Annotated in this window: 50 protein-coding genes and 1 pseudogene (2 of these 51 cut by a window edge); 14 read left to right on the top strand and 37 right to left on the bottom strand. The window is 58.1% G+C overall.

All coding sequences use genetic code 11. From position 1 onward, the window contains the following. Nucleotides 1-529: the 5' portion of a sensor domain-containing diguanylate cyclase gene (locus tag Q9R34_RS11540; protein WP_485893804.1), read on the bottom strand. Its footprint begins 1,019 nt before the window's first position; 529 of the gene's 1,548 nt are visible here — the first part of the coding sequence; it begins with the start codon at nt 527-529; its stop codon lies off the left edge, out of view. Between the two features lie 324 nt (nt 530-853). On the opposite strand from Q9R34_RS11540, the gene Q9R34_RS11535 reads away from it, so the two are divergent. Both Q9R34_RS11535 and Q9R34_RS11530 read left to right on the top strand, forming a co-directional pair. Continuing rightward, the gene (locus Q9R34_RS11535; protein WP_485893802.1) at nt 854-1,612 is read left to right on the top strand and encodes a hypothetical protein; all 759 of its coding nucleotides are present in this window, start codon (nt 854-856) and stop codon (nt 1,610-1,612) included. 95 nt (nt 1,613-1,707) lie between these two features. Next, nucleotides 1,708-2,580, top strand: coding sequence for an aldo/keto reductase family oxidoreductase (locus Q9R34_RS11530; RefSeq protein WP_485893800.1), 873 nt, complete (start codon nt 1,708-1,710; stop codon nt 2,578-2,580). Nucleotides 2,581-2,611: 31 nt separating this feature from the next. Here the strand turns inward: Q9R34_RS11530 and Q9R34_RS11525 are convergent, their stop codons facing one another. The 4 genes from Q9R34_RS11525 to Q9R34_RS11510 form a co-directional block, all read right to left on the bottom strand. Further along, the gene (locus Q9R34_RS11525; protein WP_485893798.1) at nt 2,612-4,936 is read right to left on the bottom strand and encodes an FdhF/YdeP family oxidoreductase; all 2,325 of its coding nucleotides are present in this window, start codon (nt 4,934-4,936) and stop codon (nt 2,612-2,614) included. Nucleotides 4,937-5,181: 245 nt separating this feature from the next. Then, nucleotides 5,182-5,538: a DUF4865 family protein gene (locus Q9R34_RS11520; protein WP_485893796.1), complete on the bottom strand. Its 357-nt coding sequence runs from the start codon at nt 5,536-5,538 to the stop codon at nt 5,182-5,184. Beyond that, nucleotides 5,535-5,924 (bottom strand): tautomerase family protein, encoded by a 390-nt coding sequence (locus tag Q9R34_RS11515; RefSeq protein ID WP_485893794.1) that lies wholly within the window; start codon nt 5,922-5,924, stop codon nt 5,535-5,537. Before Q9R34_RS11515 ends, Q9R34_RS11520 begins: the two co-directional genes overlap by 4 nt. Beyond that, nucleotides 5,915-6,262 carry a carboxymuconolactone decarboxylase family protein gene (locus Q9R34_RS11510; protein WP_485893792.1) on the bottom strand — a complete coding sequence of 116 codons (348 nt, stop codon included), beginning with the start codon at nt 6,260-6,262 and terminating at the stop codon, nt 5,915-5,917. The genes Q9R34_RS11515 and Q9R34_RS11510 overlap by 10 nt, the downstream gene beginning before the upstream one ends. A gap of 102 nt (nt 6,263-6,364) precedes the next feature. On the opposite strand from Q9R34_RS11510, the gene Q9R34_RS11505 reads away from it, so the two are divergent. The 3 genes from Q9R34_RS11505 (at nt 6,365) to Q9R34_RS11495 (ending at nt 10,559) form a co-directional block, all read left to right on the top strand. Next, nucleotides 6,365-7,249: a LysR substrate-binding domain-containing protein gene (locus Q9R34_RS11505; RefSeq protein ID WP_485893790.1), complete on the top strand. Its 885-nt coding sequence runs from the start codon at nt 6,365-6,367 to the stop codon at nt 7,247-7,249. Between the two features lie 442 nt (nt 7,250-7,691). Further along, nucleotides 7,692-9,074, top strand: a complete 1,383-nt coding sequence (locus Q9R34_RS11500; RefSeq protein WP_485893788.1) for a diaminobutyrate--2-oxoglutarate transaminase — start codon at nt 7,692-7,694, stop codon at nt 9,072-9,074. 18 nt (nt 9,075-9,092) lie between these two features. Next, entirely contained in the window at nt 9,093-10,559 is a 1,467-nt protein-coding gene (locus Q9R34_RS11495) for a pyridoxal phosphate-dependent decarboxylase family protein (RefSeq protein ID WP_485893786.1), read from the top strand. 62 nt (nt 10,560-10,621) lie between these two features. Here Q9R34_RS11495 and Q9R34_RS11490 read toward each other — a convergent pair. From Q9R34_RS11490 to Q9R34_RS11440, 11 genes and pseudogenes are all read right to left on the bottom strand, one after another. After that, nucleotides 10,622-12,015 (bottom strand): annotated as a pseudogene (locus tag Q9R34_RS11490) (glycoside hydrolase family 1 protein). Between the two features lie 12 nt (nt 12,016-12,027). After that, the gene (bglF, locus tag Q9R34_RS11485; protein WP_485893784.1) at nt 12,028-13,887 is read right to left on the bottom strand and encodes a PTS beta-glucoside transporter subunit IIABC; all 1,860 of its coding nucleotides are present in this window, start codon (nt 13,885-13,887) and stop codon (nt 12,028-12,030) included. Nucleotides 13,888-14,025: 138 nt separating this feature from the next. Further along, nucleotides 14,026-14,859, bottom strand: coding sequence for a transcriptional antiterminator BglG (gene bglG / locus Q9R34_RS11480; RefSeq protein WP_485893882.1), 834 nt, complete (start codon nt 14,857-14,859; stop codon nt 14,026-14,028). Between the two features lie 164 nt (nt 14,860-15,023). Beyond that, on the bottom strand, nt 15,024-16,358 hold the full coding sequence (locus tag Q9R34_RS11475) for a carbohydrate porin (RefSeq protein ID WP_485893782.1): 1,335 nt from the start codon (nt 16,356-16,358) through the stop codon (nt 15,024-15,026). A gap of 537 nt (nt 16,359-16,895) precedes the next feature. Beyond that, on the bottom strand, nt 16,896-17,648 hold the full coding sequence (locus Q9R34_RS11470) for a YoaK family protein (protein WP_434123732.1): 753 nt from the start codon (nt 17,646-17,648) through the stop codon (nt 16,896-16,898). A 218-nt stretch (nt 17,649-17,866) separates the two neighbouring features. Further along, nucleotides 17,867-18,547, bottom strand: a complete 681-nt coding sequence (narI, locus tag Q9R34_RS11465; protein ID WP_485893880.1) for a respiratory nitrate reductase subunit gamma — start codon at nt 18,545-18,547, stop codon at nt 17,867-17,869. Continuing rightward, nucleotides 18,544-19,233 carry a nitrate reductase molybdenum cofactor assembly chaperone gene (narJ, locus tag Q9R34_RS11460; protein WP_485893779.1) on the bottom strand — a complete coding sequence of 230 codons (690 nt, stop codon included), beginning with the start codon at nt 19,231-19,233 and terminating at the stop codon, nt 18,544-18,546. The genes narI and narJ overlap by 4 nt, the downstream gene beginning before the upstream one ends. Continuing rightward, nucleotides 19,233-20,768: a nitrate reductase subunit beta gene (narH, locus tag Q9R34_RS11455; protein ID WP_485893777.1), complete on the bottom strand. Its 1,536-nt coding sequence runs from the start codon at nt 20,766-20,768 to the stop codon at nt 19,233-19,235. Before narH ends, narJ begins: the two co-directional genes overlap by 1 nt. Continuing rightward, complete coding sequence (locus Q9R34_RS11450) at nt 20,765-24,499, bottom strand: nitrate reductase subunit alpha (protein ID WP_485893775.1); 3,735 nt, start codon at nt 24,497-24,499, stop codon at nt 20,765-20,767. Before Q9R34_RS11450 ends, narH begins: the two co-directional genes overlap by 4 nt. Before the next feature lie 38 nt (nt 24,500-24,537). Beyond that, on the bottom strand, nt 24,538-25,911 hold the full coding sequence (locus Q9R34_RS11445; protein ID WP_485893773.1) for a NarK family nitrate/nitrite MFS transporter: 1,374 nt from the start codon (nt 25,909-25,911) through the stop codon (nt 24,538-24,540). A gap of 914 nt (nt 25,912-26,825) precedes the next feature. After that, on the bottom strand, nt 26,826-27,149 hold the full coding sequence (locus Q9R34_RS11440; protein WP_434123814.1) for a hypothetical protein: 324 nt from the start codon (nt 27,147-27,149) through the stop codon (nt 26,826-26,828). Between the two features lie 199 nt (nt 27,150-27,348). Here Q9R34_RS11440 and Q9R34_RS11435 point away from each other — a divergent pair, with 199 nt between their 5' ends. Beyond that, nucleotides 27,349-28,044 (top strand): B3/B4 domain-containing protein, encoded by a 696-nt coding sequence (locus Q9R34_RS11435; protein ID WP_485893771.1) that lies wholly within the window; start codon nt 27,349-27,351, stop codon nt 28,042-28,044. 58 nt (nt 28,045-28,102) lie between these two features. Here Q9R34_RS11435 and Q9R34_RS11430 read toward each other — a convergent pair whose 3' ends face one another. Continuing rightward, the gene (locus tag Q9R34_RS11430; RefSeq protein ID WP_434123726.1) at nt 28,103-28,828 is read right to left on the bottom strand and encodes a YoaK family protein; all 726 of its coding nucleotides are present in this window, start codon (nt 28,826-28,828) and stop codon (nt 28,103-28,105) included. Nucleotides 28,829-29,117: 289 nt separating this feature from the next. On the opposite strand from Q9R34_RS11430, the gene Q9R34_RS11425 reads away from it, so the two are divergent. After that, nucleotides 29,118-30,110, top strand: a complete 993-nt coding sequence (locus tag Q9R34_RS11425; RefSeq protein ID WP_485893768.1) for a sugar phosphate isomerase/epimerase family protein — start codon at nt 29,118-29,120, stop codon at nt 30,108-30,110. 40 nt (nt 30,111-30,150) lie between these two features. Here Q9R34_RS11425 and corA read toward each other — a convergent pair whose 3' ends face one another. Then, nucleotides 30,151-31,116 carry a magnesium/cobalt transporter CorA gene (corA, locus tag Q9R34_RS11420; RefSeq protein ID WP_485893766.1) on the bottom strand — a complete coding sequence of 322 codons (966 nt, stop codon included), beginning with the start codon at nt 31,114-31,116 and terminating at the stop codon, nt 30,151-30,153. A gap of 126 nt (nt 31,117-31,242) precedes the next feature. Beyond that, nucleotides 31,243-32,370, bottom strand: coding sequence for an acyltransferase family protein (locus Q9R34_RS11415; RefSeq protein WP_485893764.1), 1,128 nt, complete (start codon nt 32,368-32,370; stop codon nt 31,243-31,245). Between the two features lie 662 nt (nt 32,371-33,032). On the opposite strand from Q9R34_RS11415, the gene Q9R34_RS11410 reads away from it, so the two are divergent. Continuing rightward, complete coding sequence (locus tag Q9R34_RS11410; RefSeq protein WP_485893762.1) at nt 33,033-33,779, top strand: SGNH/GDSL hydrolase family protein; 747 nt, start codon at nt 33,033-33,035, stop codon at nt 33,777-33,779. Here Q9R34_RS11410 and Q9R34_RS11405 read toward each other — a convergent pair. From Q9R34_RS11405 to Q9R34_RS11375, 7 genes are all read right to left on the bottom strand, one after another. Next, a complete protein-coding gene (locus tag Q9R34_RS11405) occupies nt 33,776-34,453 on the bottom strand; it encodes an SDR family NAD(P)-dependent oxidoreductase (RefSeq protein ID WP_485893760.1) in 678 nt (225 codons plus the stop codon). The genes Q9R34_RS11410 and Q9R34_RS11405 overlap by 4 nt on opposite strands. Next, nucleotides 34,454-34,924 (bottom strand): NanQ anomerase/TabA/YiaL family protein, encoded by a 471-nt coding sequence (locus tag Q9R34_RS11400; protein WP_485893758.1) that lies wholly within the window; start codon nt 34,922-34,924, stop codon nt 34,454-34,456. Then, nucleotides 34,921-36,090 carry a sialidase family protein gene (locus Q9R34_RS11395; protein WP_485893756.1) on the bottom strand — a complete coding sequence of 390 codons (1,170 nt, stop codon included), beginning with the start codon at nt 36,088-36,090 and terminating at the stop codon, nt 34,921-34,923. Before Q9R34_RS11395 ends, Q9R34_RS11400 begins: the two co-directional genes overlap by 4 nt. Continuing rightward, nucleotides 36,074-37,504: a sodium:solute symporter family protein gene (locus Q9R34_RS11390; protein ID WP_485893754.1), complete on the bottom strand. Its 1,431-nt coding sequence runs from the start codon at nt 37,502-37,504 to the stop codon at nt 36,074-36,076. Before Q9R34_RS11390 ends, Q9R34_RS11395 begins: the two co-directional genes overlap by 17 nt. 407 nt (nt 37,505-37,911) lie before the next feature. Next, nucleotides 37,912-38,313 carry a hypothetical protein gene (locus Q9R34_RS11385; protein ID WP_434123714.1) on the bottom strand — a complete coding sequence of 134 codons (402 nt, stop codon included), beginning with the start codon at nt 38,311-38,313 and terminating at the stop codon, nt 37,912-37,914. Between the two features lie 159 nt (nt 38,314-38,472). Further along, on the bottom strand, nt 38,473-39,492 hold the full coding sequence (locus Q9R34_RS11380) for an ABC transporter substrate-binding protein (protein WP_485893751.1): 1,020 nt from the start codon (nt 39,490-39,492) through the stop codon (nt 38,473-38,475). Nucleotides 39,493-39,504: 12 nt separating this feature from the next. Further along, on the bottom strand, nt 39,505-41,634 hold the full coding sequence (locus tag Q9R34_RS11375) for a TonB-dependent receptor (RefSeq protein ID WP_485893749.1): 2,130 nt from the start codon (nt 41,632-41,634) through the stop codon (nt 39,505-39,507). 179 nt (nt 41,635-41,813) lie between these two features. Here Q9R34_RS11375 and Q9R34_RS11370 point away from each other — a divergent pair, with 179 nt between their 5' ends. Both Q9R34_RS11370 and Q9R34_RS11365 read left to right on the top strand, forming a co-directional pair. Next, nucleotides 41,814-42,191 (top strand): RidA family protein, encoded by a 378-nt coding sequence (locus tag Q9R34_RS11370; RefSeq protein ID WP_485893747.1) that lies wholly within the window; start codon nt 41,814-41,816, stop codon nt 42,189-42,191. A gap of 376 nt (nt 42,192-42,567) precedes the next feature. Then, nucleotides 42,568-43,842, top strand: a complete 1,275-nt coding sequence (locus Q9R34_RS11365; RefSeq protein WP_485893745.1) for a Glu/Leu/Phe/Val family dehydrogenase — start codon at nt 42,568-42,570, stop codon at nt 43,840-43,842. A 33-nt stretch (nt 43,843-43,875) separates the two neighbouring features. Here the strand turns inward: Q9R34_RS11365 and Q9R34_RS11360 are convergent, their stop codons facing one another. After that, the gene (locus tag Q9R34_RS11360; protein WP_485893743.1) at nt 43,876-44,616 is read right to left on the bottom strand and encodes an SDR family oxidoreductase; all 741 of its coding nucleotides are present in this window, start codon (nt 44,614-44,616) and stop codon (nt 43,876-43,878) included. A gap of 517 nt (nt 44,617-45,133) precedes the next feature. Here Q9R34_RS11360 and proP point away from each other — a divergent pair. Together proP and Q9R34_RS11350 are read left to right on the top strand one after the other, a co-directional pair. Beyond that, nucleotides 45,134-46,594 carry a glycine betaine/L-proline transporter ProP gene (gene proP / locus Q9R34_RS11355; protein ID WP_485893741.1) on the top strand — a complete coding sequence of 487 codons (1,461 nt, stop codon included), beginning with the start codon at nt 45,134-45,136 and terminating at the stop codon, nt 46,592-46,594. Nucleotides 46,595-46,756: 162 nt separating this feature from the next. Then, nucleotides 46,757-47,095 carry a cupin domain-containing protein gene (locus tag Q9R34_RS11350; RefSeq protein ID WP_485893740.1) on the top strand — a complete coding sequence of 113 codons (339 nt, stop codon included), beginning with the start codon at nt 46,757-46,759 and terminating at the stop codon, nt 47,093-47,095. 348 nt (nt 47,096-47,443) lie between these two features. On the opposite strand, the gene Q9R34_RS11345 is transcribed toward Q9R34_RS11350, so the two are convergent. From Q9R34_RS11345 to Q9R34_RS11335, 3 genes are all read right to left on the bottom strand, one after another. Continuing rightward, nucleotides 47,444-47,773: a YebG family protein gene (locus Q9R34_RS11345; RefSeq protein ID WP_434123706.1), complete on the bottom strand. Its 330-nt coding sequence runs from the start codon at nt 47,771-47,773 to the stop codon at nt 47,444-47,446. Nucleotides 47,774-47,878: 105 nt separating this feature from the next. Further along, a complete protein-coding gene (locus tag Q9R34_RS11340; RefSeq protein WP_434123705.1) occupies nt 47,879-48,673 on the bottom strand; it encodes an SIR2 family protein in 795 nt (264 codons plus the stop codon). Next, nucleotides 48,670-49,230 carry a non-canonical purine NTP pyrophosphatase gene (locus tag Q9R34_RS11335; protein WP_485893737.1) on the bottom strand — a complete coding sequence of 187 codons (561 nt, stop codon included), beginning with the start codon at nt 49,228-49,230 and terminating at the stop codon, nt 48,670-48,672. Before Q9R34_RS11335 ends, Q9R34_RS11340 begins: the two co-directional genes overlap by 4 nt. Nucleotides 49,231-49,606: 376 nt before the next feature. Between Q9R34_RS11335 and Q9R34_RS11330 the strand changes: the two genes are divergently transcribed. Both Q9R34_RS11330 and Q9R34_RS11325 read left to right on the top strand, forming a co-directional pair. Continuing rightward, nucleotides 49,607-49,933, top strand: a complete 327-nt coding sequence (locus Q9R34_RS11330; RefSeq protein ID WP_434123703.1) for a four-helix bundle copper-binding protein — start codon at nt 49,607-49,609, stop codon at nt 49,931-49,933. Between the two features lie 463 nt (nt 49,934-50,396). Then, a complete protein-coding gene (locus tag Q9R34_RS11325) occupies nt 50,397-50,729 on the top strand; it encodes a hypothetical protein (protein ID WP_485893734.1) in 333 nt (110 codons plus the stop codon). A gap of 80 nt (nt 50,730-50,809) precedes the next feature. On the opposite strand, the gene Q9R34_RS11320 is transcribed toward Q9R34_RS11325, so the two are convergent. The 7 genes from Q9R34_RS11320 to Q9R34_RS11290 all read right to left on the bottom strand — a co-directional run. Further along, complete coding sequence (locus Q9R34_RS11320) at nt 50,810-51,706, bottom strand: ABC transporter substrate-binding protein (protein WP_485893732.1); 897 nt, start codon at nt 51,704-51,706, stop codon at nt 50,810-50,812. A 10-nt stretch (nt 51,707-51,716) separates the two neighbouring features. Further along, nucleotides 51,717-52,511, bottom strand: a complete 795-nt coding sequence (locus tag Q9R34_RS11315) for an amino acid ABC transporter ATP-binding protein (protein ID WP_485893730.1) — start codon at nt 52,509-52,511, stop codon at nt 51,717-51,719. Then, nucleotides 52,495-53,424, bottom strand: coding sequence for an amino acid ABC transporter permease (locus Q9R34_RS11310; RefSeq protein ID WP_485893728.1), 930 nt, complete (start codon nt 53,422-53,424; stop codon nt 52,495-52,497). The genes Q9R34_RS11315 and Q9R34_RS11310 overlap by 17 nt, the downstream gene beginning before the upstream one ends. Nucleotides 53,425-53,433: 9 nt before the next feature. Continuing rightward, nucleotides 53,434-53,946 (bottom strand): GNAT family N-acetyltransferase, encoded by a 513-nt coding sequence (locus Q9R34_RS11305; protein WP_485893726.1) that lies wholly within the window; start codon nt 53,944-53,946, stop codon nt 53,434-53,436. Nucleotides 53,947-53,956: 10 nt separating this feature from the next. Next, the gene (locus Q9R34_RS11300) at nt 53,957-54,898 is read right to left on the bottom strand and encodes an ABC transporter substrate-binding protein (protein ID WP_485893724.1); all 942 of its coding nucleotides are present in this window, start codon (nt 54,896-54,898) and stop codon (nt 53,957-53,959) included. 13 nt (nt 54,899-54,911) lie between these two features. Further along, nucleotides 54,912-56,225 carry an LLM class flavin-dependent oxidoreductase gene (locus tag Q9R34_RS11295; RefSeq protein ID WP_485893722.1) on the bottom strand — a complete coding sequence of 438 codons (1,314 nt, stop codon included), beginning with the start codon at nt 56,223-56,225 and terminating at the stop codon, nt 54,912-54,914. 79 nt (nt 56,226-56,304) lie between these two features. Next, nucleotides 56,305-56,759 carry the end of an amidohydrolase gene (locus Q9R34_RS11290; protein ID WP_485893720.1) on the bottom strand. Its footprint extends 700 nt past the window's final position, so 455 of the gene's 1,155 nt are visible here — the last part of the coding sequence; its start codon lies off the right edge, out of view — the gene reads right to left on this strand; the stop codon is at nt 56,305-56,307.

Here is a 56,759-nt window from a genome sequence, read left to right as displayed (position 1 = left end):
TGACCCGCAGTGACACCGGGATCACCAGATCGCCAGTGCTTCGGCTGCGGATCACCGGACCGATATGAACGCTGTCGCGCGCATTCATACGGTGGTAGCGGAAATATTCGCGGTCGGCGTTATTGATGTGTGCCGGGATTTGCCGTGCCGATGTGGCGATCCACTTGCCCTGGGCGTCGTAGTAAAACAGCCCATGCAGCTGGGGCAGTCGGCTCGCCAGCTCCTGCATGGTCTGGCTGAGGGCGCCGCCGTTAACGCCAGTGGCGATTTCGCTTATCAGCTGATGCTGCACTTCGCGCAGTGACAGCTCCGCCTGCAATATGGTGTCGTCCGCCTGACGCGCCTGAGAAAGAGAAAGGTTTACCGCCATCTGTTCAGACTGGATCACCGTGTCGCGCCAGGCTTCGCGCATCGTCCACAGGTTAAGGCCGGTCACCGCCAGCGTCAGCAGCAGCCCGGCCAATGCGATGCTCTGGGGTAGCGAACGGTTTATCGATGTTGCCCGCTCGCTTCTCCTTTTTAGTTTCATGTCCCGCCTCTTTGAAATGCTTGTAATAAGTTAAGCACATGGAGGCATTCCAGCGCAGACGGCGAAGCGGATCCGCGCCGGAAAAATATTTATCGCCGCCGCGTTTATCTTTTAAGCAACCTAATCACCTTTCTAAACAAAATATTCACATATCATTACGTTAACGGATAAGTGGCTAATTCCATGGGCCTTCCTCTGTGACTAAGCGGAACGGCAAATAAAACAACATTTTATGCTGTATCAATTTCACGGCAACAGGTTCAGACTGTACATTCATCCACTGCCGCAGGCGGTGGCTACTCGCTCTCCGCTCAAGGACAGCATATGACCTATTCGTCTGAAACCATCTGTGCCATATCAGGCTCCTCTCTTCATAACCTGAAGCGCTGGTACCGAAGCGGCCTGATCCATAAAAAGCCATCCGGTTCCGACTGGACTGATGCTCAGCTGCAGGAGGTGATGGAGATGACCCGCCTGACAAGCCAGGGGGCGACGCTGCGTGAGATCAAAATCGCGCAGGCTGGCGCGTACCCTGTGCGCACCGGCGGTTGGGCGGCTCGTCGTGGCGACATGCTCTGGCAGCTCGAATTTGGCAGCGAGCAGTCGCTGGCGGTGCTGCTGCGTAAGTTCGCGAGCAACTTTACCGGCGACGATTTCGTATTACGGCTGTTAGTGCCGCTCAATCAGTGGCTGCAACATGATACGCGCGCAGGTGCCTTCCGCCGTATGGAACGCTTTCACCAGCTGATCATCACCCATGCGGGATCCGTGACGCGCAACGCCACCCGCGCCGCCGCCATTCCGCTGCTGCTGGAAAAGGTCAGTGAGAAGAACCAGACCGATATCTGGCTGGAAGCGATCAGGCTCAGCGGTCAGGGCTTCTGCGTAGAAGTGCGTGCCTCCAGCGACCTTCTCTCATCCATAAGCCCGCACCAGCACCATCTTTACTGGTGCGGCGCCGGCCTGACAGAGAGGCTGCATCAGCACTATCTGACACGACTGAATGATGGCCATCCGGTTCTGCTGTGCGGGCCCGATCGCCGCGTACACCATTTATACCCGCAACTGCCTGCGGCTGCCTGAGCGGCCGCCCGCTTCTTCCCCCCTCTGCCTCCTGCCGACGCGTAATCAGCCCGCAACGATTACACTTACTGAGTCCCTTTCATCAGGAGGTTACTATGTCTCAGCTTTCTCTTCGCTATCGTCTGGGCGATGATGAGGTCGGCCGCGTCGGTTACGGCGCGATGCAGCTTGCTGGCCCCGGCGTTTTTGGCCCGCCAAAAGATGAAGCGCGCGCGATGCAGGTGCTGCGCGACGCCATCGCCGCTGGCGTTCGCCATATCGACACCAGCGATTTTTACGGCCCGCACCTGACGAATCAGCTGATTAAAAAAGCGCTGCATCCCTACCCGGAAGATTTAATTATCGTGACCAAAGTGGGTGCGCGTCGCGATGAGAAAGGCGGCTGGCTGCCCGCTTTTTCGCCGGACGAGCTGGTCAGCGCGGTAGAGGATAACCTGCGCAATCTCGATCTCGGCGTACTGGAAGTGGTGAATTTACGCAGCATGATCAACCCGCAAAAACCGGCAGAAGGTTCTCTTGAGCCGCAGCTCAAAGCGCTTATCTCGCTCAAGGAGCAAGGGGTCATCCGCCATATCGGGCTGAGCAACGTCACGGCGCGTCAGGTAGAAGAGGCGCAGCAGCTTACCGAGATTGCCTGCGTGCAGAACCTGTACAACCTCGCCAACCGCGGGGATGACCCGCTGATCGACAAGCTTGCCGCCCAGGGCATTCCCTACGTGCCCTTCTTCCCGCTCGGGGGCTTTACGCCGCTGCAGTCCACCCAGCTCACCCAGGTGGCGCAGCAGCTCAACGCCACGCCGATGCAGGTGGCGCTCGCCTGGCTGCTGCAGCGCTCGCCCAATATCCTTTTAATCCCTGGCACCTCGTCGCCGGAGCATCTGCGCGAAAACCTGGCGGCGGCGGAGTTGACGCTGACGGATGACGCGCTGGCGGTGCTGGATGATATCGGCAATAAAAAGGGCCGCTGACGCGGCCCCCCTCCCTTTTTTCTACGCCGTTTTAGCGCAGCGCGCCTGAGGTTTCTACAGGCGCCTCGCATCGCTCCAGCGCTATCGGGATGCTTTTATAGGCCGGGATGCCGCTTTCGGTATCGTGACTGTCGAGCGGCACCATCACGTTGGCCTCAGGGTAGTAAGCCGCGACCGAACCCGGCGCCATGTCATACACCACCACCATGAGGTTATCGAGACGCCGCCCTGTGCGGTTACCCTGCGGATCGAGCGCCACCATATTCACCCTATCGCCGACGCGGAACTGCCGTTTCTCCGCCTCCTCCGCCGCCATAAACAGCACATCGCGTCGACCGGTGACGCCGCGATAGCGGTCGTTCAGGCCATAGAGCGTAGTGTTGTACTGGTCATGGCTGCGCAGCGTGGTCAGCACCAGGTCGTGGCAGATTAGCGAGCGGGGATCTTCATTGATGCCCTGCATCACTTTGAACTGCGCTTTGCCGCTCGGCGTCAGCCATTTGCGCTGCGAGGCTGCCACCGGCAGCCGGAAGCCGCCCGGCGTCAGAATGCGGTTGTTGAAATCGTCGAAGCCGGGGAAAACCGCCTCGATGGCGTCGCGGATAAAGCTGTAGTCGCCCACCATTTTGTCCCAGTCGACGCGCGAGTTGCGCAGCGTCGCTTTCGCCAGCCCGGCGACCAGCGCTGGCTCCGATTTGAGATGCGGCGAGGCGGGTTTCAGCGTGCCGCGCGAGGCGTGCACCATCGACATCGAATCCTCTACCGTGACGCTCTGCTCGCCCGACGCCTGGCGATCGATCTCGGTGCGGCCCAGCACCGGGAAGAGATAGTTATGCTTGCCGAGCAACAGGTGCGAGCGGTTAAGCTTGGTGGCCATATGCACCACCAGGTCGAGCTTGCGCATCGCCTCGAAAGTCACCTGCGGATCGGAGATCGCCTCCGCCAGATTGCCGCCCAGGCAGAGCAGCGCCTTCGCTTTGCCGTCGCGCATCGCCTGTATCGCCGCTACCGCGCCGTGCCCGTGTTTCTGCGGCGGCCTAAAGCCAAAGACCTTTTCGATATTGTCCAGCATCCACTGCGGCGGAATTTCGGTGATGCCGACGGTGCGATCGCCCTGAACGTTGGAGTGACCGCGTAACGGACAGATGCCCGCGCCGCGCTTGCCGATGTTGCCGCGCATCAGCAGCAGGTTGGCGATCTGCTGGACGTTCTGGGTGCCATACTGGTGCTGGGTAATGCCCATGCCGTAGCAGATAATGGTGCGCTCCGACGCCGCGTAGAGATGGGCGATATTTTGAATTTCCTCCAGCGTCATGCCAGAGACTTTCAGAATATGCGGCCACTCCGTCGCCTCAAGATCCGCCTTCAGCGCGGCAAACCCTTCGGTGTGTTCGTTAATAAAGCTGTCGTCGATCACGCCCGGCTCGCCCGCCGCCAGCGCTTTTTCATGCATCGACAGCAGCGTCTTCATCACGCCTTTCAGCATCGCCGCGTCGCCGCCGACGCGCACTTTGTAATAGGTGGACGCCAGCTGCGTCGACCCCATCGACAGCATCTCAATCGGGCTTTGCGGCGAGGTAAAACGCTCCAGGCCGCGCTCGCGCAGCGGATTGATCGCCACGATGGTTTTGCCGCGCTTCGAGACGTCGCGCAGGGTCGCCAGCATGCGCGGATGGTTGGTGCCAGGGTTGTGGCCGATACAGAGCACCAGATCGCAGTGATCGAAGTCCTCCAGCTCCACCGTGCCCTTGCCGACGCCGATCGACTGCGGCAGGCCAACGCTGGTCGGTTCATGGCACATGTTGGAGCAGTCGGGAAAATTGTTGGTGCCATATTCGCGTGCGAAGAGCTGCCAGAGAAAGGCCGCTTCATTGGAGGCGCGGCCGGAGGTGTAGAATTCGACGCTGTCGGGATCCTCATAGCTGCGCAGCAGCGCGCCGATTTCGTTCAGCGCCGTCTCCCATTCGATGGGCTGATAGGTATCGCTGGCCGCGTCATATTTCATCGGGTGGGTCAGACGCCCTTCGCCCTCCAGCTCAAGGGCGCTGCGCTGCCAGAGTTCGCTCACGGTGTGCGCGGCAAAAAATTCCGGCGTGGTGCGCTTGCTGGTCGCCTCCCAGGAGACCGCTTTGGCGCCGTTTTCGCAAAATTCAAACGAGGAGCGGTGCTGCGGATCGGGCCAGGCGCAGCCTGGACAGTCAAACCCTTCCGGCTGGTTAACTTTGAACAGCGCAATCACATCCTGCTTAACGGACATCTGGCCGCGAATCGCATCCGCTACCGCTTTGAGCGCGCCCCAGCCGCCTGCCGAACCGCCATAAGGCGCAATACCCATACTACTGTTTTGTTTTTTCATACGACCTTGCTCTCCAGTGCTTATTCTTTTTAGCGTAGGCGAGCAGATCCTGCGTGCGGCGGCGGCGGTGCTAAAGATGTTAAATTTATTCTTTCAGGATGTTACCGCGTCTCGCATAGCAGGATCGCCGAGTGCGAGATAGTCGATGCGGTAGTGCTCACCCGGCCCCCCTGCATCAGCGGCAAAATCGACCTGAAGCAGCGACTGGGCCGAAATATCCCAGCCCACCAGCGCGGCACCAGAGTCTATTGCGGCAAGATCGCTATAGGGCGCAGCGCCGCAAAGTGTGCGTCGAGCAGCGTGGCCACCGGCGGCGTTTTCACCCCCAGCCAGCTTTGCATCACTGGCCAGCCGAAATCCTCCGTCAGCCTGGCGAAGCCAGCGCTCTGCAGGAAGTCGATCATTCCGGCGCTGTCGCGCCAGAGATAGAGCGGCGCGTAGCTGTCCGCCCTGGCACCCTCATCGCGTCGCGCATAGAGATAAGCCTTGAATACCAGGTCGGGAAAGCCGTCGAGCTTTGCGCCGTTCTCCGCGATGCGCCGCTCGATAATCGCCATGTCGTAATCGGCGGGCAGCGTAAAGCGGTAGTGCATCAGGATCATCGCGCCTCCCCGGCGAGCATTTCGCCCTTGCTGAAGCTCCAGTCGCCTGCGGTGTTGAACTGGATCACTATCATCACGTCGTCGGGTGGGACAGCGAGTTGTGCGGCCAGCCGCTGTGTCAGCGTGCGGCAGAACGCCGCCTTCTGCGCTGTCGAGCGCGGCTTTCCGGCCAGCAGCGTAAAGAGGATGAAATCGTCGCTGCGTCCGCCGCTCAGGTAGTGCGGGTCATAAATGCGCTGCGCTGCAGGCAGCTTCTCCACGATTTGAAACCGGTCATGCGCCGGAACGTCGAAGGTCTCGACCAGCGTGCGGTGGAGGATGTCGGAAATGTGCGCGATGCGCGCCTCGCTGGTGCCATCGCACAGCGTAATGCGGGTCAGCGGCATGATGTTTTCTCCTCGGCCCGATCGTCTTCAGGCAACGTTTCTTCAGGTAAATAGTGCAGCGCAGTCACAGCGGCAGGCCAGCCGGCATAGAACGCCAGATGCGTAAAGGCTTCGCTGAGTTCGCTGCGGCTCAGGCCGTTTTCAGCGGCGAAGCGCATATGCCAGCCGAGCTGTTTCTCGCGCCCCAGCGCGGCCAGACAGGCCAGGGTAATCAGGCTGCGTTCGCGCGGCGTCAGAATGTCGCGCTGCCAGATATCGCCAAACAGCAGGCTGTGGGTTATCTCCGCCAGCTTTGGCGACGCCTGCTGAAGGTTCTCTTTGTCGAGTGTGGTGCTCATGGTCGCTTCCTCGTGATTTATCGCTCATCTGAAGTGTCGCCTTCTGCTACCATCCTGAAAATCAAATTATTCAGCACGGGTAATCCCGAAAATCAGGACGGTATGAACAAACTTCCAGTTTCTCTCGATATGGATGCGCTGCGCAGCTTTGTAACGGGCATTGAATGCGACAGCTTTGCGCTCGCCGCCCAGCGGCTCTGCCGCTCAACCTCCGCCGTCAGCGCGCAGCTCAAAAAGCTGGAAGCGCAGTGCGGTACCGAACTGGTGGTGAAACAGGGGCGCAAACTGGCGCTGACGCCCGCTGGCGAGAGGCTGCTGAGCTACGCGCGCCGCCTGCTGGCGCTCAACGATGAAGCGCAGCGCGCCATGCGCGGCGAGCTGCTGCAGGGCGAGCTGCGTATCGGCATGCAGGAAGATTTTGGCGAATCGCTGATGCCCGCGCTGCTCGGCCAGCTCGCTGGTCAGCATCCGGGTCTCAATATCACGGCGCGCATAGACCGCAACCGCGCGCTGCGTCAGGCGGCGATAGAGAAGCAGCTCGATATCGCGCTGCTGTGGCAGCCCGAGCAGGCGCTCGATGAGAGTGCGTTCCTGGGGGAGTCTCCGCTGGTGTGGATCGCCTCGCCGCAGAAAGAACTCAGGACGCTGCTGGCGGGCGGCGAACCTTTACCGCTGGTGATGTTTGACGCGCCCTGCCAGATGCGATCCCGCGCCATCGCCGCGCTGGATCGGGCAGGTATTCCGTGGCGCGTCGTCTTTACCAGCCCGAGCCTGAGCGGCATCTGGGCGGCCGTACAGGCGGGCCTCGGCATCACGCTGCGCTCGCCCATCGGGCTGCCGCACAGCCTGCATATCCTGGACGGGACGCTGCCTGCGGCGGGCCGTATCGGCATTACGCTGTGGCAGAACCGCAGTCTGGATGCGCAGGCGCAGCGCCTGCTGCATGACGCCGTTTCCGCTATGCTGCTTCCTTCGCTGCTGCGCTAAAAATTCCCGCTTTAAAAAATTTAGTTTAAATATGTTTCCGGCACGTAAGGTTAAGTCTTTTATATAACTTAACCTTCGCGCTGCGTATTAATTTATGGGGTGATAATTTTCATCGCGTCATTTGTTTAATACGTCAACAAAAAGCGCCTTTAATGGCCTGTTTCCTCTCCGGTTAGCGTTTTTTACTGCGGTTAAGCTCACCGGCAACGTTGCGCCGTCACACTGTCTTAACACAGGCGTCATCAGGCCCGCGCATGCTTTACGGTCAGGTCGTAAGGCAGGCACAGCTGATTATAAATAAGCGCGAACAAATCTAAACAAAATAAAAGATTGAGCCCGAATCGCAAAAGCTCTATATTGGCCGCGCCTAAAATCAGGTAACCCGAATTTTTAACATTCATTCAACTGCGGCACAGACGATTGCCCCGGTTGTAGGAGAGATATGATGACGGATAAAGTCCGTATTGATTCTTTAGATGCCACTTCAAACGCAAACAATGAAACCTATTTGGCCCGTCAGGCTGAGTTCGAATCAAACGTCAGAAGTTATCCCCGCAAGTTACCGTTAGCGATCACCCAGGCGAAAGGCGTATGGATCACCGACGCCGACAATAAAGAGTACCTCGACTGCCTGGCCGGTGCGGGTACGCTGGCGCTGGGTCACAATCATCCTGACGTGCTGCAGAGCATCCAAAATGTCATTACCAGCGGCTTGCCGTTACATACTCTCGATCTGACAACGCCATTAAAAGATGCGTTCTCTGAATATCTGCTGTCGCTGCTGCCTGGTCAGGGCAAAGAGTACAAACTGCAGTTCACCGGCCCGTCCGGCGCGGACGCGGTTGAAGCGGCGATCAAGCTGGCGAAAAAAGCCACCGGTCGTTCAGGCGTTATCGCCTTCTCCGGCGGCTACCACGGCATGACCCACGGCGCGCTCTCCGTCACCGGCAACCTGTCGCCGAAAGAAGCGGTCAACGGCATGATGCCTGAAGTCCAGTTTATGCCTTACCCGCACCTCTACCGTTGCCCGCTAGGCATTGGCGGTGAAGCGGGCGTGAAAGCGCTGACCTACTACTTCGAAAACCTGATCAACGACGTGGAAAGCGGCGTGCGCAAACCTGCGGCGGTGATCCTGGAAGCGGTTCAGGGCGAAGGCGGCGTGAACCCGGCGCCAGCCGAGTGGCTGCAGCGCATCCGTAAAGTCACCGAAGAGCACGGCATTCTGCTGATCATCGACGAAGTGCAGGCGGGCTTCGCGCGCACCGGCAAATTCTTCGCCTTCGAGCACGCCGGCATTCAGCCAGACATTATCGTGATGTCGAAAGCCGTCGGCGGCGGCCTGCCGCTCGCCGTGCTGGGCATTAAAAAGCAGTTCGACGCCTGGGCGCCGGGTCACCATACCGGCACCTTCCGCGGCAACCAGCTGGCGATGGCGACCGGCCTCACCACGCTGAAGATCCTGAAAGAGCAGAACATCGCCGACAAAGTGGCGCAGCAAGGCGAGTGGCTGAAAGGCAAACTGGCCGAGATGCAACATCGCTTCCCGGTGATCGGTCACGTCCGCGGCCTGGGTCTGATGATCGGCATCGAGATCGTCAAGCCGAACGAAGCCAAAGACCAGTTGGGCTGCTATCCGGCGGACGGCGATCTCTCTGCGCTGCTGCAGAAGAAGTGCTTTGAAGCGGGCCTGATCCTCGAGCGCGGCGGCCGTCACGGCTGCGTGCTGCGTCTGCTGCCTTCCCTGCTGATCACTGACCAGGAGCTGGACGTGTTCCTCGACAAGTTCGAGCAGGCGCTGCTGGCCGCTGGCGTGCAGCCGGTTTAAGTGGAGCGGAATGCGATCATGTCTGAATTAAATCCGATCCTGGCGGGCTCGGCGCAGAGCATCGAAGCCTACCAGCAGGTTATTGAGCAGAGCAGCAAAGCCGTCGTCGAGTGGCTGAAGCAGCCTGAAATGTATCAGGGCAAAACTGTCGCGGAACTGCGCGAGCGTATCGCGCTGGACTTCAACCCGACCGGCCTGGGCAACCAGGCCGCCATCGAGCGCGCGGTTGAGTTCTTCCTGAAAGACAGCCTGGCGGTGCATCATCCGCAGTGCGTGGCGCATCTTCACTGCCCAAGCCTGGTGGTCAGCCAGGCGGCGGAAGTGCTGATCAACGCCACCAACCAGAGCATGGACTCCTGGGACCAGAGCCCGTCGGCGACCATCATCGAGATGAAGCTGATCGAGTGGCTGCGCGCCCAGGTTGGCTATGAAGCGGGCGACGCGGGCGTGTTCACCAGCGGCGGTACGCAGAGCAACCTGATGGGCCTGATGCTGGCGCGCGACGCGTTCTTTGCGCGTCAGGGCCACTCTGTTCAGCAGGATGGTCTGGTGGGCGACCTGCGCAAGCTGAAGGTGTTCTGCTCCGAAAACGCGCACTTCTCCGTGCAGAAAAATATGGCGCTGCTCGGCCTGGGCTACCAGTGTGTAACCCAGATTAAAACCGACGAATACGCGCGTATGGATGTGACCGATCTGGCAGAGAGGATTGCCCAGGCGAAAGCCAACGGCGATCAGATTCTGGCGATTGTCGCTACCGCAGGCACCACCGACGCCGGCGCTATCGATCCGCTGCGCGACATCGCCGCGCTGGCGGCCCAGAACCAAATCTGGGTGCACGTCGATGCGGCATGGGGCGGCGCGCTGCTGCTGTCGGAGAAATATCGCGACTATCTGGACGGCCTTGAGCTGGTGGATTCTGTTACCCTGGACTTCCACAAGCAATATTTCCAGACCATCAGCTGCGGCGCGTTCCTGCTGAAAGACGCGGCGAACTACGAGCTGATGCGTTATCAGGCGGCTTACCTGAACTCTGAGTTCGACGAAGAGGCGGGTGTGCCAAACCTGGTGTCTAAATCGCTGCAGACCACGCGCCGTTTCGACGCGCTGAAGCTGTGGATGGGCCTGGAAGCGCTGGGTCAGAAGCAGTACGCGGCGATCATCGATCACGGCGTTACCCTCGCCCAGCAGGCGGCGAAATATATCAGCGCCCATCCGCTGCTGGAGCTGGTGATGAAGCCGCAGCTGGCGAGCGTGCTGTTCCGCTTCCATCCGGAAAGCGGCTGTCACGATCTGGCTGAAACTGCGCTGCTGAATCAGCGGATTGGCGACGCGCTGCTGGAATCGGGCCGCGCCAACGTCGGCGTAACTGAGCACAACGGCGTGACCTGCCTGAAGCTGACGCTGCTTAACCCTACCGTGACGCTGGAAGATGTAAAAGTCCTGCTGGCGCTGGTTGAGAAAACCGCGAAGCCGCTGGTGGGTTAAACTCTACCAGGCATAAGCGAAAGCCGATAACGCAGGTTATCGGCTTTTTTATTGGGAAGAAATTACTCTTTCAGTGATGCGCCGTGGGTGGCGATCACCTCTTTATACCAGTTAAAACTTTTCTTGCGGCTGCGCGCCAGCGTGCCCATTCCGCTGTCATCACGGTCAACATAGATAAAACCGTAGCGTTTGGAAACTCAGCTTTTGATGCGCTGACCAGATCGATAGGTCCCCAGCTGGTATAGCCCATAACCTCAACGCCGTCTTCAATCGCTTCCCGCACCTGCACCAGGTGGTCGTTCAGGTAGCAGATACGATAATCATCCTTCACTACGCCATTGGCATCGGGGGTGTCCTTCGCGCCAAGTCCGTTTTCCACAATAAACAGCGGCTTTTGATAGCGATCCCACAATACATTCAGCAGCGTACGCAGGCCAAGAGGATCAATCTGCCAGCCCCACTCTGAGCTGGCAAGATGCGGGTTGGGCACCATGTTCAGCACATTTCCACGCTTCTGCTGATGCAACGCTTTATCCGCGGTCACGCAGCCCGTCATGTAGTAGCTAAAGGAGATAAAATCGACGGTTGTTTTCAGCGCCTCGTCGTCAGCGTCAGTGAACTGAAGCTGAATGCCGTTATCGCGGAAAAAGCGCAGCATATAGCCGGGGTAGGCTCCCCGGCACTGTACGTCGCCGAAGAATTGCCAGCTCCGGTTTTCCTGCATCGCTTCAAATACGTCTTCCGGCTTGCAGGTCAGGGGATACATCAGCCCCCCGAGCAGCATGTTGCCGATTCTGGCGTCCGGAATAATTTCGTGGCAGGCCCTCACCACACGAGCACTGGCAACCAGCTGATGATGAATAGCCTGATAAATCTCACTTCTGCTGCTGCCCGCCGGTAAACCGACGCCGGTCAGCGGTGCATGCAAGGACATGTTGATTTCGTTAAAGGTCAGCCATAGCTTGACCTTGTTTTGATAGCGTGTGAACAGCGTACGGGCATAGCGTTCAAAGAAGTCAATGGTTTGACGATTACCCCAGCCACCATAGCGTTTTACCAGCTCCCACGGCATTTCATAGTGGGACAAGGTGACCATTGGCGTAATGCCACAAGCGGCCAGTTCGTCAAGTAAACGGTCGTAATAGGCCAGACCCGCTTCGTTTGGCTGCTGCTCGTCCCCGTTGGGAAAAATACGCGTCCAGGCCAGGGAGATGCGCAGGCAGCTAAAGCCCATTTCAGCAAAAAGGCTGATGTCTTCCGGATAACGGTGATAAAAATCGATGGCAACATCCTTAATGGTGCTGTCACCCGCCACGCGCTCCACTACGGGACCAAAGATACCCTGTGGCTGGACGTCTGACGTGGATAAGCCTTTACCCTCTTCCATGTAAGCGCCTTCTACCTGATTTGCGGCTAGCGCGCCGCCCCATAAAAAATTCTTTGGAAACGTCTTCATGAGGTTCTCCTGTTATTGATGACGTAGGCTGAGTAACGGTGCGCCGATGTCAACGGAGGTGCCCGCCACGGTCGCCACGTCACTGTACTGGTCGCTGTTGCTGATGATGATGGGTGTTGTCAGGTCGTATCCGGCATCAATAATGGCCTGGCGATCAAACTCCAGCAGAAGGTCACCCGGCTGCACCTTGTCGCCCACCTTCACGCAGGCGGTGAAAAACCGGCCGTCGAGCTTCACCGTGTCGATTCCGACATGGATCAAGATTTCAATACCGCTATGACTGAGCAGGCCGATGGCGTGTTTGGTCTGGAAGAGAGAGGCCACTTCACCTGCAAACGGGGACACTACTCTATTAACGGAGGGAATAATCGCGACGCCTTTGCCTAAAAGCCCGCTGGCAAAGGCGGTATCGGGCACGCGATGAAGCGCCACAACAGCGCCCGACATCGGAGAGAGCACATCATTTTCACCGGCAGCTTTTGGCACCGCCGTCTTCTGTGCTGCCTGAGCCGACATCCCCGCCATCAGCGTCAGGCCACAGCTCAGCACCAGCGCGACCAGAGTGCCGATAATGCCGCCCCAGAGCGTAGCATCCACACCGTGCGGTGGAATTTCCTGGGCAATGGTAAAGATATTGGCGAAGCCGAAGGAATAAGCGCGGGTATCGCTAAAGCCGACAATCGCCCCGCCGATAGCGCCTGCGACACAGCCCCAAAAAAACGGACGACGCAGCGGGAGGTTAACAGCGTAGACCGCAGGCTCAGTAATACCGAAAACCCCTGACGCGACGGACGAACCTGCCAGCATCTTGAGCCGTGCATCGCGAGTACGCAGAAAAACCCCTAGCGCCGCACCGACCTGGCCGAACACGGCAGGCAGCAGCATCGGCAGCATGGAGTCATTACCGAGCACCGCCAGGTTGTTGATCATCAGCGGCACCAGTCCCCAATGCAGGCCGAAGATCACGCACACCTGCCACAGCGCGCCTAATGCCGCCCCTGCCAGCCACGGCGCCAGTGTGAAAATCCACTGATAGCCATGCGCAAGCGTTTGACTTAGCAAGGTCGCCAGCGGCCCGATCGCCAGGAAGGTTAGCGGTACGGTGACGCCTAAGCAGATCAGCGGGGCGAAGAAGTTTTTCATTGATGGCGGCAGCAGCGCCGTACTCTTTTTTTCCAGCCAGCAGCTCACCCAGGCCGCAAGGATGACTGGGATCACTGACGAACTGTAATTGAACCAGGTGATTGGGACACTGAGAAACGTATCTGCCAGCGCCCCTGTCTGCTGGCTGGCATTGAACGCATCAATCATCATCGGATGGGTAAGCGCCCCACCGATTACCATGGTGATAAAGGGATTGCCGCCAAATTTCATTCCGGCGGTGTAGCCCAGTACCAGCGGAAAGAAGAAGAACAGCGCATCACTTGCGGCGAACCAAATTTTATAGGTGCCGCTGTCCGTGGTCAGCCAGCCGCAGACGACCGCCAGCGCCAGCAGTCCTTTCAGGATGCCGGAGGCCGCCAGCACGCCGAGAAATGGCGTAAAAATGCCGGAGACGAGGTCAATCAGTCGGCCCAGAATGTTGCTCTTTTCCCCCTTATCCTCCTGCGTGCGCGCATCATCCGTCAGCCCTGCTGCAAGACGTACCGCCTGCCAGACGTCGTGAACCTGATTGCCAATGACCACCTGAAACCGGCCGCCGCTTTCGACCACCATGATGACGTCCCTGTTTTTCTTCAGTCCTTCCGCATCTGCTTTCTGGCTATCTTTGAGTTTGAAGCGAAGCCGGGTAGCGCAGTGTACAAGACTGAGGATGTTCTCTTTTCCACCAACGCGATCGAGAATATCCTTCGCTAAAGCCTGGTATTCCATCTCAATATCCTTATGTACGATGCCCTCGGGCAGCAGATTACTTGCTTATGAAAATAAAAAAACCCGAGCGCATCCTTCTTGCGAAGGCCGCGCTCAGGTTTTGCCTGCGTTGTGCAGTAACAATCCGGTTGTTGAGGTTTAATGCCCCTCTTTTCTCACCCGCTCAATATGAATCGCGAGGAACATAATTTCTTCGGTGGTCAGTTCACGCTGATAGCTTTTATGCAGGTGCTGCGCAATTTTATCGGCGCATTGCCAGGCTTTCGGGTAGTTATCTTTTATAGCCGTTTGCAGCGAGACATCGTCATCTTCCACCACGGTGCGGGTTAATATGCGCTGTGCAAAAAACTTCAGGTGGATCACAAAACGCTGATAGCTTAGCGCCTCTTCGTCATATTCGAGTCGCAGCTGGTATTTCACCAACTGAAGGAGTTCCTGCATGATGCGGCTCACCTGCATCACTTCAGGCATTTCACTGTTCAGCTGTGCGGTCACCAGGTGCAGTGCGATAAACCCGGCCTCATCTTCCGCCAGCTCGACATTCAGCCGCCTGGCAATGATGGCCCGCGCCTCCTGCCCCAGCGCGAACTCTCTGGGATAGAGTCGCTTGATATCCCAAAGCAGGACATTATTGATTGCCAACCCTTTATGCTGCCGTTCGATAGCAAAGTAGCAGTGGTCCGTGAGGGTAATATACAAACTCTCCTGCAATTTCCCCAGCCGCTGCGTCGCCAGTTCAATAATGCGGTCACAGGTGGTCATCACCTCCAGCGGAATTTGGCTCAGCAGTTCGCTCAGCCGACGCACCAGTTCATCGCTTTGCAGCGCAAAAACCTTTTCAATCAGCGTGACATCGAGATCTGCACCGACGCGCTTTTGAAAGGCCAGACCTCGACCCATGACGACCTGCTCGCGCCCGCGTTCATCCAGAACGATCACGACATTATTATTAAGAACCTTGGCGATTTTCATGGAAACCTCAGAAACAAAAAAACCTGACTTCCGGCTGATGCCAGAAATCAGGTTTTGCCTGCCTGAGCAGTCACAATCCAGTGGAGGCACTTTATCAGCTGCATTTTCTGCCTCAACGCCCCAGAGATAAAAACGTGAAGTTGATCGGTATTGCCTAAGCAAAATCAAAAAGATATCACGGTTTTTAACTCGGTTACCCAGGCATCCTGCGTTTGTCGTATCCCACTTGGATGATGCCAGTACTGAATGCCCGGCTGGAGTTCCAGCCAGGATACCGGACGGAAGCGGTAGTAAAACTCGCCGTTTAGCGAATGACCTGGCATCAATGCTGCCGACGCGCTGCTCAGCGCGTTAATGTCACGCTGATGGCGTGCATAGTGGCTGCTCATATCAATCCAGGTGAGACCAACGCCCATCCAGTCCGCAGGCCGAGCGTCAAAAAGCCCTCGGTAGCGCAGCGAGGCGGCATACACCTGGTGCATATAGTTGCTTCTCTGATCGGCCAGGCTCATGCTGGCAGACGCGCTTAATCCCCGATTCGCGTCGCCTTTAAGCTGCGTGAGCTGCTGGTTCAGCCCGGCGTACATAAACCCTGTTCGGTGATATTTTTTATAGCCATGCGAATCCGTGGCGCCCGCCCCACCCGATTTACCGCGATAGAGATCGGTTTGCGACGCATTAGTCAACACGACACCGATGTTATAGGCGCCTGGCAGGCCGTTAATGAGCGGACGCGTTTCTATTTCGACCGGCAACAGTATCCCTTTGCTGCCGCTGGTAGACCAGCTCCAGGCATGGCCCTGACTGGAAGCCGCAGGATTCTGCTCCATTACGCCGCCTTTTACGGTGACGCTGGGTGTCACTTTATACGCAAGCGTTGTGCCCCAGGTGTGTACGTTCCAGTTGCTCCAGGTAAGCGAGTTGGCCGACTTCCCGCCACACTGAGAGAGTATCTGGAAATCACAGGGAATAATCTGATCAAAGGTCTGCACCTTATTCATCATCCCGATGCGCCAGGTCAGACGTCGGTCGTCAAAGCTGCGGGAAAAGGTTAGCCAGCCCAGACGCGTGATGGCGTGGCCGCCCCAGCTCTCCTGCGTCAGGTCATTCACGTTAACGCGAGGATCCTGCACGCGTTTAGTGGTGAGGTTGTCATCGTGGTTACGGTTAACAATATTCCCCTCAAGCCGCGCATCCGGTATCCCCGTCCAGCGCTCAAGGTCCTGATTAAAGGTCAGCGCAAACTGATCGATGTAGGCGACATGGGAATTATGGTTATAGCCACCGCCGCCGTTCCAGACTATTTCATTCAGATAGCCAAAGTTAAAAGAAAATCCATTTTTACTCAGCGCTGGACGAATACCGAATATATCGCCGAGAACGGGGGCTGGCGGCGTATCAAAACCTAATACCGTGCTGTTCCACTCCTGAGCGATACTCAATGGGGAAACGAGTAACAACTCAATCGAACACAGTTTATAGCGAGTATTTTTATCCATAATCACACCCTGCAAATCATTATTTATCTCGAAACCGAACGCAGGGGCTTTATCGAAGCCCCTTTTATTATTTAATCTGTTTATTTAACGCCTGTTTCTGCGGCCAGCAGTTTGTTACTGCCCTGAGCGCAAACCCGGTTTTGCCTGTTAAAAAGGCCAGAGCAAAAAAAACCTGAACGCCCTGTACTGGCTGATGCCATAGGGCGTTCAGGTTTTGCCTGTAAACAGTCACAATCCTGACGTGAAAACGGGGAAACCTTAGCATTGTGCTATTGCGATGAAAAGGTGTATTATTTATTTTTTTAAAGATATGTGATTAATTTAACGCTTTTGAATTTTGCATGCGCCTTACTCTTAATATAAATTCGCCTGTCTGGCCTTTAATCTGGTTTTATTGTTCTTCCTGAAATAACCTGGCGATAATTCTTATTTCGGACGAAAAAAAAGCGATAAGCTTTTCCCTTAACGCTCCGGCTATCGGCTAAAGATGCCCAGATTGAGAAAAATTATCGCTCTCATGTCTGCTCTTTTAGATAATCATTTCGCGCTACGCGTGTTGATCAGCAGGGTTCTTTTGACCTTCATTAACGTCAGTATCATTGAAGCCAGCGCCAGCAAAATAAGCACCGCGCTCAGCGCCGCCATGGCGTGAAAACCCGCCAGCCGGAACAGCCAGAGTCCGGCGATGCCGCCGCCAAGAAAAGAGAAAATCGTCGTCAGGTGCGTTTTGAGCTGCTTCTTTTGCGCATGTGCGTTCTTCGACGGATCGCGGCGCAGCATGGCGCTGATGACCGAGGCGAGCGAAATGCCGGCATCGGTCAGCGTGCCGGTAATATGCGTCGCGCGCACGCGTCCGTTAGACAATTGCGTCGAGGTAGAGTTGTGCACGCCCATCAGAAAACCGAGCAGCACCAGCACTTCACGGTTATTGCCGGAGGAGTAGAAAAAGATTTCAAACAGCGAGAGACACAGCAGCGCAATCCCCTCTGCCACCAGCACCTGACAGAAAATGGTACGCAGGTTGTATTTCAGACCGGCGATTACCGCCAGCCGTGCGGTAACCGCGCCCGCCACAAAGGCCAGTAGCAGGCAGCCGAGAAAGGTAAGATCGCGCAGATCGCTGTTATTCACCTCGCTGGAAAGCTGCGAGGTGTTGCCCGACATATGCGAGGGGAAAAAACCAAACGCGCCTAGCGCCATCGCATTCAGCAAACCGGCCGCCGTGGCGAGCCAGACAGCAAGATAGCGGTCTTCGGTGTGGGAACGCTCTCGCTTCATTTTTATTAACATGCACGCTTCACCTTTTATTATTACCTGGCTTAAGCGTAGGGAGAAAGGCGATCCTTGTCACAGCGCCTAATCTAAAAGAGTTAATAAAAATGTTAAGTAAATTAAACAAAGCGGTGTTGATTAAGTTACTGTAAAGACGTGGCGGTGTTACGGAAAAGTCAATCAGCGGCGGGAGCAAAAGTGCGCCAGCCGCAGGCTGGGCTGGCGCAAGGGAAGCATCAGCGACGGGCACGCACGACCTGGTAACGACGGGTAAAATACTCTACCGGCGCGCTCCAGACATGAACCAGACGCGTGAACGGAAACACCAGGAAAATGGTCATGCCGAGGATCAGATGTACGCGGTAAATCCACTCTACCCCATCCAGCCAGTGCGAGGCGTTGCCCTGGAAGGTCACGATCGCCTGTGCCCAGCCAACCAGCTTCATCATGCCCACCCCGTCGAGGTGATGCATAGAGAAGAGAATCGACGACAGGCCCAGGGTGCACTGCACCACCAGTATGCCGAGGATGACGATATCGGCGCGCGTCGAGGTGGCGCGAATGCGCGGGTTCAGCAGGCGACGTTTGAGCAGCAGAAAGCCACCAACCAGCGTCATGATGCCGAACACGCCGCCCGCGCCCATCGCAATTCTCTGCTTGGTGGCGATGGCAAGAAAGGGTTCATACATCCAGTGCGGCGTCAGCAGACCGAACAGATGGCCGAAGAAGATGCCGAGAATGCCGATATGAAATACGTTCGACGCGAAGCGCATGCCTTTTTTGTCCAGCATCTGGCTGGATGAGGCGCGCCAGGTGTACTGGCCATAGTCGTAACGCAGCCAGCTCCCTATCAGGAACACGGTGCCGCACAGGTAGGGATAGATATCAAAGAACAACACGTTTAAATAGTGCATCAGGCTGTTCCTCCAGCAGAGAGATCGAGATAGTGTGGCGCGGTGTCATGGTAAAAGCGCCGCTGATGTTGCTGTTGCGCCGAGCTGTCGCAGGCGCTGTCGTCGATAAACTTCACCTGCTCCTCCTCCCAGACCGCATCCATGGCGGCCGGGGTGTCGTCGCGCGCCTCGCTGGCGACCTGCGCCGCCACGCTTTCGCTGCTCAGCGAACTGTTCGCGACCTTGAGCAGCGTATCGAACAGGGCGCTGAAGTCGCTGTCGCGCTCTTTCAGACGGCCGCCAATCAGAGCCAGAATGGGCGCCACATCCAGCAGGCCCTGCTGCGCCTCCGCTTCCGGCTGCATGCTGAGATATTCCAGATAGAGCGGCAGATAGTCCGGCAGCTCGCGGCAGTTCAGCTCCAGTCCGGCACGCTCATACTGCGCCATCAGATCGACCATCGCCTGACCACGATCGCGCGACTCCGCGTGCACATGCTCAAACAGCAGCAGCGACGTGGCGCGGCCGCGTTCGAACAGCGCGCACCATTCCGCCTGCATATCGAGCGGCGGCGTGCTGAAGTAGCGGTCGATAAAAGGCAGCAGCGCGGGGTGCTGCGCGCTGACTCGCGCGCGCAGCTCCTCCCGCTCCTCCCAGAGCGTCTCGTCGGGATACTCCAGCAGCAGGGCAACCACTTTAATCAGCGCCATTATTCGCCTCCCGCGTTGTCGCCGATATTGATCGCGTCGATACGGCGGCTGTTGAACAGGTTGAATTTGGTGTCGCTACCGTGGCAGCCGTCGCCAAAGGTAAAGCCGCAGCCGTTGCGTTCCGGGAAGGCCTCGCGCGCCAGCTCGCGATGGCTGCTCGGTATCACAAAGCGGTCTTCGTAGTTGGCGATCGCCAGATAGCGATACATCTCTTCGACCTGCGCTTCGCTCAGGCCCACCTCGTCGATGGCGCGGGTATCGGTGACGCCGTCCACGTTCTGCGCGCGTTTGTAGTGGCGCATCGCCATCATGCGCTTCAGCGCACGCAGCACCGGCGCGGTGTCGCCAGCCGTCAGCAGGTTGGCAAGATACTGCACCGGAATACGCAGGCTCTCCACGTCCGGCAACACGCTGCTCTGCGACACCAGCCCGCCCGCGTCGACCACTGACTGGATCGGCGACAGCGGCGGCACATACCAGACCATCGGCAGCGTACGGTATTCCGGGTGCAGCGGCAGCGCCAGCTTCCAGTCCATCGCCAGCTTCCACACCGGCGACGCCTGCGCGGCGTCGATAACGCTTTGTGGAATGCCCTGCTCCAGCGCCTCAGCGATCACCTGCGGATCGTAAGGATCGAGGAAAACGTCGCACTGGCGCTGATAGAGATCGGTTTCATGCTCGGTGCTGGCCGCTTCGGCAATTTTATCGGCGTCATAGAGCAGCACGCCGAGGTAGCGAATGCGGCCAACGCAGGTTTCCGAACAGACGGTCGGCATGCCTGACTCGATGCGCGGATAGCAAAAGATGCACTTCTCCGACTTGCCGCTTTTCCAGTTGAAGTAGATCTTTTTGTACGGGCAGCCGCTGACGCACAGGCGCCAGCCGCGGCATTTGTCCTGATCGATCAGGACGATACCGTCCTCTTCGCGCTTATAGATGGCGCCGCTCGGACAGGTGGCCGCGCAGGCGGGATTGAGGCAGTGCTCGCACAGGCGCGGCAGATACATCATGAAGGTGTTTTCGAACTGGCCGTACATCTCCTTCTGCATCGCGTCGAAATTTTTATCCGCCGAACGCTTGCTGAACTCGCCGCCGAGGATCTCTTCCCAGTTTGGGCCACCGTGGATTTTGTCCATGCGCTGGCCACTGATCAGCGAGCGCGGGCGCGCCGTCGGCTGGCTTTTACCCGCTTTCGCGGTGTGCAGATGCTGATAATCGAAGGTGAAAGGCTCGTAGTAATCGTCGATGCCCGGCACCACCGGGTTGGCGAAGATTTTCATCAGCACTGAGGAGCGGCTGCCGAGGCGCGGCTCCAGCCGTCCTTTGATGTTGCGGATCCAGCCGCCGCGCCATTTTTCCTGATCTTCCCAGGCGTGCGGATAGCCGACGCCCGGCTTGCTTTCTACGTTATTGAACCAGGCATACTCCATCCCTTCACGGCTGGTCCAGACGTTTTTACAGGTGACGGAACAGGTATGACAGCCGATGCACTTATCGAGATTCAACACCATGCCGACCTGAGAGCGGATTTTCATTTTGTCGCCTCCTGTACCTGATCGCGGCCTTCGTCATCCAGCCAGTTCACCTTGTTCATCTTGCGTACCATGATAAATTCGTCGCGGTTAGAGCCGACCGTGCCGTAATAGTTAAAGCCGTAAGCCAGCTGGGCGTAGCCGCCGATCATATGGGTTGGTTTCGGGCAGGTACGCGTGACCGAGTTATGGATGCCGCCGCGCTGGCCGGTTATCTCTGAACCCGGAATATTCATCAGGCGCTCCTGCGCGTGATACATCATGGTCATGCCCGCCGGAACGCGCTGGCTGACCACCGCACGGGCCGTCAGCGTACCGTTGGCGTTAAAGACCTCGATCCAGTCGTTATCCTCGATGCCCAGCTCTTTAGCGTCGATTTCACTCATCCAGACAATCGGCCCGCCGCGCGACAGGGTCAGCATCAGCAGGTTTTCGCTGTAGGTGGAGTGAATACCCCATTTCTGGTGCGGCGTCAGGAAGTTGAGCGCTTTCTCCGGGAAACCGTTAGAGGGAATATGCTCCAGATGCTGCACGCTGCGCGTATCGACCGGCGGACGGTAGGCGCAGAAGGCTTCGCCGAAAGCGCGCATCCACGGATGATCCTGATAGAGCTGCTGGCGGCCGGAGAGCGTGCGCCACGGGATAAGCTCATGCACGTTGGTGTAGCCGGCGTTATAGGAGACATGCTCATCTTCCAGGCCTGACCATGTCGGACTGGAGATGATTTTGCGCGGCTGCGCCTGAATATCGCGGAAGCGGATCTTCTCCTCTTCTTTCGGCCGTGCCAGGTGCGTATGGTCGCGGCCGGTGAATTCGCCCAGTGCCTGCCATGCTTTTACGGCCACCTGGCCGTTGGTTTCCGGCGCCAGCGTCAGAATCACTTCGGCGGCGTCGATAGCGCTGTTGATCATCGGCTGACCTTTGGCGACGCCGTCTGCTTTGGTGTAGTTCAGACGGCGCAGCAGCTCGACCTCTTTATCGGTGTTCCAGCTGATGCCTTTACCGCCGTTGCCCAGTTTCTCCAGCAGCGGTCCCACCGAGGTAAAGCGTTCATAGACGGCGGGATAGTCGCGCTGCACGCTGATAATCTGCGGCGCGGTCTGGCCAGGGATGAGATCGCATTCGCCTTTTTTCCAGTCGCGCACCTCCCCTGCCGCCAGTTCGCCGGGCGAGTCGTGCTGCAGCGGCTGCAGCACCACGTCGGTTTCCTCCGCGAGATGGCCGACGCAGAGTGCTGAGAAGGTTTTGGCGATGCCTTTGTAAATTTCCCAGTCGCTTTTCGATTCCCAGGCGGGATCGACCGCGGCGGAAAGCGGATGAATAAACGGATGCATATCCGAGGTATTCATATCGTCTTTCTCATACCAGGTGGCGGTCGGCAGCACGATATCGGAGAAGAGGCAGGTGCTGGACATGCGGAAATCGAGCGTCACCAGCAGGTCGAGCTTGCCTTCCAGCGCTTCGCCGCGCCACTCCAGTTCTTCCGGACGATCTTTTTCATCGCTGATGGGGTCGCCCTGGATGCCGCTCTCTGTGCCGAGCAGATAGCGCAGCATATATTCGTGACCTTTGCCCGACGAACCGAGCAGGTTGGAGCGCCAGATAAACATGTTGCGCGGATGGTTGCCGCCGTTATCGGGATCTTCACACGCCATGCGCAGCTTGCCGGACTTCAGCGCCTCGACGGTCCACGCCTGCTCGGACTGACCGGCGCGTTTCGCCTCTTCGGCGATGCGCAGCGGGTTAATGTCGAGCTGCGGCGATGAAGGTAGCCAGCCCATGCGTTCAGCGCGCACGTTGAAATCGATCAGCTGACCGCTGAACTGGCTGGCGTCGGCGAGAGGCGACAGCAGTTCGCTGACCTTCAACTTCTCGAAGCGCCACTGGCTGGCATGGTTATAGAAATAGGAGGTGCTGTTCATCTGGCGCGGCGGACGGTTCCAGTCCAGCGCGAAGGCCAGCGGCGTCCAGCCGGTTTGCGGACGCAGCTTCTCCTGACCGACATAGTGCGCCCAGCCGCCGCCGGTCTGACCGACGCAGCCGCAGAACACCAGCATATTGATCAGCCCACGGTAGTTCATATCCATGTGATACCAGTGGTTCATGCCGGCGCCGACGATAATCATCGAGCGGCCGTGCGTTTTATGCGCCGTTTCGCCGAATTCGCGCGCGATTTTTTCAATCTGGCTGCGCGGCACGCCGCAAATCTGCTCCGCCCAGGCGGGCGAATAGGCACGCACGTCGCTGTAGTCGCGCGCGCAGTTGGCGTCGTCAAGGCCGCGGTCAAGGCCGTAGTGGGCCAGCGTCAAATCATAAACCGAGGCGACCGGCAGCTCGCGGCCGTCGGCCAGCGTCAACATTTTGACCGGCACTTTATGCAGCAGCACCTCCTCCTGCTTCACATGGCGGAAATGCGGGTTTTCAATGCCGCCGAAATAAGGAAAGGCGACATCCATCACCGCATCGCGCCGGTCGAGCAGCGAGAGCGTCAGCTGCGTCGGCGTGCCCGCCGCTTTCGGTTCGAGGTTCCATTTGCCCTTTTCGCCCCAGCGGAAGCCGATGGAACCGTTCGGCGCCACCAGCTCGCCCTCCTGGTTGTAGGCGACGGTTTTCCACTGCGGATTATTCTCTTCGCCCAGGTTGTCGGCCAGATCCGCCGCGCGCAGCTGGCGTCCAGGCACATAGCTACCGTCTTCGCGCGGCTCCAGCAGCACCAGCATCGGCATGTCGGTGTAGTGACGCGCGTAGTTAAGGAAGTAGTCACTGGGGTGCTTCAGGTGGAACTCGTTCAGGATCACGTGGCCCATCGCCATTGCCAGCGCGCTGTCGGTGCCCTGCTTCGGCGCCAGCCACTGGTCGCAGAGCTTGGCCACTTCTGAATAGTCCGGCGTGATCGCCACCGTTTTGGTGCCTTTGTAGCGCACTTCGGTGAAGAAGTGGGCGTCCGGGGTGCGCGTCTGCGGCACGTTGGAGCCCCAGGCGATAATGTAGTTGGCGTTGTACCAGTCGGCGGATTCCGGCACGTCGGTCTGCTCGCCCCAGGTCATCGGCGAGGCGGGCGGCAGGTCACAATACCAGTCATAGAAGCTCAGGCAGGTGCCGCCGATCAGCGACAGATAGCGTGTGCCCGCCGCATAGGAAACCATCGACATCGCCGGGATCGGCGAGAAGCCCGCAATACGGTCGGGGCCGTAGTTTTTGATGGTCCAGATGTTGGCGGCGGCGATCAGCGGGTTCAGCTCTTGCCAGCTGGCGCGGACGAAACCGCCACGGCCGCGCTGCGATTTATAGATCTTGCTCTTTTCGCTATCCGCCATAATGGCGTTCCAGGCGTCGACCGGATCGCTGTGCTGCGCCCGCGCCTCGCGCCACATCTCCAGCAGCACCTTGCGCACCAGCGGATATTTCAGCCGGTTGGCGCTGTAGAGATACCAGGAGTAGCTCGCGCCGCGCGGGCAGCCGCGCGGCTCATGGTTAGGCAGGTCGGGACGCGTGCGCGGATAGTCCGTCTGCTGCGTCTCCCAGGTGACCAGGCCATTTTTAACGTAGATCTTCCAGCTGCAGGAGCCGGTGCAGTTTACGCCGTGGGTGGAACGCACGATTTTGTCATATTGCCAGCGCTGCCGGTAACTCTCTTCCCAGTCGCGGTTGGTGTTATAGACCTGACCGTGCCCCTCTGCGAAGCTGTCGCCTTTCTGTTTGAAATAGTGGAAGCGGTCGAGAAGTTTGCTCATTGCGCATCTCCAGTATGGTTAGTGCTCATATGCTCTGCTTAGTTGTTATTGGTTTTGCGACGGCCATACAGCAGCCAGGTCAACAGCAGACAGACGATGTAAAAGACCAGAAAAACTTTCATGGCGCCGACGGGCGAACCGGTCAGGGTCAACGAGGTACCGAACGCTTTCGGGATAAAGAACCCGCCCACTGCGCCCAGCGCGGAAATAAAGCCCAGCGCGGCGGCGGTGTCGGTGACGGCGGCGTGCTGCGCCTCCTCCTTGCTGTGGCCTTTGGCGGTCATGCGATCCAGCGTGATCTGGCGAAAGATCACCGCGATCATCTGGAAGGTCGAGCCGCTACCGAGGCCAGAGGCCAGGAACAGGCCCATAAAGACGACATAAAAACCCAAAAAGTAGCCGTCAGTGGCGCCCGGCAGCGTGAAGAAGACCAGCGCCGAGAACAGCGTCATCAGGGCAAAGCTCATCACCGTCACGCGCACCCCGCCGAAACGGTCGGAGAGGAAGCCGCCCGCTGAGCGCGCCAGCGCGCCGAGGAAAGGACCGAAGAAAGCGAGATGCACAATGTCAATCTGCGGGAACTGCGTTTTCGCCAGCATGGCGAAGCCCGCTGAGAAGCCGATAAAAGAGCCGAACGTTGCCAGATAGAGCATGCCGAGCGTCCAGAGGTGGCCCTGTTTCAAGACGGGCAGCTGTTCGCGCAGCGAGGCGCGCATGCCAGCGATATCGTTCATGCCGGCCCAGGCAGCGATGGTGGCTATTGCCAGCAGCGGTGCCCAGATCCAGGCGGCGTTGGCCAGCCACATCTGGCTGCCATCTTCCAGCGTCACGCCGCCCACGAAAAACGGCACCGCGATGATTAGCGGCGCGACCAGCTGCATTACGCTGACGCCGAGGTTGCCGAGGCCGCCGTTGATGCCCAGCGCCGAGCCCTGTTTGCTTTTGGGATAGAAGAGGCTGATGTTGCCCATGCTTGAGGCGAAGTTAGCGCCCGCCAGCCCGCAGAAGAGCGAAATGATGATAAATACGCCGTAGGGGGTGGCTGGATTTTGCACCGCAAAGCCGAGCCAGACGCAGGGGATAATCAGCACGGCGGTGCTGATCACCGTCCAGAGACGGCCGCCGACCACCGGCACGACAAACGAATAGGGTACGCGAAACAGCGCGCCGGAGAGAGAAGGTAATGCGGTCAGTAAGAAGAGTTGATCGACGGTGAAGTTAAATCCTACCCGATTCAAATTAACGGCAACGGTGCTAAACAGCATCCAGACGCAGAAGGCGAGCAGCAGCGCGCAGACGGAAATAATGAGATTACGCCGGGCGATCTGTTTGCCGCGGCTTTCCCAAAATTGTTGATTTTCAGGCGCCCAGTTTTCAAGCGCGCCGTGCCCGGAATGAGGTTTTACGCTCACATATCCTCCCGATAAGCAGCAGACGGATCGCTCCCGCTGTCTGCGAGTGATAATTAAAAAGTCATTTATGAAAAACTGAATAAATCCGTATCAATACGAATTTGAATGCAATCAGATGACGACGCCGAATCAGCCCTGACTTTTTCGAATAAATACGAATATTATTCAGGCGCCCTTATTTGGCGAATGCTTCCGTCCTGTAGAATGGTTAATAAGCCTATCTGAGCAAGCCAGAAAAACAAGAAGATTTGTAGGGGCTTTCATGACGCAGCGCAAAGCAACGCTGGAATGAGGAATAGCATCGGCAGGACTAACTACCTAATTATAGGTATTTTTTACCTGTATTGAAACAGGTGGAAGGGTTTGACCTCTTTGAGGTTGATATAAATCAAAGAACGCCTTAATAAATATTTTTATTAATCTAAAAACCCCCTTTTCGCTGCCTTTTATATTAGTGCTATGTCATCTCAACAATAATGTAAAGAGCAATAAGATTCCTGGTGGTCGTTATTAATTGCATTATATAGCGTGGTTTTCAACCTTTTGTTAGCTCGACTTGTTATTAGCCCCTGCACGCGCCGGTGCGGCGGAGTGATTTGAACAAGCGCGTTCGGGCATGCGTTGCCAGAAAATTAAGGGTTGTCTGCCCTTTGCTGCTGAATTTTTTAGCCTACAACTGGCACGATGCCGACTGTGCTTACTAACAGGATATAAGTATGATGTAACTATTAAATGCGCTTTTCTCCGGCCGTGTTACAGCCGCCATTATTCTCAGGCTTTCCTGTCGCGTCGCTTACGCCAGATGCTGGGGATAATTTCGATGGCCGCGGCGTCGCTGCGGGCGGGAAAGCGCACAGTGCGCCTGAAGGGGTGAACAGGATAAAAAAATGGCCGGTTAAACCGGCCATTTTCAGTTAGTTTGTTGCTTTATTTTTCAGGTCTTCAGCGCCCTGCTTGGTTTTGTCCCAGGCTTTTTCGCTGCCCTGCTTGGTGCTGTGCCAGGCTTTCTGCGTACCTTCGCTCACTTTGCTGGTGGTCGCATGGCTTTTGCCTTCTGCGGCGTGTTCCGCTTTCAGCTTCTGTTCAGCGCCCGCATCCTGCGCCTGATGCAGCTTCTCTTTGGCAGTATCGGCGCCTTTGTGCGCTTCAGCCACGGTTTCATCGGTAGCGTGTGTGGTAGCCGCAAAAACCGGCGTCGCCAGCATCAGAGCAGAAAGTGCAATAATGGTCTTTTTCATGATTCCCTCATTCGTTATTAAGTCCAGTTTCAGTATAGACAAATAACGCAACCGTACAGCGAAAAGCGGGTAATTTACTTCGGATTCGGCATATTCCTGGATTTTTGTCTGGTCTGCCTGCGCTAAAAGCCGCTCAGGGCGAGCAGCGACAGCCATCCGTCGCTACACTTCATGTCGTAACCCTCTACAAGGAATAGCGATGTTTTCTTTCTCTCCTGAGGTCGATCTGACCGTACTCGCGCTGGCGCCAGGCTTTCGCGCTATCAGCATTCGGGTGGAAGCGACCGCGCTGCAGCACCCGCAGGTGGCGCGCACGGCGCTGGACGCTGCCTGCCGAGCTGTCACCACCGAGGATGTGCCCTATGCCGAGGCGCATATCGCCGCCTGGCGCGACCTCTTTAAAGTCTTCGGCGCAAAACCTGCCCGCACGCCCAGTTCGGTCGAAGCGCTGCGCAAGCGGGTCGCTCGCGATGGCGCGCTGCCCGCCATCGATCCGATCGTCGATATCTACAACGCCATCAGCATTAAGTACGCCCTGCCGATCGGTGGCGAAAATGCGGCTGCCTACGTTGGCAATGCGCGGCTGGTGCGCGCCGACGGCAGCGAACGCTTCGACACGCTAAAAGCGGGCGAACCCTGCGAAGAGTCGCCCGAGCCGGGCGAAGTGATCTGGCGCGACGACCTCGGCGTCACCTGCCGCCGCTGGAACTGGCGTCAGGGCGTGCGAACGCGCCTCGACGCCAGCGCGCAGCAGATGTGGTTTATTCTCGAAAGCCTGCCGGAGATGCCGCTTGATGCGCTGCATCACGCCGCTGATGAGCTAATCGCCGGGCTGGAGGCGATGATGCCCGGCTGCCGTATCGATAAAGCGCTGCTGGGCGCAGGCTTTAGCTGATCGCACCCTGCCGCAGGCGCGGTTTAGCCAGCCACGCCTCACGCTGGCAGCACGCGCTTTACTGATTAGCCGGATTGCTATGCCTGCCCAGCAGGGTATGCAGCGCGAGAGCGATAAGCATCAGGCCGATGAGCATAATGAACGGATAGCCCAATGCGCGATAAAGCCAGATTCCGGCCACGCCCCCAGCCAGAAACGCGAGAAGCGTAAAGGCGTGTAGCCTCAAACGCTCAATATAGAGCGGCGCCTCTTTCGGCGACTCTTTACGCCTCAGCACGTCGAACAGCATCGCCAGCTCAATCCCAATATCCGTTGCGGTGCCCGATACATGGGTAGTTCTCACGCGCGCGTTGGATATGCGGGTGACGACGGCATTCTGCAGCCCCATTAAAAAGCTCAGGCATAAAATCAGCACCACGCCGGGCGAGTGCGGCGTCAGCCAGGTTTCCATTCCGCCGAGACCAACCAGACCGCCCCCCTCCACCAGAATAGTCAGGGCATAGACCTTGCGCATATTGTTACGCCGTCCGGCATTGATCAGCAGCGTGGAAAAGGCGGAGCCGGTAATAAAGAGGGCGACGATCGACACGAAGAAAATAGCCGGTGCCAGGCTTGCTTTGGCCAGATGATCCGAAAGTGACGAGACATTGCCTGTCATATTGGCGGAGAAAAAGCCGACCACCTCAAAGGCCGCGGTATTGAGTGCGCCTGCGACAGCCGCAAGCGTACAGGCGAGCTGCGTATCGGCCGCGTGGCTGCGAAAGTTTTCGGTACTGATGAGCATAGCGCCTACGATATCAACCCAGACTGCGCAGATGATCCCTCTAATGACGCCGTTTAACAAGCGAATAGCCCTGCTCTCTCTTCACCGCCGCGCCGCCAACCTTGCCCCCTTCTCAGCGGCCCAGTCATTTTTTGTGACCCACCTTACAGTTATCGCGCACTCTGCTGGCAACGCAGCCCATTCCGCCCGCACAATGGAATATATAATCCTTACTGAATATATATTCCATTACGGATTGTTAGCGCAATCCGCCCATTTCTGTCTGCATCCTGAACGGAGAATATCGGCAATGAGTGACTATAACTATCCGAAGTTTGGCGCTGGCCTGTGGCATTTCGCGAACTATATCGACCGCTACGCCGTTGACGGCTACGGGCCGGCGCTCAGCACGCTGGATCAGATCAAGCTGGCGGCCGAAGTCGAGGATCTCGCCTACGTCGATATCCCCTATCCCTTTACCCCTGGCGTCTCGGTCGCCGAGGTGAAACAGGCGCTGCAGGAAGCGGGGCTGAAAGCGATCGGCGTAACGCCGGAGATCTATCTGCGCAAGTTCTCGCGCGGCGCTTTTACCCATCCCGACGCGGCGGTGCGTGCTGAGGCGCTGGCGCTGATGAACGACGCGGCCGACGTGGTGCGTGAACTGGGCGCGAACTATGTTAAGGTCTGGCCAGGTCAGGACGGCTGGGATTACCCTTTCCAGGTGGATCACAAAAACCTGTGGAAGCTGGCGGTCGACGGCATGCGCGAACTGGCCAGCGCAAACCCGGACGTGAAATTTGCCATTGAATACAAGCCGCGCGAACCGCGTGTCAAAATGACCTGGGATTCTGCGGCGAAGTCGCTGCTCGGCATTGAGGAGATTGGGCTGGACAACGTGGGGATCCTGCTCGATTTCGGTCACGCGCTGTTCGCGGGCGAATCCCCGGCCGGCTCCGCGCAGCTGATTATCGATCGCGGCCGCCTGTTCGGCATGGATGTGAACGACAACCTGCGCGGTTGGGATGATGACCTGGTAGTCGGCACCGTCCATATGACCGAGATTTTCGAGTTTTTCTACGTGCTGAAGTGCAACAACTGGGACGGCGTCTGGCAGCTCGATCAGTTTCCGTTCCGCGAAGACCATGTTGAAGCCGCCAACCTCTCGATCCGCTTCCTCAAGCATATCTACCGGGCACTCGACAAGCTGGATATGGCGGCGCTGCAGGCGGCGCAGCTGGAACAAAATCCGCTGAAAGCGCAGCGCATTATTCAGAATGCGCTGCTCTCGTCTATCGAAGAGTAAGACGCCAGGCCGCGGCGCACGTTGCGTCGCGGCGCAGCCGCTAAAGCCATCCCGACCTGCGCAGCCGCAGCCAGAGCAGGAAGCAGCCGACGAAAGTGCCGCCCAGCGCCAGCGGATAGCCCAGCGGCGAGTTCAGCTCCGGCATTTCTTTAAAGTTCATGCCGTACATGCTGAAGATCACCGTCGGTATCACCAGAATGGCACCCCAGCCCGCCAGCTTTTTCGTCACTTCGTTCTGCTGCACCGCGACCATCGCCAGGTTAACGTGCATGGCGCTGGTGAGCATTTCACGCATATCCTCCGCATCGGTGACGACGTGGCGCGCATGATCCTGCACGTCGCGCAGATAGGCGCGCAGCGCTTTCGGCACGATATCTTCGTGCAGCCGCACCAGCTGCTGGCAAATCTCCTCCAGCGGCTGCGCCGCGTTGCGCAGGCTCAGCAGCTCGCGGCGCAGGCGATAAACCTTTTTCACCGCAAGATTATCAAACTCGGAGCGGAACAGCGCCGCCTCAATCTCATTAATTTTATCGCTAAGCGAGGCGGTATATTCGCCATAGCGATCGACGATAAAATCGAGAATACAGTAGAGCGGATAGCCTGGCCCGTGCTCGAGCATCGCGCTGTTTTGCGCCACGCGCTCGCGAATGGGCGCATAGCTGTTGGAAGCGCCGTGGCGCAGGGTGATAAGGAAATTTTTGCCGATAAAAAAGTGAGTCTCGCCCAGGTGAAGGTGTTCATTTTCCGCACTGACGGTTTTCACCACAATAAACATCGACTCGCCATACTGCTCAATCTTAGGACGCTGATGCGCGCAGAGTGCGTCCTCTACCGCCAGCTCATGCAGCCCAAACTCATTCTGGATTTTATGCATGAACGCCGCTTCAGGCTGATAAAGCCCCATCCAGATAAAGGCATCCGGCTCACTGAGCACATCACTGATTTTTTCTACGTCTAATTCCTGCCCGACCTGGCCTGGGCGATATACCATGCAATTTACAATCATGATCCCTTCGCTACACGGTTGTCTGAAGTAGTAAGAGCATAACCGCTTTTGCAGCGCTTCAATAAAGAGGTTTGTAACAGAATGCCCGCCGGACAAGGTCTAGCGGGCAGAGGCAAAGCGAGGCAATTAGCTCCGGGGATGGGTGGCTGGCAGAGTCTGCACGCGAGCCGGCTCCAGCCCAAACAGCAGCGACATCAGCGGCAGCTGCTTAATCAGCAAATAGAGGGCGGCGCTGCAGATCAGGCCGAGCGAGGTCACCACCGCGACATAGGTTATCGGCAGCGCATCGGGCAGATAGCCATCCAGCAGCCAGGCGAAGGTGATCACCAGCGGATAGTGCATGATGTAGATCACCAGCGCGGAATCCACCACGCCCTTCACCAGGCGGCTCTCTTTCATACGCAACTTCTCGAAGGTGAAAACCACCCAGTAGGAGAAAATTACCGAGAACAGGCTGGCGCAGAGCACCGGCAGATACTTCAGGCTGCTGGTGATGTTGAAGTGGAAAATGGCATAGAACACCAGCCAGCAGGCCAGCCCCAGTGCCGCCACCACTTTGGTATTGACCAGGATACTGCGCGCCTGCCGCGGGATCTGATCGCTGTTAAGGTAGAGCGCATAGCCTGCCGCGTAGAACACCATAAAGCGTGCGGTGACGGGGATAAGGTTGACCCACTCGCCGAACTCTTTCACAAAGAACTTCACCACAAAGAAGGCGTTTGCCGCCACGATCAGCGCCGCGACCAGCAGCGGGAAAGGCAGGCGGCGCATCATCGCCGCCGCGTGCTGATAGAGACTGCCCGGGATCAGGAACGACATCGCGGTCAGCGAGACCAGGAACCAGAGGTGGTGCAGCGACGTGTAGGCGCCCAGCGCGTCATGGATGGTCAGGGCTTCGCCGTCAATTTGCGCGTTGATAAGATACATTAGCCCAGGAATAAATAAGAAGGCGGAGATCAGCGGCACCACAACGCGCTTCTTGCGGTTACTGTAAAAAAAGTCAGTGCCTTTACGCAGGATGACCATGGCCGAGAACATGCCCGACAGAAAGAAAAAGGCTTCCATTCGAAAGGTATGTATAAACTCAATCAGCGCGGTAAAAGCGTCCGCCTCATTTTTTCCGGAAATATAGTACCAGTTATTCCCACCGGGAAGACTGCGTGCGGCATGGTATAAAACCCCTTCCAGAATTAACAGCGCGCGCAGGAAATCCAGGCCGATATTTCGGCTTGAGAGAAACGTTTTATTTTCCACGTTGTACCCTTCTCGATAATGCGTCAGGACCTCGCCTCTCTGCTGCCGCCCTTTTAATAGCGAGATGCAAAAGGGAAATTATCCTGACCCGGTGAAGTCGGCCGCGCAGAAATCAGAATAACCCTGTCTGGCCTGTGTAGGTAAAGCCTACCATCACTTAAGGATAAAAAGCATTGCGCGGACAGGACATTAGGAATATGCCTGGAGATTCGCGGCTCAATTAGGAAAAAGGCCAGATAGCGCAGGTAGGGAAAAATAACCAAATCAGCCTCGCGATCGTAATTTTATCTAACAAAAACAATGAAATCGAATTAGCCATTTTTAGAATGCCGCCCATGTGCGCCCTGTTGCGGGCCGCGCCCCGCCAAACGAGACGGCTGATAAGGCCGGTTAATAAAAGAAATATTGCTAACAAATGCGATTCTGCTTATTTTACTTCGCTGGCACGAAAAAAACGTCCTGTTCGCCGCGATCCGCTTAAAAAAGTGCCGCTCGATAAAATACAACCTGTTGATATAATTTTGCCGGTGACAATCGAGAGTTTTCGGGTTGTTGGCGGCCAAATTATTTTGCTACCGTGATTGCAGCCGTGGTTTAACCGCGATATTTACCGCAGGTAACAAGCCGAGAGCGATATGGTTAGAAAAAAAATGCAGTTTAAGATGGCGCTATCCATTGCGCTTACCTTCGCCGCGTCTAAAGCAGTTCTGGCGCAGCCCCCATCGCCCGACACTTTTATTATTGAAGCCTGGGGAGGATCCAGCACTAAAGGAGTACTGGCGGTGCGGGAAGCGGGTCGGCTACGCAATATCGTCAGCGAGCACAATGAAATTGCCGTGCTTAATCAGCTGCTGCAGGCGAAATATGGCAGCAGCGTGCAGGTGATCAATCGCGGCGCCCCGTCGGCGCAGGCGATCGAACTCCTGAACGGCCGTTATAAATATGAGCACAATCCCCCCTGGCAGGAGACAATGAAGCAGTCCCGCGCGCGGCTCATCCTGCTCAATTTCGCCACCAACGACGCGCGCCACTATCACTTTCACGATATCGAAAAACCCTACCAGGTGAGCCCGCAGCGCTACGGCGAAGTGATGACGGCGCTGATCGACAGCGCCAGAGCGAACGGCAAAGCGGTGGTGTTGCAGGAGCCGCATCCGCTGTGCGGCCGGGCGGAGAAATGGGATGTGGCGCCTTATGCCGCGCGGCTCGACACCGTCGCCCGCGCGGAAAAGGTGCCGCTGGTCAGCCAGTACCAGCGCATTCAACAGCTGCCTGACTGGCGCGCCATGATGTCGCCCGACTGCATTCATCCTTCAGAGCAGCTCTACCGCGTTAAGGCGCTGGAGACCTTCAAGGTGATCGAGCAGCATTTTGGCGCGCAGCTGGCGAAACTAAACCCGCGCGGTTAGCGCAGCGAGGCGCCGCCGCAAATCACCATCTCCTGACCGGTGATAGCCGCAGCCTGCGGCGAAAGCAAGAAAGCGGTCAGCGCGGCGACCTCCTGCGGCTGGATAAGCCGGCCAATCGGCGGCACGACCGGGCTGGAGGCCTCGCGGCCCGGCTGCGACAGCATCGGCGTTTCCGTCGCGCCCGGCGCCACCACGTTGACCGTAATGCCGCGCGGCGCCAGCTCCATCGCCCAGCTGCGCGCCATCCCTACCATAGCGGCTTTGGTGGCGACATACTGGGAGCGGTTAGCCGCCCCGCGCGAGGTGCGGCTGCCAATCAGCACAATGCGGCCCCCAGGCTGCATCTCTGGCGCAAAGCGGCTGGTGAGGATCTCCGCCGCGCGCACGTGCAGTGACCAGAGGCGCGAGCTGACGCCGAGGTTAATCTCACCCACCGGCGCGGCGGCCATCATGCCAGCGGCATGCACCAGCGCATCCGGCACGGGAAGATCGGCCAGCGTGCGGATAAGCGCGGGCTCATCGCTCATATCGACCTGAACGCTGCGGAAACGCGCGCTGTCGCGCGTCACCGCGCGACGACTCAGTCCTGTCACCTGCCAGCCCTGATCGAGCAGCGCGGCGACAATCGCCTCGCCAATACCGGAGCTGACGCCGGTTACTATCGCATGTGGCATCTACGCCTCCAGAAGCGAACGCGGAATTTTAAACACCGCTTTGCGCACCCTGTCCGGCTGCGATGCGGCACAGAGCGCCTGATGCGGTTCACCCGGTAGAAACACGGCAAAATCGCCGGCGCTTAAGCCTATCGAAACCGGCAGAGCTGGCGCGGCAGCGATGAACAGATCTTCCTTGCGCTCTTCATCGTCCGGCCGCGCCAGAGGCTGTTGGCTGGCGTTAATCACCTCACTGCCCGCCAGCACCACCTGAATATCGGCCCACTGGCGATGGTATTCGGTATGGCGCTGCGCCGCTGGCTCGGTCTGCGCCGGACCAATATGGCAAAACCATGACGCATCCGCGGGCTGAAAGCGACCATCCTCGCGCTGTTGCAGCGCCTCAAGCCGACACTCGTCGCGCTCAAGGATGGCGCGGAGCGCGGTGGGCAGCCCTGCCATCGCCAGCGCCTGCAGATTACCGATAATCATGATGCCTCCTTTACCCACGCCGGCGACAGGCGCACATATTTAATCGCCTGACGATAGAAGGTATACGCGATGTGCAGAGCGCCGTCGGCGTCTTGCTTGATGGTGGGATAGGAGAACTCGCGGTTGAGTTTCTGCTGGGAGTTATTGGTCATGCAGTAGCCGTCCCCTTCGTCGAGATTGCGCTGCCACGGCCAGCTTTTGCCGCCGTCGGGCGACAGCGCCACCGTCATCGGCGCGCGCGGCGCACCCCAGAACGCGCTGCGCCCTTCGCGCGCCTGCGGCTCTTTACGGCTATCGTCGTCGTCGTCGATTTCGTCATAAAGCGAGGCGCGTCGCTCCGTCACGCCCGCCGCGCTCATGTTGTTGAACACCAGCGCTAGGGTGCCGTCCTGCAGCGTGGTGACCTGCACGGAAGAGTTATTGTTGGGCAGCGTGGTCGGCTCCGGCTGTGACCAGCTTTCGCCGCCATCTTCCGACTGGCTGTAGTAGATATGGTCTGCCCAGCGGCTGCGATAAAGCGCCACCAGCGTGCCGTCAGGCAGCGCGGTAATGTTCATATGCACGCAGCCGAGGCTGCCGGGCACCGCGACGTCGCGCCAGCTTTTGCCGCCGTCGCTGGAGATCTTCACCGCGCTGACGTCATCATTGCCCACCCACTTCTCACCCGGCTGGGTGCGACAGTAGAACACCGGCAGCAGCCAGTTGCCATTCTCCAGCACGGTCATCGGCTGGCGGATAAAGGTGCCGGGCTCATTGAGCAGCGTCTCGATCGGCCCCCAGCTGACGCCCAGGTCGCGCGACTGGCGCATCCGCACGATAGCGGTATCCTGGTTGCCGGCTAGCTGCGCCGTCCAGAGCAGCCACAGCACGCCGTCTGGCGCCAGAAACAGCACCGGATTCTGTTCTGACCGCGTGGGATCGTCGGAGAGTTTTACCGCCTCGCTCCAGCGATCGGCACCGGACGCCAGCCGCGAGCAGTAAACGGAGATATCCGCCACGCCTTCCTGCGTGCCACCGAACCAGACGCACAGCAGCGACCCGTCCGGCAGCGGCAAAAGATTCGCGGCATGGTTTTGCGGGCACGGCGACGGCAGCATCGCCGTCATCAGGCGCGCATCCTGCTCTGCTGGGCGCAGCACGCCATCGCGGTTAACGGTTACGGACATATCGGACTCCCCTCTGTTCAACGCTCAGACGCGTTTTATCGATTTGTCGGTTTGGGATCAGGTAATCGATCGCCATAATGATGGCCGGCGTGACCAGCGCAATATACATATTGTTGATGCCAAACGGGTCGCCCAGCAGGTACCAGACTGATGTCGCGACGCAGGCGCCAATCAGGCCGGCGTTGGCGCCGCGCGCGCTCTTAAAGAATGGCGCGTAGAAGGCGATCACGGCCACGACCGAAATCGAGAGGCGAATGGCGCGGGTAAAGAACGAGAGCTTCAGCACCTCAGGCACCAGCAGCACAAAAACCAGCGGCAGGAAGCCGATAATCAACGAGAGCCAGCGCGTCGCTTTGAACTCCTGCTCCGGCGTCGGCTTGCGGTACGGCACATATAAATCTTTTACCACCAGCGAAGCGATGGCCAGCGCCACGGTGCTCACGCTGACAAATATCGACGCCACCAGTGACGTTGTCACCACTCCCGCCATCCAGGGATTCATATCCTGCAGGAAAATCGGCATCGCGTAGAGGCTGTTGATCTCCGGATGCAGATATTTCGCCGCCACCCCGATAACCGCAATCGCCAGGCCAATCGGCAGACAGAAGAAGAAGGCAACCCAGGTGGCGCGCTTCGCCGAGCGCACATCTTTCGTGGAAGAGATCGCCTGAATGACGAATTGCGTACAGAAGATGGAGCCAATTGTGCCGATCAGCCAGGCCACGATGGTGCTGGCGCCGACATGACCATCCCATGTCCAGTAGTAGCTGGGCATCTGTTCGATCATCGGCGTGAAGCCGCCGGTTTTATAGAGCGCAAATCCCATAATGGCGAGAATGCCAAAGTACTTCAGCGCGCTGTGCAGCATCGTGACCCAGGCGAGCCCTTTCATGCCGCCGTAGCAAAAGTAAAAGGTACTGACCACGGCGGTAATAAAGGCCGCAACCGGCAGGTTGACCTTCAGGATGGTCGAGATGGCCGCCGCGCCGCTCACATAGTTGCCGACGTTCACCAGCAGCAACGCGTAAATCATGATGACGGAGATGATATTCTTGGTGGTATTACCGTACTTTTCCGCTATCGCGCCGGAAATCGTGATTTTACCGGTGCTGTAGATACGCTTAACCAGCAGGTAGCCAAACAGCGGAAAGCCGATCGCCGCGCCGATTACCGACCAGGAGGCGGCGAAACCATCTTCAAAGGCGGCCTGCGCGGTGCCGACGGTCGATTTAGCGCCGATATATTCAGACATCAGCAGTATACCGACCACCAGCGCGGGCATGGCGCGGGATCCTTCCATAAAATCGCCGCTGCTTTTGCTGCGCAGCTGCCAGGTCAGCCAGGTGGTGAAGAGAATATAAGCCACCACGATGCCGACGATAATCAGGGTGTCTCCAGCATTGAATGTATTCATCTGAGCCTCTCTTGAGGACGAGCGAAACCGTGAGGGTTACCACCCTCGTCTCATTTCCATTAGGTTATTGCGCGTGCTGACGGGCTAGCGCGGCGCCGTGGTGACGCCTGAAGGCGGCGCGGAGGATGAATCAGGGCAGCGCGTGCTGCGGTTAAGATAGGCCACGTTGATCTCCTGTATGGATACAGATTGATTAAATTTAATCAGCGCACTTTCTTTTGAAGGCGTCTCAGGAGCATTTATAGGATAACCAGCGAAAAAATAAATTGACGGTGCTCACATATGGTCAAATATGATTATATATAATCATTAGCGGCGGTGAGCAGTGCGCAACGCATGCATGAGGAAGCGGCGGGGATAAAAAGGTGAGCAAAGCCGGTCAGGCGCTGACCGGCCAGGAGAGAGGATTAGCCTTCAACAGCCGGCGGTGTCCATTCGGTAAAGGTTGGCTTGTCGCTTTTAACTTCATAGGCGACATGCTTCACTTCGCCTTTCGCCGTGTTGACTTCAACAGGATTGATGGTGACGCGACCCAGACCAAACAGCGTAGCGACGTAGCCGCCAATTTTATGCTTGCCCGGCGTCAGGAAGAGATCTTTGCTCTGCCCGCCGTTCAGCTTGCCGGCGTCTTTGCCGTCGACGGTAACGAATACCGACGAGCCGTCATCGGTGCGCGTCATGACGTGGGAAACGCTTACCTGCGCGGGACCGGCGGTAAACGTAGGATCATCCTGGTAAGAGTGCTTTTTCGCGCATCCGGTGAGCGCGACGATGGCGAAAAGCGCTATCGGGGAAAAACGTGAAATCATTATATTTGTCAGACCTCAGCTGCGAGTAAGCCTCTATTTTAGCGCTACGTCACACTTTCTCCCACCAGACAATGCGTCAGCATGTTCCGAATTCGCCCGCTTCGCTGCTTTTTACGCCAGCCACCGCACACTTTGTTCAGTGAAGCAAAGCTGGCGATTTCAGCCTGAAATCGGCGGCAAACCGGCCAGGATTCTTTCCGCTTCGTCCACGCGCAGCGGGTAGCCATAAAAGCGCTGATAAAAGCGGCGGGTGGCGGCGATAAGGTCGAGCTGCGCAAAGCGCTGCGGATGCAGTTGCTTCGCCGCCCAGAGGATCTGCAAAGCCACTTCGGTGCCGTAGCGGTCCCAGGGAAAGACGCCCGATGGATTTTGCAGCACGCGATGCTGGTTTACCGCCTTCAGGCCGCTAAAGAGCGCCGCATAAGGCGACGCCTCAAGCCTGCCTGCGCCTGCCCCGATAATAATAATGTCGGGATCCCAGGCGATGACCTGCTCAGGCGAAACCTCTTTCATATTGCCCGTCACCGCCGCCGCCTCGTTTCTCCCGCCGGCAAGTCGGATCCAGCTGTCAATCAGCGTTTGGCTGCCGTCAACCTTCAGCGGCCGCAGCGACTGAATATGCAGCACCCGCGGCCGCTGCGCCTCGCTCAGCGAGGCGGTTTGCGTGCTGACGGCGGCGATCTGCGCGTCAAGATAACGGTTGTACGCCAGCGCCCGACGCTGCGCCTGCGGCGTACCCACCACCTGCGCGGTGGTGAGCAGCGAACGTTTCATCGACGCCACGTCGTCAAAACGCATACTCAGCGTCGGGATAGCCGCCTGGCGATAGCTTATCGCATCAGGATCCTGCGCAGGAACGAAGATGGCGTCGACGCCGCGCGCCACTAGCGCCTCGCTGGAAAAGGTTTTTCCGCGCGCCTGCAGCGCCTGATTCAGCGAAGGCTGCACCTTAAACATCCAAGGCCGGTCTGCGGGATGATTGACGGTCGCAACGATCAGGTCGCCCGCGCCCAGCGTCATCAGCAGCGAATGGTGCGCATACCAGGCGTCGGCGATGCGGCGCGCCGGATGCGGCAGCTCGACCTGCTGCCCCAGGTCGTCGGTTAGCGTGGCGGCAGCGGCGACGCCCGCCGTCAGGCTCAGCGCTAGCGCCAGGCTGGCCCGCAGTAACGTTTTCATTATTCAGATTCCTTAAAAATCGAGCTGCATCGAGAGTTGCACCTGACGCGGCGCGCCGAGCGAGGCGCTGGCATAACCGGCGCCGCTGTAACCATTGAGGCCGCCCGGCACGATATTGGTCCAGTAGTGACGATTGGTCAGGTTAGTCACATCGAGCCGAAACGTGGTTGCGGTGTTCATCAGGCGGGTTTGATAAGCCGCGCCCGCGTCGAAGGTGGTATAGCCGCTTACCCAGCCGCTGTTGGCATTGTCGGTGGCGCGCCGTCCGACATAGCGCGCGCCGCCGTGCAGATCGGCTCCGCTGAGGCCAGGCAGATCCCAGGCAGCGAAAAGGCTGGCGGTATAGCGTGCCAGCCCCACCACCTGTTTTCCCTGCGTCGCGCGGCTGCCGGTATCGAACAGGCGTGGATCGAGCCAGGTCATGCCGCCGTAGAGATGCACCCCTTGCATGACGTCGCCATCCGCCATCAGCTCCACGCCGCGGTTGCGCTGTTCGCCGTCCACAGCGTATTCGCCGCTGCCATTGGTATAGGGAAAGGGACGTTTGATCTCAAACAGCGCCGCCGTCAGTAGCAGCCGATTTACCGCCAGCTTTGCGCCAACTTCCGTCTGCTTGCTGCGATAAGGCGCCAGAATCGCACCGGCGTTGCTGGCGCCCGACGGAGCGGCGTCGCCCTGCTGCAGGCTATCCGCCCAGGTGAGGTAGAGCGTCAGCGGATCCACCGGCTTATAGACCAGGCTGGCGGAGCCAGAAAAGCCGCTGTTAGTGGATTCGCTGCTGCGCACGCCGGTTTTCGCGTAGCTGGCGGAGCTGAGCAGGCTTTCGCTGCCTGCCAGCAGCAGGCTCCACTGCGGAGAAAACTGCAGGTTGTCGCTCAGCAAAAAAGCGTGCTGCGTCGCGGTGGCGGAGTGATAGCGATTGCTGAAGTCGGGGTAGTTCGGCCGCTCAAAGCGAGAGGGCCGTTCCAGCGAGGCGCTGCCCAGCGTCGAAGTCGCGCCGTGCAGCGGATTCATATTCTTCCAGACAAAACCACGGATGCCTGTGGCGATCTGATGATGGATGCTGCCGGTATCGACTTCGCCGTTAAGATTCGCCATATAGCTATTGATGGTGAAGCGACTGGCGGTCGAGGAAGAGGTCGTCGTGGTATAGCGCCCCGCCCGATCGGTAAAGGTATTGGTGACGCCAGTCGATTCGCGGTCGGCAATCTGGCGCAGTACGCCCACTTCGCCCTGCCAGTTGCCGTCAAAGTCATGCCGCAGGCGCAGCCCTGCGGTCAGGGTATGGTTGTCGTCGCCCGCATAGGCTTGCCCAAGTCCGCCTTTTTTCGGGTCGGGTGCCGTCGGGAAGGTGAGTCCATTGCCGAGCGCGAATTTGCCCGGCAGACCTTTATCGTAATAGTGGTAATAGCTGAAGTTGATCTCCAGCACGGTATTGTCGCTGAGGTTTGCGTCCAGCGCCAGGCTAACCAGCTGGCGGCGCACCTTGCTGCCGCTGACATAGCCGCCGCCCTCGTCATCCAGCAGGTTCAGGCGATAGCGCAGGCGATCGTTTTGATCGAGCGGGCCGCTGAAATCCGCCGCGACGTTGTGGTTGCCGCCGCTGCCGCCGCCAATACGCAGACGACGCTGTGGTAAATCGGCGCCGCGCTTCGCCACAAAATTGAACAGCCCCGCCGGGTTTGCCGGGCCGTAGAGTGAACCGGCCAGGCCGTTCAGTACCTCGATATGATCGAACTGCTCTGCCGCGTAATCGGTCGTTGAGACGACGTTCAGGCCGTCGATCATGCTGTTCTGCACCACGCTGCCCTGCATACCGCGCGTCTGCGGTCGCGCGCCGTCACCCTGTACCGACGGCATATAGCGATAGAGATCGCTGACGCTTTTTAACTGCTGCTGTTTCATCAACTCGCGTGAAAGCGACTGAACAGAGAACGGCGTATTGCGTAGCGCCTGCTGGTCGGCGTTACCCAGCATGGCGCTTTTTTGCGTGGTGTCCTCGTGACGCAAGGATGAGCCCGGCGCAGCAGAAACAACCAGCGTATCGTTTGTGGACGCCAGCGCGCCCTGTGTTTGCAGGGCAGTTAAAATTAACAAGCTAAGTAAGTGGGATTTGAAACGTGCGCGGGAGAGTAATTTCATTTTTATTCTGTCAATTCTGCAGGTGATATTAACGGCGGGAAAGTGTAACCTTAATTTACCACTTTCGTTGTATTTACAATTATATAGCGAAAAAGTCATTTAACGACAGCGACATTCGGTTATGGCGCGATTAGTCTGATCAATGACGGCCGTACGGCAGATAAAATGAAGGAGATAAAATGTCAGCCATTGAAAGAATTAATTATCCCGCGCTGGGCGATGTTAAAGCGCCCTATGTCCATGCGGTAAAACAGGGAAAGACGCTTTATATTTCCGGGCTCACCGCATTCGGCAGCGACGCGCAAGCGGGCTCTCTTGCCGAGCAGGCTGAGGCGATATTTAAACAGTTTCAGCTTATTGCTCAGGCAGAAAACAAAACGCTCAGCGCACTGCTGAAAGTCACAATATTTATCACCTCTTTTGAAGATATCGACGCCCTACGCCGGGTGCTGTTTCATTATTACGGCGACCATTTGCCAGCCAGTTCATTAGTGCAGGTCAGCGCGCTGTTTTCGCCCGATCTTAAAATTGAAATAGAGGGAGTCATGGCCCTTTAGTCAGGCGCCCCGCTATTTGCCATTACGAAAAGTAATCCACTCATTACTCTGGCTCATGCGGCGACTTTCCGCTGCCAAGTCAATACGCAGCGGACGTATTTTGTTCAGTTTATGAGGTGACTCAAGGAACTGAAAAGTGGCAACAAATTTCATTTATGCAACAACCATGCAACATAAATACATCTTTATTCAGTGCGGCGCGACCCACCACATTATTTATGCACTGTGCTGCACCAAAATGTAGCAAAAACGTTTTTTTCAGCGGCGTAAGAAAAATTATCTTTCTCCAGTAAGTGGTAAATTAACGGGGTGCGGTGAAATCCGCTCCTCATCCACGGCAACACATAATAAACGACTTTAAAAAAGAAAGGTCTTTATGGAAAAGTTATCCTACGCGTCTGAAAACGGTACATCTGCCTGGTCCACCTATCTTCAGCAAATCGACCGCGTCGCGCCCTATCTGGGCGAGCTGGGACGCTGGATCGATACGCTGCGCCATCCTAAACGCGCGCTGATTGTCGATATTCCGCTGCAGATGGACGACGGCACCATCCGCCATTTTGAAGGCTATCGCGTACAGCACAACCTCTCACGCGGGCCGGGTAAAGGCGGCGTGCGCTACCATCCTAATGTCGATCTGAATGAAGTCATGGCGCTCTCCGCGTGGATGACCATCAAGTGCGCCGCGGTCAACCTGCCTTACGGTGGCGCTAAAGGCGGCATCCGCTGCGATCCCTTTGCGCTATCGGAAGGGGAGCTGGAACGCCTGACGCGCCGCTACACCAGCGAGATCGGCATTATCATCGGGCCGCAAAAAGATATTCCGGCGCCGGATGTCGGCACCAACAGCAAGGTGATGGCGTGGATGATGGACACCTATTCCATGAACAGCGGCACCACCGTGACCGGCGTGGTCACCGGCAAGCCGGTCCACCTGGGCGGCTCGCTGGGACGCGAAAAAGCGACCGGACGCGGCGTATTTATCACCGGCCGCGAAGTGGCGCGCCGCGCAGGCATTCCCGTTGAGGGCGCGCGCGTCGCGGTGCAGGGCTTCGGTAACGTTGGCAGTGAGGCGGCGCGTCTTTTCAGCGAAGCGGGCGCCTCTGTGGTCGCGATTCAGGATCACAGCGCCACCATCGCTAATGCCGACGGTATCGATATGGCCGAGCTTTCACGCTGGCAGCAGACACACAAACAGATCCTCGGCTTCCCTGGCGCAGAGAAGATCGATGAGGCGGCGTTCTGGCGCACTGAAATGGATATCTTTATCCCGGCGGCGCTGGAAGGACAAATTACCCGCGAGCGCGCGGAACGGTTGAGCTGCAAGCTGGTGCTGGAAGGCGCAAACGGCCCGACCTATCCGGAAGCGGACGACGTGCTGGCCGAGCGCGGCATTATCGTGGTGCCCGACGTCATCTGTAACGCAGGCGGCGTCACGGTCAGCTACTTCGAATGGGTGCAGGATATGGCGAGCTTCTTCTGGAGCGAAGATGAGATCAACGTGCGCATGGATAAAATCATGACCGACGCGATGGTTCACGTCTGGGAGAAAGCCAAAGAGAAAGAATGCTCGCTGCGCACCGCGGCCTATATTGTCGCCTGCGAACGCATTCTGATGGCGCGTAAAGAGCGCGGTATCTATCCGGGCTAACGGCTCAACGGGCAGCGCAGGCTGCCCCTGATATCAGTAACGCACCAGTCCGCCATCTACCGCGTACTGGCTGCCCGTCACATAAGAGGCGTCGCTGGAGAGCAGAAACAGCGCGACCGCCGCCGCCTCTTCTGCCTTCCCGGCCCGCTTTAGCGGCACCTGACTAACGATGAAATCTTCGAACTGCTGACGCGCCGTTTCCGGCATAAAATCGCGGAAGTGCGTTTCGATCGGCCCTGGCACCACCACATTAACGCGAATGCCGCGCGGCGCCAGCGCGGTGGCCCAGCTGCGCGCCATCGCCACAATCGCCCCTTTTGTCGCGGCATAAAGGCTGGTGCTCGCCGCGCCTTCATAGCTTGACGAGGATGAGGTGACCACCACCGACGCGCCGGGATTAAGCAGAGAGGAGAGACGGGCGAGCTGCAGCACAGGGCCGCGCACATTGGCATTCATCATGGCGTTAAATGCCTCCGCGGTGACGGACTCCAGCTCGCCCAGTTCGGCATAGCCGGCATTCAGCCAGAGCCCATCCAGCTTGCCCCATTTTTCCACCGCTTCGCCTAGCGCCTCAATATCCGCCTCCAGGGAAGCGTCGTTGCGCAGCACCAGCGCATTATCGTGCAGTACGCTGTTGGCATACTGCAACCGGCTGGGATTGCGGCCGGTGACCGCCACGCGGCCGCCCTCTGCCTGAATGCGCTGCGCGCCCGCCAGACCCATGCCGCTGGTGCCGCCAGTAATCAGGATACGCTTATCACTAAATCGAGCCATAACCCCTCCAGAAAGACCGCCGCAGTCCAGGGCGGTGCGTGCGAATCAAACTCCTCTCTGAATGTTAGCTGGCGACAGCGATAACGCGTCATTAACTCCATGACCGATTGATGACATTCTGCATCGGCCTGTAACCCTGCTTATTTCAGGGTTATTTCCTCCCGGGCTAATTAAGGCGATTGCACCCGGTTTATTAATCCCTGCAATATGTCAGGTTATTTTCACGCTACGCTTTTTTTTATCACATTTTTTAGATTTCTTTACAGGATAACCCCTTGAGATAAAGCCATTTAAACCATGGTGAGGGATCAATATGGCATCAATTGCGTGTTCAGTCGGCTATTACAGTCTAAAAATCTGCTAATTTGAAAGCGAGGCCGTTTTTATAGTAAGGTAAATTGTTGTAAACAAGCTGCCGTAATTTATTTTAACAGGCTGCTTATAGCTTTCTTTCCCAGAGTTTGTTGGCAGTTCGGCGACGAAAGCTATAAGAGCCTCATTGGTTAATGAGGATATTATGAGCACCGGGAATCAACCCACAGATAAAAGCAAGAAGCATTTCTGGCAGAAAAAACAGAAAGAGCTGACGGTTGACGATATCACCATCGTTGATAACGACATGCTTAAGCGAGCGGTCGGCGCAGCGGCGCTGGGTAACGCTATGGAGTGGTTCGACTTCGGCGTCTACAGCTACCTTGCCGTGACCATTGGTAAAGTCTTCTTCGCCAACGCCAGCAACACCGCTCAGCTGATCGCCGCCTTCGGTACTTTTGCCGCGGCCTTCCTGGTACGCCCCATCGGCGGACTGGTGTTCGGCCCGCTCGGCGATCGCATCGGTCGACAGAAAGTGCTGGCGATGACCATGATTATGATGTCGATCGGCACCTTCTGCATCGGCCTGATCCCCTCCTACGCCAGCATAGGCATTCTGGCGCCGATCTTGCTGCTGGTAGCGCGTCTGGTGCAGGGATTCTCAACCGGCGGCGAATATGGCGGCGCGGCAACCTTTATCGCTGAATACTCTACCGATAACCGTCGCGGCTTTATGGGGAGCTTCCTCGAGTTCGGCACCCTGGGGGGCTATCTGCTGGGCGCTGGCTTCGTCACCGCGCTGACCTCAGTGCTGCCGGAACAGACCATGCTTGACTGGGGCTGGCGCGTTCCCTTCTTCGTCGCCGCGCCGCTTGGCCTGTTCGGCCTCTATGTGCGACTCAAGCTGGAAGAGACACCCGCCTTCCAGCAGCATATGGAGAAGCAGGAGGCGCTGGAGCACAGCAAACCGGCGATGTCGGTGGTGCAGATGCTGAAGAAGTATCACAAACCGATGCTGAAATGTATTGGTCTGGTGCTGCTGTTTAACGTCTCCAACTATATGCTGACCTCCTATATGCCGAGCTATCTGACCGGCATTCTGGGTATGGGCGAGCTGAGCAGTTTGCTGCTGATTATGGTGGTGATGTTCGTGATGATGCCGCTGACGCTGTTCTGGGGACACTGGGCAGATCGCCTGGGTCGTCGTCCGGTCATTGGCAGCGGCGCGGTTGGCCTGATCCTGCTGGCGATCCCCTGCATGATGCTGGTGACGTCGGGCAATATGTGGCTGGTGTTCGCTGGTCTAATCGTGCTGGGCGCGCTGCATACCTGCTTCAGCGGCTCTATGCCAGCCACCCTGCCAGCGCTGTTTGTCACCGATATCCGCTACAGCGCGCTGGCGATCGGCTTTAACCTCTCCGTTTCACTGTTCGGCGGTACGACACCGCTAATTACTGCCTGGCTGGTGGACACCACCCATAACCTGATGATGCCTGCCTACTACCTGATGGGCGCCGGGGTAATCGGCCTTATCACTGTGCTGACGCTGCACGAATCAGCACGCAAGCCGCTGCGTGGCTCTTCGCCTGCGGTGGCCAGCGAAGCAGAGGCGCATCGTCTGGTGAAAAAGCTGCGCTCACGCAATAAAGCGCGTCCGGCGCAGTAATCACAGCCCTCTCTGATGATAAAAAAACCCGCCGCTGGCGGGTTTTCTTTTATGTCTCGTATGAAAAGCGCGCATCAAACACAAGAGCGTTGAAAAGACATGTTTTTTTCCGCTCAGAGCCGCTATGGTATCGGTTCCATAGAAAGAGAAAGGACGAGCACCATGGTCTCGAAAGAGAATGCCGAACACTATATTTGGGGCGACCAGTGCGATGGTTGGGCACTGCTGCAGCGACAGGATCTCAGCATTATCCACGAGCGGATGCCCGCCAGCACTACAGAGATCTGTCACTATCACGCCCAGTGTCGGCAGTTCTTTTTTGTGCTGCGCGGCACGCTCTGTATGGAGCTTGAAGGCGAATGTCATCTGCTCCACCCCCATGAAGGTCTGGAAATTCCTCCCGAAGCGAAACACCAGGCCCGTAACGACAGCGAAAGTGACGTCGAATTTTTAGTGATCTCGCAGCCCACTACGCGCGGCGATCGCATCGACCTGCTCTGAGGCTTTTTGATCTACGCCGCAGTGACCTGTAACCACTGTATGCAGCTTATTTGATCCAGAACAATTCGCACCTCGCTGCCTTCTGTCAATTTGTGTCAACGGTTCCAGTAACCGCACATTTTATGGAGGCAGGCTGATGACGAGTAAACTGGGTTTAACGGCAGGGTTAATGGTGTGGCTGGTCTATGTGGCATGGATGGCGAGCTACTATTTCGGCACCTTCTCTCTGTTCGCTCACTGACGCATAAAAGCTGGCGGAGCAGGCGCGCCTGACCGAAGAGGCTTCCCGCATACAAAAACGCGCCGCAGGCAAAGGCACTGCGGCGCGTCTTTTATATCGGGCTGAAATTAAGCGGCCTTAACGGCGCGCACTTTCTTCGTCTGAGCGCCTTCGCCTTCGGCGCTTTCATCTACGTGAACCTTTTTCGCCGCGTCAGCCGCATCCGGAAGTTTGCTGGTGCGCAGGATATGCTGGATCGCATCTTTCTGCTCTGCAAGCAGCAGGCCGAGCGTCTCAGCCTGAGATTCATCCATATCGGGCTGATGCTGCGCTAACCAGTCGGTAAAGGCCTCCGCCATGTCGAGCATCTTGTCGTAGGCATCCGCCTCTTTTTTGCTGGCAAACGTCATTTTCTCTTCACCCTTCTTGACGACTACGTATTTAATTTCGACAGCCATTTTTGCCTCTCCGATACTGTTAATATATACAGTATATCCCTCATGCGGGCAGATTGCATCCTTTTTTCAACGCTATCGCTACGCCAGTAAAAGTGAAGAATTCGCTCAGGAAATCAATTCATTAAGAAAATCAGCCAGCGCTTTACGCGGGTCGTCCTCTTCCGACACGATCATATCGATTCCCCACTGCCCCAGCACCTCGCGCGCCACCGGATTATTGCGGTTGGTGAAGAGATAGGACTTCGGCCGTGCGGTCGCCAGGCCGGTTCTGCCCCACATTTTCGTCAGGCGATAGAACAGCAGGCGGATATTGAAATCGCTGATGCTGTAGCCGACAAACAGCACCGAATTGCCCATCACATCGTGAGTCAGTTTGATATCGAGCGGCGAGTCGAAATAGAGACGCTCAAAATAGCTGCTCTCATCCAGCACGATTGAGGTGTCGTCGTCGAAATCGCCGTGCAGTTTGATGATATGCCGCTTGTCCTCGGTAAGCGCCACCAGATCTGCCGCGTTGGCGACTTTGCTGTAGGGAACGCCGTGCGCCTCGTGCGCCGCTTCCAGCCAGCGATCGTAGTTGGTGGTATAAATACGGCTAAAGTTGCCCTGCGTAATCATGGTGTGAATTTCTGACGATCGGACATCAATGTCCGGGCGATGCCACTCGCGATCCATCCAGCTGCGCAATGGCCCCAGCGACCCCTTCTTCTGTTTGTAATACTCCGCCAGCGAAAGATGGGTGCCATAAGTGTTGAAGATTTTCGGATCGTAGCCCAGTTCATTCGCCAGATGAGCGATCAGCTCATGCCACTCCGGCAGTCCCAGGTTGCGCGAGATGCCCGCGCCGGCGAAGAGGATCAGTTTGCCGGAGTCATAGGCGCGTTTGAGTTCAGGTTTCATGCCACTCCTCGGGCGGTTTTCAGAAATTCGGCGAAGCGATCGAGCGCCAGCTTGCGCATAGAGATTGCATTTTTCAGCTCGCCCATCTCGGCGAAAGTCTGACTATGGCCTTCCGGGATAAACACGCAGTCCCACTGAAACTCGCGCGGTCCGGCAGGTCTGGCGGCGATGGTGCCGCGTACTTCGCCATGAAACTGGTACATTTTGCGCCCGTCGCAGTAGCCGAGCACGGTTTTCGCCGTCACCGCCTGGCTCTCCAGCCCCTGTACCAGCTTGGCGAAGCGCTCCGCCTCCAGCCGGTTCCAGAAGATGCGCGTCAGTCCGGCGGGCAAGCCATTCAGCCCGTCAAGATAGAGCCCCGTGTGTTCAACAAACAGCGGGCGGCCGATAATGGAAAACGCCCTGGTCAGCTTGTCGCGTACCAGCGCGATTTCGTTTTCCGTCTGGATTTCGTCGATGCGGCGCGCGATAGGCACGACGTCGACGCCTACCGGTTCGAGGATTTTGCGTACCTCGGTCAGCTTGTGCTCATTGGCTGACAGAAAGCGGATTTTCATTGCAACCCTATAAACTTATTATGTTTTTAGAAAGAAATCTTACCTGCTTGTTATCATAGTTTACTCTGCTGTACGCATTATCGAAAAATGCGCCGAAGAGCCAGGTGAACAGACAGCGGCACTTCCACAGGCTCTGGCTCCAGTCTTAACGCAGCCCTTCTTAGCATTGACTAATGCCTGGCACTTTTGCCTGCATCAGCCAGCAGGCAGGCTGTCTGCGGCAGTATGATCGTGGCTTAACGCCGGATCAAGCTGCTGACCCTGACGGCCAGACCAGCCTCAGACGCAACGATGAAAAAGTTATTTACTTATTTCCGTGTTGCATAATCCGTTTTCTTTTCCAGGCTTACTTAACACGTTCAGTTAAGGAGGAGATATGTCTAATCCGTTTAAAGAGTGCATCGAAGCCTGTTATCTGTGCGCTGCCGCCTGCGACCATTGCGCAGCGTCCTGTCTTGAAGAAGAGAATCTGGAGATGATGCGCAACTGCATCAGAATGGATATGCAATGCGCGAACATTTGTCGACTGGCCGCGCAATTTATGGCGCTCAACAGCGAATCAGCCAAATCGCTGTGCCAGCTGTGTGCAGAGATTTGCCAGCAGTGCGGCGACGAATGCGGCCAGCACGAGCACGATCATTGCCAGGCGTGCGCCAGAGCGTGCCATTCCTGTGCCGAGCAGTGTCGCAAGATGGCGGCCTGATAAAAGATGCTTACTCGCTCAGGCATTTTGCCCACTTTCCCCCTGCCTGAGCCAGCAAAAGTGGCCCGTAGACCATGGGCCATTCACGAAAACTCACTGATGCCTGTGGCGTTTTTCTGTTGTCTGCGTTACGCCCGCAAGCTCACTAAGCCCTTCATGGTCGATCTCTTTGCCCGCACTATCGACCGCGCGGGCGGCCAGCATAAGCGCGTTACTCTGTAGAGACTGCGCCTCAACGCGTGCAGATCGGGCTCCGATGAGGTTTAAAGGTGAGCAGAGCGCTTGCCTTGGCTGGGGCTCCTGGCTTCAGGGCAAAATAAACCTTAGCCATACTTATCAAAAAATTTAGCATTAGTCATTGCTGCGTTGCGTCTGTAACCCTGCTGCCTGTTATTTATACCCTGCCAGAACTACACTAAGCTGCGTTTTAATTAAAAATCGCTTATCAAAAAGGATATTTACTATGGCTTCGAATGCGTCAGAATCGGCACAGCTGGATGCCTGTAACAAACAGGTTGAGGATCTTAAAAAAGAGTTAGAGAAGCAAAAAACGCTCTGCGAGCTTTACCGGAACGAGATCCTCACCGACAGTGAGTTCCTGGGGTTCGCTATCGAAATTTTTGATAAAATTCAGGCCTCCATCAACAGCGATGTGATTAACACCATGCCGGTGGAAGAGCAGCGGCAGCTGGAGGAGACCCTGGGATACGTCAAAGAGCGTCAGGCCGCTGATAACCTGTATCGCAAAGATGACGATCCCGAACCGCGGTCGTACGAAGAGTACCGCAACCCCTGAACAGTAAGCGCGTTAACGACAAGCCGCCTGTGAGGCGGCTTTTTTCGCCAGTGAGACGCCAGCGGCAGCGCCGTCCTGTTTCAGTAAACAATCCCTGGCGGATTTACCGTTGATGTCGCAATCGCCTCATTCTGCTCGCCCCAGCGGTTTAGCACCTGCTGATACTGACCGCCCGAAATGGTGCCGTTTATCGCCGTCTGTAACGCCTCCGCCAGACCGTTCCCTTTCTTCGTCGTGACCGCCACCCAGGATCGCACCGGGCCATAGCCGACAATTCTGGTATCGCCGCGCGACGCCACCTTCCAGGCCGCCATCGACTGCGGGCCGAAGAGCGCGTCGGCGCGTCCTGAGAGCAGTGTCAGCGTCGCCGCCGCCTCGTCGGTGAGATAGACCGGCGTCACCGGTTTTAACCCTCTGGCGCGGTTCTGCGCGTCCCAGCCGAGCAGGATGCGCTCCTGGTTAGTGCCGGAGCCAACGATAATGCGCAGTCCCGCAACCTCCTCTGCCTTATTGATACTTTTGATGGGGCTGCTCGCCTTCACCAGAAACGCATGGCCATCGGCGCGGTAGGTGGCGAAGTCGAACTTCTTCTTGCGCTCTTCCGTCACCGCGATGTTGAACATCGCCACGTCATAGCGTCCGGCGGTCACGCCGAGCGGCCAGTCCTCCCAGGAGGCGGGCACCAGATGCAGCTTCAGCCCCAGGCTGTCCGCCAGCAGCCGCGCGAAGTCGGCGTCGCTGCCGATACGCGTTTTATTGTCGGACGCCAGCAGCCCCAGCGGCGGAGAGTTGGTACTGGTGGTGGCGACGGTCAGATAGCCCGACTCGACAAAATGGAAGCCCTGCGGGATCCTGGCGATTGCCTGCGGATTCGCCGGGGCCGCAATCGGCGTCTCATTCTGCGTGACGTCGAGGGTAGCCGACAGCGCAGGCGGCAGCGCGCCGAGCAGCAGCAGGGCAAGTAAAGAGGCTCTCATCATCTCTGTCCTATAGCACGCGCGCAAGAAAGCGGCGCGTGCGTTCATGGCGCGGATTGCTCAGCACCTGGGTCGCGCTGCCCTGCTCGACAATTTTGCCATCCACCATAAACACCACGTTATCCGCCACTTCACGCGCGAAGCCGATCTCGTGCGTGACAATCACCAGCGTGGTACCCGAACGCGCCAGCTTTTTGATGACGTCGAGCACTTCGCCCACCAGCTCGGGATCGAGCGCCGAGGTAGGCTCGTCAAACAGCATCACGCGCGGGTTCAGCATCAGGGCGCGCGCAATGGCGATGCGCTGCTGCTGGCCGCCGGACAAATGGCGCGGCCAGGCATCGGATTTATGGCGCAGCCCGACGATATCGAGCAGCTCCCCGGCGCGCGCGACCGCGTCACGTTTCGACAGCTGGCGATGGGCGATGGGCGCCTCGATGAGATTCTCCAGCACGGTTAGGTGCGGAAAGAGGTTGAAGTTCTGGAACACGTAGCCGACGTTGACGCGCTGGCGCAAAATCGCCTTCTCCTTCAGCTCATAGAGCCTGTCGCCGCGCCGCTGGTAGCCAATATAATCGCCGTCGATCTGAATAAACCCCTCATCGACGCGCTCCAGATGATTCAGCGTGCGCAGCAGGGTCGACTTGCCGGAGCCGGACGGTCCGACAATTACCGTCACCGAGCCGGGCGCCAGCTCCAGCGACACGTCGTCCAGCGCCTTGTGGCGGCCGTAGCTTTTGCTGACGCCGGTAATGCTGATGGCGCCGGTGGCGTGTGCCTGGCGGTAATCAATGGCTTCGGACATGGCTAATCTCCTCATTTGCGGCAACGGGGTTCAAACGGCTGCGCCACTGGCGCCAGCGCGAAGGTTGCGGATCGCGGGTGACGCTGCGCGCCAGCCAGCCTTCAACGCCGTGCTGGATGGCCGACAGCACCGTGGTGATGATCAAATACCAGGCTGCGCCCACCATCTGCAGCGGGATCACTTCCTGGTTGCGGTTGTAGATCATCTGAATGGTGTAAAACAGCTCTGGCATCGCCAGCACGTAAACCATCGCCGTGCCTTTGGCGAGACTGATGATTTCGTTAAAGGCGGTCGGAATAATGGCGCGCAGCGCCTGCGGCAGAATGATGCGGAAGGTGCGGCGCGTCGCTGAGAGGCCGAGCGCCGACGCCGCCTCCGTCTGCCCGTGATCGACGCCGAGAAAGCCGCCGCGAATAATCTCCGCGCTGTAGGCCGCCTGCACCAGCGTCAGGCCAATCACCGCCGCCGGAAACTGACCCAGCACGTTAATGGTCTGGAAATGGCCCCAGGCGAGCGTGGTAAAGGGCACGCCGAGCGAGAGCGTGTCGTAAAGGTAGGAGAAGTTATACAGAATAATCAGCACCACGATCAGCGGCAGCGATCGGAACAGCCAGATATAGCCCCAGGCGAGCGTGCTGAGCAGCCAGGATGACGAGAGGCGCGCCAGCGCCAGCAGGCCGCCGAAAATCAGGCTAAAAACGGTGCCGAGCAGCGTCAGCAGCAGCGTCTGCCCCAGGCCGTGCAGGATCACCGGATCGAAGAACCAGCGGGCGAAGACGCCCCACTCCCAGCGTGGATTCAGCGCCACCGACTCCACCACGCCCGCCAGAATAAACAGGGCAACAATCGCCCCAACGGTCCGGGCGGGATAGCGCGCCGGCACCACTTTCAACTGTTGATGTTCCCTGCTCATGTTGCCTCCTTAACTCGCCTGAGCGACGTGGTTAACGTCGATAACTTTGGTAAAGCGCAGACGGCCGTCATAGGGCGGCTGCCCGTAGCGCTCCAGATCGCCGCTGAGATCGAACTGCGGCTGATAGCCGAAAGTACTGTAGAGCTGCACTGCTTCCGGCTGACGGAAACCGGTGGTGAGATAGAGCCGCCGGTAACCGGCGCGCCGCGCGCGCCGCTCCAGCTCCTGCACCACTAACTGCGCCAGCCCCTGACGCCGCAGATCGCCGCGCGTCCAGATGCGCTTCAGCTCGGCGGTCTCCTCATCAAAGGGCTTGTAGGCGCCCATGGCGATAATCTCGCCGTCGCGCTCCAGCACGATAAACAGGCCGCGCGGCGGCAGATACCATTCGGTTTTCTCGACTTCCTGGTGATTACGGAAGAAGTCGCCATAGCGCGAGGCGTAAAAGGCGAAAAGTCCGCTCAAGATCGGCTGCAGCTCAGGCGCTTCCGGCGACACGTCGCGAAAAAATTGCTGGCTCATGGTTCACCTCTCAGTCGCCCAGGCCCGGCGGGTTAATTTCAGAACGATCGATCTTCTCGACGCCTTCGCCCCAGCGGTTGAGCACCTTAAGGTAATCGCCGTTCTGGATCACGCCGTTCAGCGCGGTATTGATCGGCTCGGCCAGCCCGCTGCTCTTTTTCACCGTCACCGCGATATGCGCCACCTTCGGCCAGCCGCCGTCGAAGCTGCCCACCAGGCGGGTTTTGCCGGTCAGCGCCGCCTTCCACGCGCCGATCACGTTCGGCCCGAAGTAAGCGTCGGCGCGGCCCGACTGCAGCGCCAGCGTCTGGGTGGCGTCATCTTTGGTGTAGATCGGCGTGAAAGGTTTCAGCCCCTTTGCCTGATTGGCTTTATCCCAGGCGAGCAGCACCGCCTCCTGATTGGTGCCGGAGCCGACGATAATGCGCAGCCCGGCGATATCCTCCGGCGTCGCGATCGCCTTGATCTTGCTGTCGGCCTTAACGTAGAAGCCGAGCGTGTCGCGGCGGTAGGTGGCGAAATCGAACTTCTCTTTACGCTCTTTGGTGACGGTGACGTTGGAAATAGCCGCGTCATACTTGCCCGAGGCGACGCCGAGCGGCCAGTCTTCCCACGAAGTCGGCACCACGTTGAGCTTCAGGCCGAGGCTGTCGGCCACCAGCCGGGCGATGTCGACCTCGCTGCCGAGCAGGGTTTTATTGTCGTCAGAGAAGACCGTCAGCGGCGGCGAGTTCTGCGCCGCGACCGCCACGGTAAATGAACCTGGCACTACAAAGTGATGGCCGGCCGGCAGCTGCGCCACCGCCTGGTCATTCTTCGCGGTATTAATCGGCGCTTTATTGGCTTCGAGGCTGACGCGCTGGCCGTTGTAATCGACGTTAGTCCCTTCGGCATAGACGCCGCCGGACGTCACCAGCAACAGCAGGGCGATAAGGGTTTTAGTATTCTGCATAGCGAAGGTGCTCTTATTGTTGTGAGAACTGGTTAGCCGGTTCCTTCAGGCCAAAGCTGGCGCGCAGGGTGGTGCCGGGGTAGTCGCGTCGCGTCAGGCCGCGCGCCTGCAACACCGGCACCACGCGATCGACGAAGCGCTCAAAGGTGTCGGGCGTGCCGCCCTGAATGATGAAGCCGTCGGTGGCGAAATTTTCGAACCACTGCTGCAGGCCGTCCGCCACCTGCTCCGGCGTGCCGTGGAACAGCGGGCGCGGCGTTGCCGCTTCCAGCGCCGCCTGGCGCAGCGTATGGCCGTGCTCGCGCGCCTTGCGTTTGATTTCGTCGGTGGTGCTGCGGAAGCTGTTCTGGCCGATATCGCCCAGCTCCGGGAAAGGTTCATCCAGCGGATACTGCGAGAAGTCGTGATGGTCAAAAAAGCGGCCCAGATAGTTGAGCGCGTCCTGGATCGACACCAGCGCGGCGGTGGTCTGGTACTGCCGCTCTACATCCTCGGCGCTCTCGCCGACGATCACGCTGACCCCCTGGAAAATATGCAGATCTTCCGGCTGGCGGCCGTTTTCCACCAGCTGGCGCTTCACGTCGCGATAGAACGCCTGCGCCTCCTCCCGCGTCGGCTGATGGGTAAAAATCGCGTCGGCGTGGCGCGCCGCCAGCTTCTTGCCATCGTCGGAGGCGCCCGCCTGGAAGAGGATAGGACGGCCCTGCGGCGTACGCTGAATATTCAGCGGCCCGGCCACCTGGAAGAAGTCGCCATGGTGGTCGATGGCGTGCAGCTTGCCCGGCTCGAAAAACTTACCGCTCGCCTTATCGCGCACGAAGGCGCCCTCTTCCCATGAGTCCCACAGCCCCTTCACCACGGTGAGATACTCGTCGGCGATGCGGTAGCGCAGCGCATGTTCGGGATGCTGCCTGCGGGAAAAGTTTTTTGCCGACCCCTCCAGCGGCGAGGTCACCACGTTCCAGCCCGCGCGGCCGCCGCTGAGATGGTCGAGGCTGGCGAACTGGCGCGCGGTAATAAAGGGCTCGCTGTAGGAGGTGGATACGGTGCCTACCAGCCCGAGATGTTCGGTCACGCCCGCCAGCGCCGACAGCAGCGTCAGCGGCTCGAAGCGGTTGAGAAAGTGGGGGATCGATTTTTCATTAATATAGAGGCCGTCGGCGACAAACAGGAAATCGAGCTTGCCCTCTTCCGCCTTGCGCGCAATACACTTCGCATAGTCGAAGCTGATGCTGGCGTCCGCCTGCGCGGCGGGGTGGCGCCATGCGGACATATTGCCGGATGCGCCATGCAGGATGGTGCCCAGTCGAAGCTCTCTCGTGGTCATGATGTGCTCTCTTTTTTGGTTGCAGCGGTGCCGTTCGCGCGGCCTGTCGGCTCGCGCGAGCGCCGTTCAGTTCAGGGGATCAGGTCAGGATGGCGTCGCAACATCGCGCGCTGAGCCGCTGCAGCGCGTGCTGCGCCAGCTGCGCGAAGTAGCGGGCGGCGGGCGCGATCAGCGCCTCGTCGGGATTAAAGCCGGAGTGATGCAGGCCAAACGCGCTGGCGCTGCCGATGCTGACGAAGGCGCCAGGGGCCTGCTGTAGATAAAAAGCGAAATCTTCGCCGCCGAGGTGCAGATCGGCGGTCTGCACGCGGTAGCCCGCCTGTTCGGCGATTTCGCCAGAAAAGCGCGCCCATTCCGGATCGTTGACCAGCACCGGCGGACCAGCGTGCCAGCTTAGCGTCGCCTGCGCGCCCGCCGCCTCGGCGAAATGGGTCACCAGCGCCCGTACGCGCGCCTCGAGCCCGGCGCGCACGTCGAGGTCGTGCGTGCGCGCGGTGCCGCCGAACTCGACGCTGCCGGGCAGCACGTTCCAGG

It is taken from the genome of Enterobacter sp. BRE11, assembly GCF_031844285.1.
Classification (GTDB): Bacteria; Pseudomonadota; Gammaproteobacteria; order Enterobacterales; family Enterobacteriaceae; genus Pantoea.
Note: the sequence above shows the minus strand (reverse complement) of the source record. Positions and strands in the feature narration are given on the sequence as shown.

What these genes read in the sequence shown, in the direction of transcription:
- Q9R34_RS11535 (WP_485893802.1), top strand. Translation starts at nt 854, where the DNA reads ATGACCTATTCGTCTGAAACCATCTGTGCCATATCAGGCTCCTCTCTT.
- Q9R34_RS11530 (WP_485893800.1), top strand. Translation starts at nt 1,708, where the DNA reads ATGTCTCAGCTTTCTCTTCGCTATCGTCTGGGCGATGATGAGGTCGGC.
- Q9R34_RS11525 (WP_485893798.1), bottom strand. Translation starts at nt 4,936, where the DNA reads ATGAAAAAACAAAACAGTAGTATGGGTATTGCGCCTTATGGCGGTTCG.
- Q9R34_RS11520 (WP_485893796.1), bottom strand. Translation starts at nt 5,538, where the DNA reads ATGATCCTGATGCACTACCGCTTTACGCTGCCCGCCGATTACGACATG.
- Q9R34_RS11515 (WP_485893794.1), bottom strand. Translation starts at nt 5,924, where the DNA reads ATGCCGCTGACCCGCATTACGCTGTGCGATGGCACCAGCGAGGCGCGC.
- Q9R34_RS11510 (WP_485893792.1), bottom strand. Translation starts at nt 6,262, where the DNA reads ATGAGCACCACACTCGACAAAGAGAACCTTCAGCAGGCGTCGCCAAAG.
- Q9R34_RS11505 (WP_485893790.1), top strand. Translation starts at nt 6,365, where the DNA reads ATGAACAAACTTCCAGTTTCTCTCGATATGGATGCGCTGCGCAGCTTT.
- Q9R34_RS11500 (WP_485893788.1), top strand. Translation starts at nt 7,692, where the DNA reads ATGATGACGGATAAAGTCCGTATTGATTCTTTAGATGCCACTTCAAAC.
- Q9R34_RS11495 (WP_485893786.1), top strand. Translation starts at nt 9,093, where the DNA reads ATGTCTGAATTAAATCCGATCCTGGCGGGCTCGGCGCAGAGCATCGAA.
- bglF (WP_485893784.1), bottom strand. Translation starts at nt 13,887, where the DNA reads ATGGAATACCAGGCTTTAGCGAAGGATATTCTCGATCGCGTTGGTGGA.
- bglG (WP_485893882.1), bottom strand. Translation starts at nt 14,859, where the DNA reads ATGAAAATCGCCAAGGTTCTTAATAATAATGTCGTGATCGTTCTGGAT.
- Q9R34_RS11475 (WP_485893782.1), bottom strand. Translation starts at nt 16,358, where the DNA reads ATGGATAAAAATACTCGCTATAAACTGTGTTCGATTGAGTTGTTACTC.
- Q9R34_RS11470 (WP_434123732.1), bottom strand. Translation starts at nt 17,648, where the DNA reads ATGTTAATAAAAATGAAGCGAGAGCGTTCCCACACCGAAGACCGCTAT.
- narJ (WP_485893779.1), bottom strand. Translation starts at nt 19,233, where the DNA reads ATGGCGCTGATTAAAGTGGTTGCCCTGCTGCTGGAGTATCCCGACGAG.
- narH (WP_485893777.1), bottom strand. Translation starts at nt 20,768, where the DNA reads ATGAAAATCCGCTCTCAGGTCGGCATGGTGTTGAATCTCGATAAGTGC.
- Q9R34_RS11450 (WP_485893775.1), bottom strand. Translation starts at nt 24,499, where the DNA reads ATGAGCAAACTTCTCGACCGCTTCCACTATTTCAAACAGAAAGGCGAC.
- Q9R34_RS11440 (WP_434123814.1), bottom strand. Translation starts at nt 27,149, where the DNA reads ATGAAAAAGACCATTATTGCACTTTCTGCTCTGATGCTGGCGACGCCG.
- Q9R34_RS11435 (WP_485893771.1), top strand. Translation starts at nt 27,349, where the DNA reads ATGTTTTCTTTCTCTCCTGAGGTCGATCTGACCGTACTCGCGCTGGCG.
- Q9R34_RS11430 (WP_434123726.1), bottom strand. Translation starts at nt 28,828, where the DNA reads ATGCTCATCAGTACCGAAAACTTTCGCAGCCACGCGGCCGATACGCAG.
- Q9R34_RS11425 (WP_485893768.1), top strand. Translation starts at nt 29,118, where the DNA reads ATGAGTGACTATAACTATCCGAAGTTTGGCGCTGGCCTGTGGCATTTC.
- corA (WP_485893766.1), bottom strand. Translation starts at nt 31,116, where the DNA reads ATGATTGTAAATTGCATGGTATATCGCCCAGGCCAGGTCGGGCAGGAA.
- Q9R34_RS11410 (WP_485893762.1), top strand. Translation starts at nt 33,033, where the DNA reads ATGGCGCTATCCATTGCGCTTACCTTCGCCGCGTCTAAAGCAGTTCTG.
- Q9R34_RS11405 (WP_485893760.1), bottom strand. Translation starts at nt 34,453, where the DNA reads ATGCCACATGCGATAGTAACCGGCGTCAGCTCCGGTATTGGCGAGGCG.
- Q9R34_RS11400 (WP_485893758.1), bottom strand. Translation starts at nt 34,924, where the DNA reads ATGATTATCGGTAATCTGCAGGCGCTGGCGATGGCAGGGCTGCCCACC.
- Q9R34_RS11395 (WP_485893756.1), bottom strand. Translation starts at nt 36,090, where the DNA reads ATGTCCGTAACCGTTAACCGCGATGGCGTGCTGCGCCCAGCAGAGCAG.
- Q9R34_RS11390 (WP_485893754.1), bottom strand. Translation starts at nt 37,504, where the DNA reads ATGAATACATTCAATGCTGGAGACACCCTGATTATCGTCGGCATCGTG.
- Q9R34_RS11385 (WP_434123714.1), bottom strand. Translation starts at nt 38,313, where the DNA reads ATGATTTCACGTTTTTCCCCGATAGCGCTTTTCGCCATCGTCGCGCTC.
- Q9R34_RS11380 (WP_485893751.1), bottom strand. Translation starts at nt 39,492, where the DNA reads ATGAAAACGTTACTGCGGGCCAGCCTGGCGCTAGCGCTGAGCCTGACG.
- Q9R34_RS11375 (WP_485893749.1), bottom strand. Translation starts at nt 41,634, where the DNA reads ATGAAATTACTCTCCCGCGCACGTTTCAAATCCCACTTACTTAGCTTG.
- Q9R34_RS11370 (WP_485893747.1), top strand. Translation starts at nt 41,814, where the DNA reads ATGTCAGCCATTGAAAGAATTAATTATCCCGCGCTGGGCGATGTTAAA.
- Q9R34_RS11365 (WP_485893745.1), top strand. Translation starts at nt 42,568, where the DNA reads ATGGAAAAGTTATCCTACGCGTCTGAAAACGGTACATCTGCCTGGTCC.
- Q9R34_RS11360 (WP_485893743.1), bottom strand. Translation starts at nt 44,616, where the DNA reads ATGGCTCGATTTAGTGATAAGCGTATCCTGATTACTGGCGGCACCAGC.
- proP (WP_485893741.1), top strand. Translation starts at nt 45,134, where the DNA reads ATGAGCACCGGGAATCAACCCACAGATAAAAGCAAGAAGCATTTCTGG.
- Q9R34_RS11350 (WP_485893740.1), top strand. Translation starts at nt 46,757, where the DNA reads ATGGTCTCGAAAGAGAATGCCGAACACTATATTTGGGGCGACCAGTGC.
- Q9R34_RS11345 (WP_434123706.1), bottom strand. Translation starts at nt 47,773, where the DNA reads ATGGCTGTCGAAATTAAATACGTAGTCGTCAAGAAGGGTGAAGAGAAA.
- Q9R34_RS11340 (WP_434123705.1), bottom strand. Translation starts at nt 48,673, where the DNA reads ATGAAACCTGAACTCAAACGCGCCTATGACTCCGGCAAACTGATCCTC.
- Q9R34_RS11335 (WP_485893737.1), bottom strand. Translation starts at nt 49,230, where the DNA reads ATGAAAATCCGCTTTCTGTCAGCCAATGAGCACAAGCTGACCGAGGTA.
- Q9R34_RS11330 (WP_434123703.1), top strand. Translation starts at nt 49,607, where the DNA reads ATGTCTAATCCGTTTAAAGAGTGCATCGAAGCCTGTTATCTGTGCGCT.
- Q9R34_RS11325 (WP_485893734.1), top strand. Translation starts at nt 50,397, where the DNA reads ATGGCTTCGAATGCGTCAGAATCGGCACAGCTGGATGCCTGTAACAAA.
- Q9R34_RS11320 (WP_485893732.1), bottom strand. Translation starts at nt 51,706, where the DNA reads ATGAGAGCCTCTTTACTTGCCCTGCTGCTGCTCGGCGCGCTGCCGCCT.
- Q9R34_RS11315 (WP_485893730.1), bottom strand. Translation starts at nt 52,511, where the DNA reads ATGTCCGAAGCCATTGATTACCGCCAGGCACACGCCACCGGCGCCATC.
- Q9R34_RS11310 (WP_485893728.1), bottom strand. Translation starts at nt 53,424, where the DNA reads ATGAGCAGGGAACATCAACAGTTGAAAGTGGTGCCGGCGCGCTATCCC.
- Q9R34_RS11305 (WP_485893726.1), bottom strand. Translation starts at nt 53,946, where the DNA reads ATGAGCCAGCAATTTTTTCGCGACGTGTCGCCGGAAGCGCCTGAGCTG.
- Q9R34_RS11300 (WP_485893724.1), bottom strand. Translation starts at nt 54,898, where the DNA reads ATGCAGAATACTAAAACCCTTATCGCCCTGCTGTTGCTGGTGACGTCC.
- Q9R34_RS11295 (WP_485893722.1), bottom strand. Translation starts at nt 56,225, where the DNA reads ATGACCACGAGAGAGCTTCGACTGGGCACCATCCTGCATGGCGCATCC.